Source organism: Hymenobacter siberiensis (assembly GCF_018967865.2).
Lineage (GTDB): Bacteria > Bacteroidota > Bacteroidia > Cytophagales > Hymenobacteraceae > Hymenobacter > Hymenobacter siberiensis.
This window is the reverse complement of record NZ_JAHLZY020000001.1, coordinates 1,263,610-1,319,729: the sequence shown is the minus strand read 5'-3', so window position 1 is coordinate 1,319,729 and position 56,120 is coordinate 1,263,610. Positions and strand designations below refer to the sequence as shown.

Annotated in this window: 54 protein-coding genes and 3 pseudogenes (1 of these 57 running past the window's edge); 24 read left to right on the top strand and 33 right to left on the bottom strand. The window is 58.1% G+C overall.

Features of this window, described 5'->3' with window-relative positions:
- Window positions 1-100: 100 nt before the first annotated feature.
- Both KQ659_RS05815 and KQ659_RS21770 read right to left on the bottom strand, forming a co-directional pair.
- Window positions 101-463: a YtxH domain-containing protein gene (locus KQ659_RS05815; RefSeq protein WP_216689794.1), complete on the bottom strand. Its 363-nt coding sequence runs from the start codon at window positions 461-463 to the stop codon at window positions 101-103.
- Between the two features lie 124 nt (window positions 464-587).
- Window positions 588-1,025: a CsbD family protein gene (locus KQ659_RS21770; protein WP_216689796.1), complete on the bottom strand. Its 438-nt coding sequence runs from the start codon at window positions 1,023-1,025 to the stop codon at window positions 588-590.
- Between the two features lie 250 nt (window positions 1,026-1,275).
- Between KQ659_RS21770 and KQ659_RS05805 the strand changes: the two genes are divergently transcribed.
- From KQ659_RS05805 to KQ659_RS05795, 3 genes are all read left to right on the top strand, one after another.
- Window positions 1,276-1,527: a Kazal-type serine protease inhibitor domain-containing protein gene (locus KQ659_RS05805; protein ID WP_216689797.1), complete on the top strand. Its 252-nt coding sequence runs from the start codon at window positions 1,276-1,278 to the stop codon at window positions 1,525-1,527.
- Window positions 1,528-1,539: 12 nt separating this feature from the next.
- Window positions 1,540-2,478 carry a GNAT family N-acetyltransferase gene (locus KQ659_RS05800; RefSeq protein ID WP_216689799.1) on the top strand — a complete coding sequence of 313 codons (939 nt, stop codon included), beginning with the start codon at window positions 1,540-1,542 and terminating at the stop codon, window positions 2,476-2,478.
- Window positions 2,479-2,811: 333 nt separating this feature from the next.
- The gene (locus tag KQ659_RS05795) at window positions 2,812-3,183 is read left to right on the top strand and encodes a cupin domain-containing protein (protein WP_216689801.1); all 372 of its coding nucleotides are present in this window, start codon (window positions 2,812-2,814) and stop codon (window positions 3,181-3,183) included.
- A gap of 93 nt (window positions 3,184-3,276) precedes the next feature.
- Here KQ659_RS05795 and tnpA (KQ659_RS05790) read toward each other — a convergent pair whose 3' ends face one another.
- Window positions 3,277-3,705 (bottom strand): IS200/IS605 family transposase, encoded by a 429-nt coding sequence (gene tnpA, locus KQ659_RS05790; protein ID WP_216689803.1) that lies wholly within the window; start codon window positions 3,703-3,705, stop codon window positions 3,277-3,279.
- Between the two features lie 191 nt (window positions 3,706-3,896).
- On the opposite strand from tnpA (KQ659_RS05790), the gene KQ659_RS05785 reads away from it, so the two are divergent.
- The 4 genes from KQ659_RS05785 to KQ659_RS05770 all read left to right on the top strand — a co-directional run bounded on the left by KQ659_RS05785 (window position 3,897) and on the right by KQ659_RS05770 (window position 6,356).
- A complete protein-coding gene (locus tag KQ659_RS05785) occupies window positions 3,897-4,754 on the top strand; it encodes a dienelactone hydrolase family protein (RefSeq protein WP_216689805.1) in 858 nt (285 codons plus the stop codon).
- Window positions 4,755-4,807: 53 nt separating this feature from the next.
- Window positions 4,808-5,041 carry a hypothetical protein gene (locus tag KQ659_RS05780; RefSeq protein ID WP_216689807.1) on the top strand — a complete coding sequence of 78 codons (234 nt, stop codon included), beginning with the start codon at window positions 4,808-4,810 and terminating at the stop codon, window positions 5,039-5,041.
- A gap of 313 nt (window positions 5,042-5,354) precedes the next feature.
- Window positions 5,355-5,756: a hypothetical protein gene (locus KQ659_RS05775; RefSeq protein WP_216689809.1), complete on the top strand. Its 402-nt coding sequence runs from the start codon at window positions 5,355-5,357 to the stop codon at window positions 5,754-5,756.
- Window positions 5,757-5,870: 114 nt separating this feature from the next.
- Entirely contained in the window at window positions 5,871-6,356 is a 486-nt protein-coding gene (locus tag KQ659_RS05770) for a DUF4890 domain-containing protein (protein ID WP_216689811.1), read from the top strand.
- A 174-nt stretch (window positions 6,357-6,530) separates the two neighbouring features.
- On the opposite strand, the gene KQ659_RS05765 is transcribed toward KQ659_RS05770, so the two are convergent.
- From KQ659_RS05765 to KQ659_RS05755, 3 genes are all read right to left on the bottom strand, one after another.
- Window positions 6,531-6,800, bottom strand: a complete 270-nt coding sequence (locus KQ659_RS05765) for a hypothetical protein (RefSeq protein WP_168675209.1) — start codon at window positions 6,798-6,800, stop codon at window positions 6,531-6,533.
- A 678-nt stretch (window positions 6,801-7,478) separates the two neighbouring features.
- On the bottom strand, window positions 7,479-8,036 hold the full coding sequence (locus KQ659_RS05760) for an IS630 family transposase (protein ID WP_262905479.1): 558 nt from the start codon (window positions 8,034-8,036) through the stop codon (window positions 7,479-7,481).
- On the bottom strand, window positions 8,018-8,428 hold the full coding sequence (locus tag KQ659_RS05755) for a COG3415 family protein (protein ID WP_216689815.1): 411 nt from the start codon (window positions 8,426-8,428) through the stop codon (window positions 8,018-8,020). The genes KQ659_RS05760 and KQ659_RS05755 overlap by 19 nt, the downstream gene beginning before the upstream one ends.
- Window positions 8,429-8,585: 157 nt before the next feature.
- Here KQ659_RS05755 and KQ659_RS05750 point away from each other — a divergent pair, with 157 nt between their 5' ends.
- Window positions 8,586-9,599 carry an ABC transporter ATP-binding protein gene (locus KQ659_RS05750; RefSeq protein WP_216689816.1) on the top strand — a complete coding sequence of 338 codons (1,014 nt, stop codon included), beginning with the start codon at window positions 8,586-8,588 and terminating at the stop codon, window positions 9,597-9,599.
- On the opposite strand, the gene KQ659_RS05745 is transcribed toward KQ659_RS05750, so the two are convergent.
- The 7 genes from KQ659_RS05745 to KQ659_RS05715 form a co-directional block, all read right to left on the bottom strand.
- A complete protein-coding gene (locus tag KQ659_RS05745) occupies window positions 9,589-10,626 on the bottom strand; it encodes a hypothetical protein (protein ID WP_216689818.1) in 1,038 nt (345 codons plus the stop codon). The two genes, KQ659_RS05750 and KQ659_RS05745, sit on opposite strands and share 11 nt — an antisense overlap.
- 146 nt (window positions 10,627-10,772) lie before the next feature.
- The gene (locus tag KQ659_RS05740; protein ID WP_216689819.1) at window positions 10,773-11,528 is read right to left on the bottom strand and encodes an SDR family oxidoreductase; all 756 of its coding nucleotides are present in this window, start codon (window positions 11,526-11,528) and stop codon (window positions 10,773-10,775) included.
- 156 nt (window positions 11,529-11,684) lie between these two features.
- On the bottom strand, window positions 11,685-12,764 hold the full coding sequence (locus KQ659_RS05735) for a phosphotransferase family protein (RefSeq protein ID WP_216689820.1): 1,080 nt from the start codon (window positions 12,762-12,764) through the stop codon (window positions 11,685-11,687).
- A gap of 157 nt (window positions 12,765-12,921) precedes the next feature.
- Entirely contained in the window at window positions 12,922-14,154 is a 1,233-nt protein-coding gene (locus KQ659_RS05730) for an acyl-CoA dehydrogenase family protein (RefSeq protein ID WP_216689822.1), read from the bottom strand.
- 72 nt (window positions 14,155-14,226) lie between these two features.
- Window positions 14,227-14,973: an SDR family NAD(P)-dependent oxidoreductase gene (locus KQ659_RS05725; RefSeq protein ID WP_216689823.1), complete on the bottom strand. Its 747-nt coding sequence runs from the start codon at window positions 14,971-14,973 to the stop codon at window positions 14,227-14,229.
- A gap of 129 nt (window positions 14,974-15,102) precedes the next feature.
- A complete protein-coding gene (locus tag KQ659_RS05720; RefSeq protein WP_216689825.1) occupies window positions 15,103-16,920 on the bottom strand; it encodes an acyl-CoA dehydrogenase in 1,818 nt (605 codons plus the stop codon).
- A 277-nt stretch (window positions 16,921-17,197) separates the two neighbouring features.
- Window positions 17,198-17,752 carry a Crp/Fnr family transcriptional regulator gene (locus KQ659_RS05715; protein ID WP_216689827.1) on the bottom strand — a complete coding sequence of 185 codons (555 nt, stop codon included), beginning with the start codon at window positions 17,750-17,752 and terminating at the stop codon, window positions 17,198-17,200.
- A 161-nt stretch (window positions 17,753-17,913) separates the two neighbouring features.
- Here KQ659_RS05715 and KQ659_RS05710 point away from each other — a divergent pair, with 161 nt between their 5' ends.
- Window positions 17,914-18,852 (top strand): D-2-hydroxyacid dehydrogenase, encoded by a 939-nt coding sequence (locus KQ659_RS05710; RefSeq protein WP_216689828.1) that lies wholly within the window; start codon window positions 17,914-17,916, stop codon window positions 18,850-18,852.
- A 255-nt stretch (window positions 18,853-19,107) separates the two neighbouring features.
- Here KQ659_RS05710 and KQ659_RS05705 read toward each other — a convergent pair.
- Window positions 19,108-20,065, bottom strand: a pseudogene (locus KQ659_RS05705) (transposase); the annotation flags it as partial.
- Between the two features lie 43 nt (window positions 20,066-20,108).
- Between KQ659_RS05705 and KQ659_RS05700 the strand changes: the two are divergent.
- The 3 genes from KQ659_RS05700 (at window position 20,109) to KQ659_RS05690 (ending at window position 21,421) form a co-directional block, all read left to right on the top strand.
- Complete coding sequence (locus KQ659_RS05700; RefSeq protein ID WP_216689832.1) at window positions 20,109-20,393, top strand: transposase; 285 nt, start codon at window positions 20,109-20,111, stop codon at window positions 20,391-20,393.
- Window positions 20,390-20,794 (top strand): IS3 family transposase, encoded by a 405-nt coding sequence (locus KQ659_RS05695; RefSeq protein WP_216689834.1) that lies wholly within the window; start codon window positions 20,390-20,392, stop codon window positions 20,792-20,794. Before KQ659_RS05700 ends, KQ659_RS05695 begins: the two co-directional genes overlap by 4 nt.
- A 69-nt stretch (window positions 20,795-20,863) precedes the next feature.
- Complete coding sequence (locus KQ659_RS05690) at window positions 20,864-21,421, top strand: IS3 family transposase (protein WP_216689836.1); 558 nt, start codon at window positions 20,864-20,866, stop codon at window positions 21,419-21,421.
- Here KQ659_RS05690 and KQ659_RS05685 read toward each other — a convergent pair.
- From KQ659_RS05685 to KQ659_RS05670, 4 genes are all read right to left on the bottom strand, one after another.
- The gene (locus tag KQ659_RS05685) at window positions 21,414-22,091 is read right to left on the bottom strand and encodes a TlpA family protein disulfide reductase (protein ID WP_216689838.1); all 678 of its coding nucleotides are present in this window, start codon (window positions 22,089-22,091) and stop codon (window positions 21,414-21,416) included. The two genes, KQ659_RS05690 and KQ659_RS05685, sit on opposite strands and share 8 nt — an antisense overlap.
- A gap of 177 nt (window positions 22,092-22,268) precedes the next feature.
- Window positions 22,269-23,390, bottom strand: a complete 1,122-nt coding sequence (locus tag KQ659_RS05680; RefSeq protein WP_216689839.1) for an acyltransferase family protein — start codon at window positions 23,388-23,390, stop codon at window positions 22,269-22,271.
- Window positions 23,391-23,639: 249 nt separating this feature from the next.
- On the bottom strand, window positions 23,640-24,068 hold the full coding sequence (gene tnpA, locus KQ659_RS05675) for an IS200/IS605 family transposase (protein WP_216689803.1): 429 nt from the start codon (window positions 24,066-24,068) through the stop codon (window positions 23,640-23,642).
- A 116-nt stretch (window positions 24,069-24,184) separates the two neighbouring features.
- On the bottom strand, window positions 24,185-26,581 hold the full coding sequence (locus KQ659_RS05670; RefSeq protein WP_216689841.1) for a glycosyltransferase family 2 protein: 2,397 nt from the start codon (window positions 26,579-26,581) through the stop codon (window positions 24,185-24,187).
- 479 nt (window positions 26,582-27,060) lie between these two features.
- Here KQ659_RS05670 and KQ659_RS05665 point away from each other — a divergent pair, with 479 nt between their 5' ends.
- A complete protein-coding gene (locus KQ659_RS05665; protein WP_216726668.1) occupies window positions 27,061-28,419 on the top strand; it encodes a glycoside hydrolase family 2 TIM barrel-domain containing protein in 1,359 nt (452 codons plus the stop codon).
- A gap of 122 nt (window positions 28,420-28,541) precedes the next feature.
- Here the strand turns inward: KQ659_RS05665 and KQ659_RS05660 are convergent, their stop codons facing one another.
- From KQ659_RS05660 to KQ659_RS05650, 3 genes and pseudogenes are all read right to left on the bottom strand, one after another.
- Window positions 28,542-28,961: a transposase family protein gene (locus KQ659_RS05660; RefSeq protein WP_216689845.1), complete on the bottom strand. Its 420-nt coding sequence runs from the start codon at window positions 28,959-28,961 to the stop codon at window positions 28,542-28,544.
- Window positions 28,949-29,440, bottom strand: a complete 492-nt coding sequence (locus KQ659_RS05655; protein WP_216689848.1) for a transposase family protein — start codon at window positions 29,438-29,440, stop codon at window positions 28,949-28,951. The genes KQ659_RS05660 and KQ659_RS05655 overlap by 13 nt, the downstream gene beginning before the upstream one ends.
- Before the next feature lie 96 nt (window positions 29,441-29,536).
- A pseudogene (locus KQ659_RS05650) lies at window positions 29,537-30,228 on the bottom strand (IS5 family transposase); the annotation flags it as partial.
- 226 nt (window positions 30,229-30,454) lie between these two features.
- Between KQ659_RS05650 and KQ659_RS05645 the strand changes: the two are divergent.
- The 7 genes from KQ659_RS05645 (at window position 30,455) to KQ659_RS05615 (ending at window position 37,240) form a co-directional block, all read left to right on the top strand.
- Window positions 30,455-31,510, top strand: a complete 1,056-nt coding sequence (locus KQ659_RS05645) for an NAD-dependent epimerase/dehydratase family protein (protein ID WP_216689852.1) — start codon at window positions 30,455-30,457, stop codon at window positions 31,508-31,510.
- A gap of 225 nt (window positions 31,511-31,735) precedes the next feature.
- Window positions 31,736-33,250 carry a glycosyltransferase gene (locus KQ659_RS05640; RefSeq protein WP_216689853.1) on the top strand — a complete coding sequence of 505 codons (1,515 nt, stop codon included), beginning with the start codon at window positions 31,736-31,738 and terminating at the stop codon, window positions 33,248-33,250.
- 225 nt (window positions 33,251-33,475) lie between these two features.
- The gene (locus KQ659_RS05635) at window positions 33,476-35,203 is read left to right on the top strand and encodes a glycosyltransferase family 39 protein (protein ID WP_216689855.1); all 1,728 of its coding nucleotides are present in this window, start codon (window positions 33,476-33,478) and stop codon (window positions 35,201-35,203) included.
- 159 nt (window positions 35,204-35,362) lie between these two features.
- The gene (locus tag KQ659_RS05630; protein WP_216689856.1) at window positions 35,363-35,806 is read left to right on the top strand and encodes a helix-turn-helix domain-containing protein; all 444 of its coding nucleotides are present in this window, start codon (window positions 35,363-35,365) and stop codon (window positions 35,804-35,806) included.
- 5 nt (window positions 35,807-35,811) lie between these two features.
- Window positions 35,812-36,072 (top strand): hypothetical protein, encoded by a 261-nt coding sequence (locus KQ659_RS05625; RefSeq protein ID WP_216689857.1) that lies wholly within the window; start codon window positions 35,812-35,814, stop codon window positions 36,070-36,072.
- A 22-nt stretch (window positions 36,073-36,094) separates the two neighbouring features.
- Entirely contained in the window at window positions 36,095-36,709 is a 615-nt protein-coding gene (locus tag KQ659_RS05620; protein WP_216689859.1) for a transposase, read from the top strand.
- A 9-nt stretch (window positions 36,710-36,718) separates the two neighbouring features.
- Entirely contained in the window at window positions 36,719-37,240 is a 522-nt protein-coding gene (locus tag KQ659_RS05615) for an IS3 family transposase (protein ID WP_216690748.1), read from the top strand.
- A gap of 40 nt (window positions 37,241-37,280) precedes the next feature.
- Here the strand turns inward: KQ659_RS05615 and KQ659_RS22210 are convergent.
- The 9 genes and pseudogenes from KQ659_RS22210 to KQ659_RS05580 form a co-directional block, all read right to left on the bottom strand.
- Window positions 37,281-37,412 (bottom strand): annotated as a pseudogene (locus KQ659_RS22210) (IS701 family transposase); the annotation flags it as partial.
- A 115-nt stretch (window positions 37,413-37,527) separates the two neighbouring features.
- Window positions 37,528-38,361, bottom strand: a complete 834-nt coding sequence (locus tag KQ659_RS05610) for an enoyl-ACP reductase FabI (RefSeq protein ID WP_216689861.1) — start codon at window positions 38,359-38,361, stop codon at window positions 37,528-37,530.
- A 107-nt stretch (window positions 38,362-38,468) separates the two neighbouring features.
- Window positions 38,469-40,154 (bottom strand): DNA repair protein RecN, encoded by a 1,686-nt coding sequence (gene recN / locus KQ659_RS05605; RefSeq protein ID WP_216689863.1) that lies wholly within the window; start codon window positions 40,152-40,154, stop codon window positions 38,469-38,471.
- A gap of 112 nt (window positions 40,155-40,266) precedes the next feature.
- The gene (gene porD / locus KQ659_RS05600; RefSeq protein ID WP_216689866.1) at window positions 40,267-41,190 is read right to left on the bottom strand and encodes a type IX secretion system protein PorD; all 924 of its coding nucleotides are present in this window, start codon (window positions 41,188-41,190) and stop codon (window positions 40,267-40,269) included.
- Window positions 41,187-41,837 (bottom strand): phosphopantothenoylcysteine decarboxylase domain-containing protein, encoded by a 651-nt coding sequence (locus KQ659_RS22055; RefSeq protein ID WP_216689868.1) that lies wholly within the window; start codon window positions 41,835-41,837, stop codon window positions 41,187-41,189. The genes porD and KQ659_RS22055 overlap by 4 nt, the downstream gene beginning before the upstream one ends.
- 141 nt (window positions 41,838-41,978) lie before the next feature.
- Complete coding sequence (locus tag KQ659_RS22050; protein ID WP_216689870.1) at window positions 41,979-42,578, bottom strand: flavoprotein; 600 nt, start codon at window positions 42,576-42,578, stop codon at window positions 41,979-41,981.
- A gap of 54 nt (window positions 42,579-42,632) precedes the next feature.
- Complete coding sequence (locus tag KQ659_RS05590; protein WP_168675189.1) at window positions 42,633-42,980, bottom strand: DNA-directed RNA polymerase subunit omega; 348 nt, start codon at window positions 42,978-42,980, stop codon at window positions 42,633-42,635.
- A gap of 22 nt (window positions 42,981-43,002) precedes the next feature.
- Window positions 43,003-43,833, bottom strand: coding sequence for an outer membrane protein assembly factor BamD (locus KQ659_RS05585; RefSeq protein WP_216689872.1), 831 nt, complete (start codon window positions 43,831-43,833; stop codon window positions 43,003-43,005).
- 104 nt (window positions 43,834-43,937) lie between these two features.
- Window positions 43,938-45,680: an OstA-like protein gene (locus KQ659_RS05580; RefSeq protein ID WP_216689874.1), complete on the bottom strand. Its 1,743-nt coding sequence runs from the start codon at window positions 45,678-45,680 to the stop codon at window positions 43,938-43,940.
- A gap of 88 nt (window positions 45,681-45,768) precedes the next feature.
- Between KQ659_RS05580 and tilS the strand changes: the two genes are divergently transcribed.
- From tilS to KQ659_RS05565, 3 genes are all read left to right on the top strand, one after another.
- Window positions 45,769-47,100, top strand: a complete 1,332-nt coding sequence (gene tilS, locus KQ659_RS05575) for a tRNA lysidine(34) synthetase TilS (RefSeq protein ID WP_216689876.1) — start codon at window positions 45,769-45,771, stop codon at window positions 47,098-47,100.
- Window positions 47,101-47,226: 126 nt separating this feature from the next.
- Window positions 47,227-48,171, top strand: coding sequence for a malate dehydrogenase (gene mdh, locus KQ659_RS05570; RefSeq protein ID WP_216689878.1), 945 nt, complete (start codon window positions 47,227-47,229; stop codon window positions 48,169-48,171).
- A 215-nt stretch (window positions 48,172-48,386) separates the two neighbouring features.
- A complete protein-coding gene (locus KQ659_RS05565) occupies window positions 48,387-48,791 on the top strand; it encodes an STAS/SEC14 domain-containing protein (RefSeq protein ID WP_216689880.1) in 405 nt (134 codons plus the stop codon).
- Window positions 48,792-48,930: 139 nt separating this feature from the next.
- Here the strand turns inward: KQ659_RS05565 and KQ659_RS05560 are convergent, their stop codons facing one another.
- From KQ659_RS05560 to mutL, 3 genes are all read right to left on the bottom strand, one after another.
- Window positions 48,931-49,866, bottom strand: a complete 936-nt coding sequence (locus KQ659_RS05560; RefSeq protein WP_216689882.1) for a rhomboid family intramembrane serine protease — start codon at window positions 49,864-49,866, stop codon at window positions 48,931-48,933.
- Window positions 49,867-49,947: 81 nt separating this feature from the next.
- The gene (locus tag KQ659_RS05555; RefSeq protein ID WP_216689885.1) at window positions 49,948-50,742 is read right to left on the bottom strand and encodes a rhomboid family intramembrane serine protease; all 795 of its coding nucleotides are present in this window, start codon (window positions 50,740-50,742) and stop codon (window positions 49,948-49,950) included.
- 156 nt (window positions 50,743-50,898) lie between these two features.
- On the bottom strand, window positions 50,899-52,992 hold the full coding sequence (mutL, locus tag KQ659_RS05550; RefSeq protein WP_216689887.1) for a DNA mismatch repair endonuclease MutL: 2,094 nt from the start codon (window positions 52,990-52,992) through the stop codon (window positions 50,899-50,901).
- Between the two features lie 289 nt (window positions 52,993-53,281).
- Here mutL and KQ659_RS05545 point away from each other — a divergent pair, with 289 nt between their 5' ends.
- A protein-coding gene (locus KQ659_RS05545; RefSeq protein ID WP_226929852.1) for a glycoside hydrolase family 3 N-terminal domain-containing protein crosses the window boundary here: on the top strand, window positions 53,282-56,120 show its 5' portion. Its footprint extends 185 nt past the window's final position; the window shows 2,839 of its 3,024 coding nt (coding positions 1-2,839); the start codon lies at window positions 53,282-53,284; its stop codon lies off the right edge, out of view.

Genomic DNA, 56,120 nt, shown 5'->3' with positions numbered 1-56,120 from the left:
CAATATTTTCGGCCTTCTTTCAAGGCGATTGTAAGGAGTTTTACGCAGCGGTACCACGCTGGGTTACAGTAGTGAAGAAAATATTTCCTGACTGCCGGCCCTACAGGTTGGGCTGGTGGCGGGTATCGTCGCCGAAACCATCGTAGTCGGTATTATCCTCGTTTTGGGTGTGGACCGTGGAAGGCGTGCCGGTGCCCAGGTTTTGCAGGAGGCGGTCGGCGGCCTGTTTGTCTTCGCTCACGGCAGCGTCGGGGTTGGTGTGGGCGGAAGGGGCCTGGCCCTGTGCTTTGGCCAGGGCATCCTTTACCAGCTTGCTGAGGTCGCCGCCAAACTTGGTGGCCGACTTGCGCAGGTTAGAGCGGGCGTCGTCGCCGGTTTCGGGGGCCAGCAGCAGGCCGGCCACGATGCCGGCGGTAGCTCCGGCGATGAGCGAGAAAATGACTTTGCCTTTGTCGTCTTTCATGGGTTTGCAGGAAAATGGAGAAATCTGATTATTTCTTAACGGGAAAGCGGGGCGGCTGGTTGGACCACAAAAAAGCTCCGCACCTTGCGGCGCGGAGCTTTAAGTAAGCTAGCTAAAAGCCGGATTACATATCGTTCAGCATTTTGGTGATTTCGGCTTTGCCTTTGCCGAGCTTGTCCTGCAGCTTGCCCACCAGCTCGTCACCTTTGCCTTCGGCATAGGTCAGGTCCTCGTCGGTCAGCTGCGCATACTGCTGCTTCAGCTTGCCTTTAACTTCGTCCCAGGTGCCTTTCATCTTCAGGCTGCTGCCGGACAGGGTCACGCCCATATCTTCCAGCTTGCCGGCGTATTCTTTGAATTTATTTTCGAGGTCGGAGCCCAGCTTGGTAGCTTGCTCGCCGAGTTGGCCGCTGTATTTGGTAGCAGCGCCTTTCCAGTTCTCACGAGTAGCCGAACCTTTATCGGGAGCCAGCAGCATACCGGCAATAATGCCAGCGCCGGCACCGGCGAGAGCAGCTAAAAGGATTTTACCAGCGTTGTTGTCTTCTTCTTGGTACGACATGGTGTAGGGTAATGAAGGGTGAATGGGGGGTTAGAGTTCGTTTAGAGCAGCGCGGGCCCGAATTCAAAACTACGCGTTTTGTTTGCGGCGGCGTTTGGTTATGGCTGACTATACGAAAGGCTCCGCCCGGGGTTGAGCTTACGGGCAAATTTTCCGTAGCGACATCCGCATTCCTCAATATCCAGGTTTACGGCCGGGCCAAATCCCGGGCGGGCAGTGTAGCTTCGCCCCTCTCCTACTTTCTGGCACCATGAAAAAGCATTGGATTTGGGGTGTGGCCCTGCTGCTGGGCGCAGCTTCGTGCCAGCGCCACGCCGTGCCCACGGCCACGGCCGCCGCCTGCATCGATTCGAGCAAAATCAACCCGCAGGGCATCTGCCCCATGAATTACGACCCCGTGTGCGGCTGCGACGGCAAGACCTACCCCAACCGCTGCGCGGCCACCAACGCGGGCGTGCGCTCCACCACGCCCGGCCCCTGCGCCCCGGCTCCGGCCAAATAATCCTTCGTGTTGATGTCTGCCAAAGCCCGCTACCACGACTTCTGCCGCACCGCGCCCGATGTGCCGGTGTTCGGCCAGCCATGGTACCTGGATGCCTGCGCCGAAGGCGGCACCTGGGACGTGGTACTGGCCGAAGATAAAGGCCGTGTAGTGGCCGCCCTGCCATATTTCTGCAAGCAGAAGGGTCCATTTCGGTACGTCACCATGCCGCCCTTCGTGAAATGGCTGGGGCCATATGTGCTGCCCGAATTCCGGGGCCGGCTGCCCCAGGAGCATGAGCTGCTGAAGGCGCTGCTGGCACAGTTGCCCGAGTTTGCGGCCTTCAAGCAGAACTTCTATCCTACTGCCACCAACTGGCTGCCATTTTACTGGGAGCAGTACCGCCAGACCACTTTTTATACCTACCGCCTGCACCAGCTGCGCAATTTGAAGGGGGTAGAAGCCGGCCTGGGCACCGGCATCCGGCGCGATATCCGACTGGCCCGCCAGCAAGTGCGGGTGGTACACAACTTGCCACTCGAGGAATTCTACCGCGTCAATCTACTCAGTTTCACCCGGCAGGGCCTGCCCGCACCGTATTCGGCCGCGCAGTTTAGGCGGCTCGATGCGGCGCTGGCGGCGGCGGACTCCCGGCAGCTGTTTTTTGCCGTTGATGCGCAGGGCCGGGTGCATTCGGTGGCGTATTTGATTTGGGATGCCACCACGGCGTATTTTCTGCTGGCCGGCGACGACCCGGCGCTGCGGGCCAGCGGCGCGGGCGTACTGCTGGCCTGGGAGTGCATTCGCTACGCCAGTGAGGTTTTGAACCTGAATTGCTTTGATTTTGAAGGCAGCATGCTGCCGGGCGTGGAGCGGATTCGCGTGCGCTTCGGCGCGGTGCAAACGCCGTATTTCTTCGTATGGAAATACAATTCGCGGCTTTTTGAGTTGCTGGAGAAGCTGAAGCCGTAGAAGCGCATTTATTTGGTATCGTACAGAACGGTCATGCTGAGCGCAGTCGAAGCATCTTTACCGCGAAGAGTAATCCAATCGAAAGGGGTTTAGTGTTGGAGTTGTTTAGAAAGTCACAAAAGGTACTCAAACGGTCATGCAGAGCGCAGCGCAGCATCTTGCTCGCATCGTTGAACGGGCCTGACGATGCGAGCAAGATGCTTCGCTGCGCGCTGCATGACCGTTCGGGGACTTTCTAAACAACTTCATTGCGGCAGAAATGCTTCGGCTCCGCTCAGCATGATAGTCTTTTTTTCTTTTAGCTCAATTTACCCAATCCCATCCTCCCCAACAATGTCCGAAAAACGCTACATCCGCAATCCTGCTCCTTTTGTAGTTCCCACCACCGACGGCAAGCTCATTGAAGAGCATGTGGGCGGAGCCAGCACCGGCACTTCGGCCTATAGCCTGGCCCACATGGTGGCCCCGCCCCACTGGAGCGAACCCCACCAGACGCCCACGTTCGACGAAATCACGATTGTGGTGCGCGGCCGCAAGCAGTTCGAAATCGACGGCGACATCGTAGAGCTGCAAGCCGGCCAGGCACTGCTTATTAAAGGTGGCGCGCGGGTACGCTACTCCAACCCATTCGAGGCGGAATGCGAGTACTGGTCGATTTGCGTACCAGCGTTCAGCCCCGACACCGTGCACCGCGAAGAAGACTAAACGACTATGGACTGTAAGTCCATAGGTTTGGATTGCGAATGAAATTCGCGGGTTTCGGCTCAAGCCGACTGAAAGACAACCACTGTAAGTGGGCTATTCCAGAATGAAATTCTCGTCCCCATTGGGCTGGTCCTTGTGATGATTCAAATACGCTTCGAGTAGCTCGTCTGTGATGTTACCGACACTCCAGGCCCCGTAGCCAATGCCCCAGAAATGACCGCCCCAATACCGCCGCTTCAACTCGGGAAACTCTTGCAAGAGCAACTTGGCGCTGCGTCCCTTCAAGCGACGCATTAATTCGATCACAGCCAAGGCGGGCGGATACGAGACGTGCAAATGGATATGGTCTTTGCTCACTACCCCTTTCAAGATGCCCACATCCAGCGTGTTACACGTCTGACGCAGCAAGTCCCGGCAGCGCAGTTGCACATCCCCCGTCAGCACCTGGTAGCGATATTTTGTGCTCCACACCAGATGCACTTCCAGCTTGTGAACCGAATGGCTGCCTGTTCGCTGCTTCATCTCACAAAGGTACCCGACGCCTGGAAGTGAGTAGCAACTAAAGTCTTGCCCTAAAGGGCATAGCTTTAACTAGCGTGCTTAAAAAGTAAAACGGCTCCTGAGCGGCTTTCTGCGGATTTGGAATGTACCGTGGACTCTGCGAGTCCACGGTACATATTCACAACTCTTGAAACCATTTCACCATCAACCTCATGGACCAGCGCATCATCAATCTTTTCGACGAGTACACCCACGTTCCGCTCACCCGCAAGGAGTTTATGGAACGGCTGATAAAGCTGGCCGGCGGCACGGCGCTGGCCCTCACGGCGCTATCGGTGCTGGAACCGGGCTATGCGGCGGCCGCCACCATTGCGCCCGGAGCCGATGATTTGGAAGCCGAGGAAGTGGCCTGGATTGGCGATGGCAGCCCCGTGCGCGGCTATCTGGTACACCCAAAGGGCCGGAAGATGCGCGGCGCGGTCGTTGTCATTCACGAAAACCGGGGGCTGACACCGCACATTAAGGACGTGACGCGGCGCGTGGCCCAGGCCGGCTACCTGGCGCTGGGCGTGGATGCGCTCTCACCCTTGGGCGGTACGCCGGCCGATGAGGATAAGGGCCGCGAGCTCATCGGCCAGCTCGACCCGGTGAAAAACCTCAATAACTATCTCAGGGCGCTGGAATACCTGCGCGCCCGGCCCGACTGCAACGGCCGCACCGGCGCGGTGGGCTTTTGCTGGGGCGGCGGCCTGGCCAACCAGCTGGCCGTGCACGACCCCAGGCTGAACGCCGCCGTGGCCTACTACGGCCAGCAGCCCAAGCCCGAGGACGTGCCCCCGATAAAAGCGGCCCTGATGCTGCACTACGGCGGCCTCGACCAGCGCATCAACGCTGGCATTCCGGCCTACGAAGCGGCGCTGAAAGCGGCCGGCACCAAGTATGAGCTCTACGTGTACGAAGGTGTGAACCACGCCTTCAACAACGACACTTCGCCCGCCCGCTACAATGCGGAGGCAGCCAGGCTGGCCTGGGACCGCACGCTGCGGTTATTCAAGGAAAAAGTGGGGTAGCCGGGCAACGGCGTAGCAATTTGCGGCATCTTTGTGGTGTCCATCCGCTATCCATGTCGCTCCGGAAACTATCCATTCTGCTGCTGTTGCGCGCCGGCGGGGCGCGGGCCCAAAGCCAGTCTCCGCCCACGCCCGACCCTGACTATGAGCAGGTAAGCGTGCCGGCACCGCGCACCGTGTCGCTGATTGTGGACGCGGCCAGCATATTGTTTTCGCGCAACGAGGATGAGAACAAGGTAAAGGCGCTGGTGGACCGCCGCCGTGAGCGGTCGCAAAAAGGCGACTAGAGCCTTCGTTTCACGATTGCGAAGAATAAGCTGACCCGCACGCTGGGGCTGGCGGAGTAGATAAGCTGTCATTCCGAGGCGGGAGAAATGACAATTTCGACCTGTTCAAAAGGTATTTAAGTCCGGGAAGTGGGCGGTCTGGTCGGGGTTTCCGGCCCGTCCGTCCACCTTTTTATTTCCGGGCGGGATGTGGTCGATGGTTTGCAAATACCCTGACAGGATGAGTCGATTCCCACATTCAGGAGCCCGCTGCCTGCAGCAGCCGAGCCCAGCGCTTCCCCACCATTTCTCCCTTGCATTTCCTTCAGAAACCATGAAAGCTTCCTTGTTCTCCATTATCACCGCCGCTGCCCTCTTCACCTCAACGGCCTCGTTTGCCGCTGCCGGCCCATTCGACCACTGCTACGATGACCGCAACAGCCGGGATTTTAACTACGGCTACGACCCCAACCACCGCGTAACCGACTATGAGCGCGCCCGTTGGGAAGCTGCTCACCGCGACAACAAAGGTGACCGCCGCGACGCCAAAAACGACATCCGCGAGGCTAAAGCTGATTTGCGCAAGGCCAAAGGCGACCTCCGCGACGCCCGCCACGATGCCAAGGACGACCGCAACAGCAACTATTTCAACTACGGCTACGACCGCAACCACCGCGTATCGCCCCAGGAGCGGGCCCGTTGGAAAGCCGCCCACCGCTACGACGGCCGCCGCTAAACTTTAGCCAGTAACTGCCGTCTAAAAAGTCCCGTTCGGCCCTTGGGAACGGGACTTTTCGCGCCACCTCTTTGCCACCACCCGTTTTTTTCTAATTCTCCCCCAACCCAATCCATGAAAAAGTTTCTGTTTCCCCTGCTGGCTGCTTTCGCCCTCACCGTTGGCACTGCTGCCGCCCAAACCACCACCCCCAACGATGCCGGCGCCATGCAGGGCCGGGGCCGCCAGCAAGGCTCGCCCGATGAAATGGCCAAGCGCCAGGCCGACCGGATGACCAAAGAGCTCGGCCTTAATACTGACCAGACGGGCAAAGTGCAGCAGATTATGCTGGCGCGCGGCCAGGAAATGCAGACCATGCGCGGCCAGGACCGCGATGCCGGCAACCGCGACCAGATGCGCGAGCAAATGCAGGCCGGCCGCGCCAAGTACGACGCTCAATTCAAGGAAGTGCTGACCGCCGAGCAGTACACCAAGTACACCACCATGCAGGCCGACCGCATGAACCGCGGCGGCGGCCCTGGAATGGGCGGGTCGGACGTTAAAAAGATGAAAGCCAAATCGGCCGACGGTGACAAAATCAAAGTAAAAACCGACAAATAGAGCGGCTTCGGCAGCTGAAAACGCAACAACGCCCCGGCCAGCTGGCCAGGGCGTTGTTGCGTTTTGGTGCATTGCGTCCCGTGGGGCGGCCGGGGCCGGAGTCCTGAAAAGCAAAAGGCTACTCCTGATGCAGGAGTAGCCTTTTCATTATTCGTTTTTGGGGAAGCTCCAATGCTACAGCGTGCGGTGAGCCCGGCCACCCCGAGCCACGCGTGGTGCCGAGCTATGCCGCTTGGCCGCCTTGGAGCGGTGCTTGAACAGGCCAAAGAAGCCTCTTTTTTGGTTGCTGTGGCCGCGATAGTAGCGGTATACCGGCACGTAGTTGCCAGCTGTGGGCTTGCGCCGATGGATGGGTCGCGACGTGGCTGCCGTGGCCGGCGCAGCGTAGGATTCGGAGGCTAAAAAGCCCAACATGCAGAAAAATAACAGAGCGGTACGCAGCATAAAAAAGGTGGTAATGGTGGTACGTGCACATGGCGTTTTGCGCCAGCGTGTAGCGGCTTGCTACTGAAACACTAACTCCGAAAACGGAAGAATTATTGCCGGCGTTGTCCTTTTTATCGACCACTGCTTTCTTACAATCGACGAAACAGGTACCTGAATAGTTGAAAATGAGTGGCTAACCACACGTATTATTTTTCCTCATTTCAAATATTAATTATCAGTTAACTACTGATTAGCGATTCTTAAGCACTAACAATTAGCACTCATTTAATTATTTATTTAATATTCAGCGCTTTATATTTCATGGCAATCCTGCCCTTGCTGGCCTTGCTGGCGCGAGATTAGCGCAGCGTAACTCGTGACTTGCCATAACGGGTAGGCGGAGCCTCTCCTGCCGCGCCAGCGGCAAGGGAGGTTTGGATAATCTGCGCTGGCGTAAATCGTTCTGCTGTGAGGCACAGCCTCACCCAAATCATGGACTCGGACTATATCTACGTCATGAAAAACGGTACCTAGTAGAAAGCAGCATCCACGACGAGCTCTATACCAAAGGAGCTTTTCACCAGATGATGAAACGCCAGCTGGACTTCCGCTGCTGACGCGCATCTGCGACGCGTGCCGACGGGGTTCGAGCCTATGGCTCGGGTTAGAAAGACTTGCATTACAGCGGTTTCCAAATCACTGTACATGATATCCGCAATGGTCAAACCAGTTCTTGGCATCCTGTTCGGTTATCCACTCGGCGGCGGTCCGGATGGCTTCCTCCAGCAAGTCGCGGGTTCGGGCCTTCGTGGTGCGCAACCAGGTCTTGAGTTTGCTAAAAGCGAGTTCAATGGGGTTAAAGTCCGGCGAATAAGGCGGCAGGTAGCGCAGCCGAGCCCCGTACTTTTTCACGATTTCGTCCAAGCCTTCCACCTTGTGTACCGACAGATTATCGAGTACTACTACGTCGCCCGGCCGCAGGCTGGGGCCGAGCACCTGGTCGAGGTAGGCGGCAAACACGTCGCCATTAACGGCCCCGTTGACGCTCAACAAGGCGCCGAGCCCGTCCGGGGTCAGGGCGGCGATGAGCGTCACGTTCGGGCCGCCGTGCAACGGCACGGCCTGGTCCAGGCGCTGGCCGGCTGGGGCCCGGCCGTAACGGCGGCAGTAGGTGAGGTTGGTGCTCGTCTCGTCCACGAACACGAAACGGCGCACATCTTCTTCTTGAATGGCTTCTAAAAATAAGCGGCGCATGGCCACGACGCGTTCGGTGTCACGCTCGGCGGCGTGGACGCTTTTTTTTTGCGCCCCCAGCCCAGGCGCTCCACCGCCCGCCACGTACTCGTGCGGCTCAGGGCCGGACCGTCGGCGGCGAGCAGGGCCGTGGCCAGTTCGGCCAGGGTCGCGTCGGGCTGCGCCACCAGACAGGCCCGCAACAGGTCCTGGCCCGCCGGGTCCAGGCGCGGCAGCGGACCGCCGTTCGCGGGCAGGGCCGCCAGCGAACCGCTCGTGCGCTGCCGACGCAAAAGCTTGTCCACGAAGGAGATGGAGACGCTAAATTGCGCCGCCACCTGATAAATCCGGGCCTGCGGTGCGGCACATGCCGCCGCTACCCGTTCCCGCAAATCAATCGAATATGCTTTCATAACGCAAGGTGCATCAGATTCTGTACACTAAATTGGAAACCGCTCTAGTGATTACCGACCGGCTCAATACCCGAGCCGCAGGCTCGAAGCCCGTCGGCACGCGTCGCAGATGCGCGCCAGCAGCGGGCAGCGGCCCAGGCCCGTTCTTTGCGGCTGCATGGACATCCTTACCGTCACCAACCTCAGCCTCACCGAAAACGGCTTTACCGCGCTCCAGCCCATCAGCTTCAGCCAAAAGCTAGGGCAAAAGCTGGCGCTGGCCGGCGAAAGCGGAGCCGGCAAAAGCACGCTACTGCAACTGGTGGCCGGCCTTATTCAGCCCACTACTGGCACGGTGCACGCTAACGGCAGCCGGGTGCGCGGGCCGCAGGATGTACTGGTGCCCGGCCACCCCGGCGTAGCCTACCTCTCCCAAAAATCCGATTTGCCGCAATTTCTGCGCGTGGAGCAGGTGCTGCGCTATGCCAACAAGCGCCCCGAAGCTGAGGCGCAGGCCGTGTACGAGCTGTGCCGCATCGCCCACCTGATGCTACGCCGCACCGACCAGCTCTCCGGCGGCGAGCAGCAGCGGGTGGCGCTGGCACGGCTGCTGCTAGGTGCGCCGCGCCTGCTGCTGCTCGATGAGCCGTTCTCGAACCTCGACCGGACGCACAAGCGCCTTTTGCAGAGCATTATCGAGGAATTGGGCACGCGCCTGGGCATCACCTGCCTGCTGGTATCGCACGACGCGGCCGACGTGCTGGGATGGGCCGATGAGATTCTGGTGCTGCACCGGGGGCGACTGGTGCAGCAGGGCACCCCCCGGCAACTCTACCGCCAGCCGGTAGACGAGGCCACGGCGGCCCTGTTTGGCGACTACAACCTGGTGCGCGGCGCGGCCCGGCGGGCGCTGCTGCCGGGGCGGCGCTTCAAAAAAGATACGGCCCTGCTGGTGCGACCCGAGCAGCTACAGCTGCGGCCAGTGGGCAGCGGCGGGGCCCGGGGCACGGTGCAGGCCGTGCGGTTTTTGGGCAGCTACTCGGAAGTGGAATTAACTATTGCAGACCAGCTTGTGCGCGTACGCGTAGCCGCGACTACCCTCCAGCCACGCGATGAAACCAACATTACGATAATGGCGGAGGCGGGCTGGAGTATCCCGCTAACCCCGCCCGGCGCACAGGTCACAATTTGAGCTTGACTTTACCAGGCGCAGCCTTTCCCGATTTCACCGGCTGGTCGGCAAACGCTCCGGGGCGGGCGGCCTGTACTTGCTCGGCGGCTACGCGCTGTAGGAAAACGGCCTCGGTCGGGCTGATGCCAAGCGCCACGGCCGCCTGCTCGGCGGCGCCGAGGGCGCGGGGGTCGCGGCCGGTTATTTCGCCGAACAGCACGCAGGCCGTGAGGTAGGCCCCCCAATTGCTGGGGTGGTAGTGGTCTTCGGCCCAGAGGTCGATTTTGCCGGGCTCGGGGGCGTAGGGGTTGCGCTGGGCCAGGCCGATTTGCACGGCGCGCAGCCAGGCATCGCCGGCCGGCGCAATGCTTTTGAAGCCCGGGTTCTGCGCCAGCAAACCGTAGTAGGCCGCGTGCAGCTCGCGGGCCATCGAGTCGATGGGAAGGCCGCTGAAGGGCGTGCCGGCTGGGTAGCAGAGGTCGGCGCGGGGCCAAGTCTGGAAGAGGAATACGCTGGCGGCGGGGTTGGCGGCGTGCACGGCCTGCTCCAGCCGGGTAGCGTAGTCGCGGAACAGCTCGGGGTGGCCGCCGTGGCGCGGGGGCAGCACCCATTGGCTGTGCTCCTGTAGCACCACAGTGTGCCAGCGCGGCTGCTGAATGATGGGCAGGGCGTGCTCGTAGTGATATTGTAGCGGCCGGGCATTGATTTCCTCGAAGTGGACTTCGTATTTCAGGCCGGCTTCTTCGGTGAATTTCTGGAAGATGCCGGGAATACCGCCCCATACCACGGGCTCGCCGGTGGTGGTTTCACAACGGGGGTGGGTAGCGGGCAGGCCGTAGTTCTCGTCGGTTACGTGGGCGGCGTTGTAAGCCAGTACGGGCTGGTATTTGCCGTGAAAAAAGCTATTACCGACGAATAGAATGGTATTGACGGGTGCCGGTGCGGCCGGAGTATGAACGGGCCGCCCTTGCGCCCCAGCGGGGGCTGGCATACCCGGGAGCAGGCCCACCAAGGCCACTACCAAGAGCTTACGTAGCGTTTGATTCACAGAGATAGAAGTAAGTAGCAAAGACAACATGCGGCGGCTTGCTCCGAGATGCCAGTCACCGTCCTTTCCTGATGGGTCAGGAATTTGGGCATGCAAGAAACAATTTTTTCAGCAAACCGCCGCAATTTTTTAATTAAATCATTGTATTACAATAGCTTTTGCACCCAACGCAGCGGCAGCCATTTCATGGCGCGGGCCATCAGGGCCCAGGGCCAGCCGGGCACAAAGGCCTGCACCGGCTCGCGCTCAATGGCTTTCACGAGGGCCCGGCAGCCGGTTTCGGTGTCCACCATGTAGGGTGTGCTTTTCACCTTGGCGTTGATTTCGGAGCGGATATAGCCGGGGTACATAATGCTGACCTTGATGGGCGAGTTCAGCAAATCGGCCCGAATTCCCTCGGTGAGGGCCGAGAGGCCGGCCTTGGTAGCGGCGTAAGTCGTCTGGGCGCGGGGCATGCCGCGCATGGCCGCCACCGACGAAATAGTGACCAAGTGCCCCGCGTTCTGGGCCCGAAAAATCTCCAGCGCCGCCTCGCACTGCGCCAGCGCGGCCACGAAGTTGGTCTGGGCCGTTTGCAGGTTGGCGTGGAAGTAGCCGGTACCCAGCGAGGCGCCCTTGCCCATGCCGGCATTCACAATGATGCGGTCGATGGTGCCTAGGTCGGCCTGGAAGGCGCGGAAGACTTCAAAAACCTGGTCGTGGTTGTTCACATCGAGAGCACGCACGAAGATTTTTATGGTCGGATGTGCGGCTTCCAGCTCAGCTTTCAGGGCGTCGAGGCGGTCGGTGCGGCGGGCGCAGAGGGCGAGGTTGCGGCCCATGCGGGCGTATTCGCGGGCCATGCCTTCGCCCAGGCCCGAGCTGGCCCCGGTGATGAGGATGTTGTGGCGGGTGGTGGTCATGTTTTAGGGTGGGAATGAAGATGTGTATTGAACGTCATGTCGAGCGCAGCCGAGACATCTCGCGTGTGGTAGTAATCCAATCGTTGCCACGTCATTGATTTGTGAGAGCACGCGAGATGTCTCGGCTGCGCTCGACATGACGCCCTTTTGGTATCGCTATCTACTCCCACGCATCGCCCGCCGGCAGCGCCAGTGCAGGTAATGCACGAAAATCCAGAAGTTTTTAAATGCCGGATTGCGGGTCTGCTTGTGGTGGTAGCGGTAGTAAATCTGCTGGGCGATGGCCGAGAGCCGAAACAGCCCATACACTTCATAAAAAGCCCAGTTCTCGGGCTGAAAACCGGTTTTCTCGCAGTAGTAGGCCACCACTTCCTGGCGGGTGAGCATGCCGGGCAGGTGCGTGGGCTGGCGGCGGGTGGCCTGGGCCAGGAAATCGTCGTCGGCCTGAACCCAGTAGGCCAGCAGGTTGCCCAGGTCCATGAGGGGGTCGCCGAGAGTGGCCAGCTCCCAATCCAGAATACCCAGAATACGCGTGGGGTCGTCGGCATCAAGCACCACGTTGTCGAACCGAAAATCGTTGTGCGTGATGCAGATGCGCTCCTGCGTTGGCTGGTGCGTCTCCAGCCACTGCATGATACGTTGGCCGCTGGGCACATTCCAGGTGCGGGCCTGGGTGTAGCGCTTGCTCCAGCCCGAAATCTGGCGCTGGGTGTAGCCGGTGCCGCTGCTCAGCCCCGCCAGGCCGGCCGCCTTATAATCCACCTGGTGCAGCTCAATCAGCGCATCGAGCACGTTCAGACACAATTGACGCACGGTGGCGGGTGGCAGCTCGAGCCCCCGCGGCAGGTTCTTGCGCGGGATGATGCCGGCCACGCGCTCCATCACATAGAAATCGACGCCGATAATGCTGGTGTCCTCGCAGTAAGCCACCATTGCGGGTACGTAGCCGAAAACAGGTTTCAGGGCCTTTTGCACGCGGTATTCGCGGCCCATGTCGTGGGCCGATTTGGCCTTGGTTCCGGCTGGTGGGCGGCGCAGGATAAGGTCGGCGTTGTCGTATTCGAGGCGGTAGGTCCAGTTCGATGCCCCGCCGGCGTACTGCGTCACGCGCGGCAGCCCGCGCAGGTCGGGGCGCTGCTGCTTCAGCCAGCCATCGACGGCGGTGGCGTCCAGCTCCTCGCCGGGGCGCAGTGGGCCAGCGGTATCGAGGAGGCGGGCGGCGGGATTAGGAGTCATAAAGTCAGGAAAAGATGGAACGTCAAACTCCCCTCCTTACCAAGGAGGGGATGTTTCCGCTGCGCGGAAACAGGGGTGGTTGTGGGCGTTGAACTGTCAGCCGGGGCTTCGTTCAGTTGTCGTTCAACGAGTTCAACCACCCCAATTTCAGCTTCACTCACTCCCGCTTCGCCTTATACTTCGCCAGCTCCACCCGGGCCACCATGGTGCGGTGCACCTCATCGGGCCCGTCGGCCAGGCGCAGGGCGCGGGCCACGGTGAAGAGGGCCGTCAGCGGCACGTCGTGCGACACGCCCGCGCCGCCGTGCATCTGGATGGCCTCGTCTACCACGCGTTGGAGCACATTGGGGGCCACTACTTTAATGGCCGAAATCTCGCTCATGGCCGCTTTCACGCCCTGATTGTCAATTTTCCAGGCGGCAAAAAGAGTCAATAGCCGGGCCTGGTCGATAGCCATGCGCAGGTCGGCCACGCGCTCCAGGTTGCCGCCCAGGTGCAGCAGCGGCTTGCCGAAAGCCGTGCGCGAGAGGCCCCGTTTTATCAGCAGTTCCAGCGCCCGCTCGGCCGCCCCGATGCAGCGCATGCAGTGGTGAATGCGGCCCGGCCCAAGGCGGCCCTGCGCGATGGCGAAGCCCTCGCCCAGGCCGCGCAGCAGGTTGGCGCGGGGCACGCGCACATTCTCAAACCACACTTCGCCGTGGCCATAGGGCGCGTCGTAGTCGCTGAAGGCGGGCAGCATGCGCCGGATGTTCACGCCGGGCGTATCGAGCGGCACCAGCACCATGCTGTGGCGGACGTGGGGCGCGGCTTCGGGGTTTGAGAGGCCCATGAAAATGGCCAGCTTCGCATCGGGGTGGCCCAGGCCAGTGGCCCACCACTTGCGGCCATTGAGCACCAGCTCGTCGCCCTCGGCCCCGATGGTGGCCTGCATGTTGGTGGCGTCGGACGAGGCCACGTCGGGCTCGGTCATGCAGAACACGGAGCGGATTTTGCCGGCCAGCAGCGGCGCAAGCCACTCGGCTTTCTGCGCCTCGCTGCCGAAGTAGTGCAGCACCTCCATGTTGCCGGTATCGGGCGCGTTGCAGTTGAACACGGTGGGCGCGAGGAAGCTGCGGCCGGTTTCTTCGGCAATGGGCGCGTACTCGAGGGTGCTGAGGCCGGCTCCGTGCGCGGCATCGGGCAGGAACAGATTCCAGAGGCCGGCGGCCTTGGCTTTCGTTTTCAGCTCTTCGATGACGGGCAGCACCCGCCAGCTTTGCCAGTCGGGGCCGGGGTTGGCGGCGAGGTTATCGTGGTGGTACTGCTCTTCGATGGGCGCGATGTGCTCGGCCATGAAGTCCTGCACGCGGGCGAGGTAGTCCTGGGTTTTAGGGCTAGGGGCGAAATCCATAGTGTAGCGTGGACTTTTAGTCCGCGAGTAAAGGGTTACGGAATGAGTCGCGGACTAAAAGTCCGCGCTACATCACGAAATCACGCCGCTGTCAATCACCAGCTGGGTGCCGTTGGTATAGCTCGAATCATCCGAAGCCAGGTAGATGAAGGCTTTGGCTACTTCCTCAGCCCGCCCGAGGCGCCTCATGGGGCTGGCCGAAATCATCTGGTTGCGCAACTCCTCGGGGACTTCCTTAATGAGCGGCGTATCGATATAGTACGGGCAGAGGGCATTCACGCGCACGTTGCGGCGGGCAAATTCCTGAGCCGCCACGCGGGTGAGGCCCAGCACGCCGTGCTTCGAAGCCACGTAGGCGCTCAGGCCCGGCGCGCCCTTGAGGCCGGCCAGCGAAGACATGTTCACAATAACGCCGCCGCCCTGCGCCATGAATTGCGCCAGCTCGTACTTCATGCAGGTGAACACACCGGTCAGGTTCACGTTGATGATGCGCTGAAACGATTCCTCACTAGTTTCGAGAAAACTGAAGAACCCCTCGCCGATGCCCGCGTTGTTCAGCGCCACATCGAGCCGGCCGAATGTCGCTACCGTGGCGGCAATGGCCTGCTGAATGTTGGCCGAATCGGTCACGTCGAGCGGAATAAAAACGGCTTCGGCCCCGGCCGCCTGCACTTCAGCCAGCGCGGCGGCGTGGTCGGAGCCGGGCAGGTCGGCGATGACGAGTTTCGCGCCTTCTTCAGCGGCGGCCACAGCAGCGGCGCGGCCAAGGCCCGAGGAGCCGCCGGTGATGAAGACAACCTTGTTTTCGAGTTTTTTCATGGAATGCGAAATAAATCGTTTGTCATCCTGAGCGCAGCGAAGGACCTTATCACGATTGAATGAGTACCACTCAGCCGTGATAAGGTCCTTCGCTGCGCTCAGGATGATAGTTCCGGCCGTATTGACTATCTAAAACCACGCCTCCTGCATGGCCACCGTCACGGCATTGGCCGATTGCAGGCGCTTGGCCAGGCCGGGGGCGCGTACCAGCTCGTATTCGTAGAAATACTGCGCGGCCATGAGCTTGCCGTGGTAGAAATTCTGGTCGTCGGGGTGGGCGGCGGGCAGGGCGGCCTGGGCCACTACTGCCTGCCGCAGCCACTGCCAGGCCACCGTCACCAAGCCGGCCAGCTCCAGGTAGAGGGTGGCATCGGCCAGGAATAGCTCGTGGTCCTGGGCCGCTACGCCCAGCAGATGGCCGGTCACTTGCTGCAAAATGCCCACGTTTTTGGTGAGCTGGACGGCCAGCGGAGCCAACTCGGACACGGCATTGGCGGAGGCAATGGTGGCCTGGATTTCTTCCAGCAGCAGGCCCACGGCCCTGCCGCCGTGCTGGGTAATTTTCCGGCCCAGCAAATCGAGCCCCTGAATACCGGTGGTACCTTCGTGGATGGGGTGAATGCGCGACTCGCGCCAGAACTGCTCCACCGGAAAATCGGTGGTGTAGCCGGCCCCGCCGTGCACCTGGATGGCGGCGCTGGTGCTCAGCACGCCCATTTCCGAGGGGTAGGTTTTGGCGATGGGCATCAGCAAATCGAGCAGCAGCTCGGCTTTTTCCTTCTCTGCGCCATCGCCTACCCGGGCCACATCCATGTAGTAGCTGCACTGTAATAGCAGGCCCAGCGCGCCTTCCATGGTAGCTTTCTGGAAGAGCAGCATGCGCTTCACATCGGCGTGCCGGATGATGGGCACCTGCGGCTGGGCCACGTCACGGTTGGCGATGGGGCGGCCCTGGGGCCGGGCGCGGGCGTATTCGAGGGCCGCGTAGTAGGCGGCCGTGCCGATGGCCGCCGCGCTCACGCCCACGGCCAGCCGAGCCTCGTTCATCATCTGGAACATGTAGCTGAGGCCCTTGTTGGGCTCGCCCACAAGGTAGCCGCGCGTGTCGCCGTCGCCGCCAATCAGGAGGTGGGCAATGGGCGCGCCCTTGCAGCCCAGCTTGTGGTAGATGCCGGCCGTGACCACGTCGTTCGAAACTAATTCGTCGGGTTTTGTGGCCTCGTTGGGCAGCCCGGCCGCCACGCGCTGGCGCGGTACGGCAAAGAGCGAGATGCCCTTGGCCCCCGCTGGTCCGCCTTTAATCTTAGCCAGCATGAGGTGCACCACGTTGTCGCAGGCATCATGGTCGCCGGAGGAAATATAGATTTTCTGCCCCCGAATCCGGTAGTAGCCATCCTCCGTGGGTTCGGCCGAGGTACTGATGTCGGAGAGGGAGCTGCCGGCGTCGGGCTCGGTGAGGGCCATGGTGCCCTGCCAGCGGCCGGCGTACATGTGCGGCGTGAAGGCAGCCGTGAGCTCGGGCGTAGCGAAGCTACGGAGCAGATTGGCCGCGCCCAGTGTGAGGAAGGGCGGCACGCTGGCCGAATAGTTGGTGGCCTGCATGGCAAACACGGCCGCGTTGTACACGGTGCCGGGCAGCTGCTGGCCACCTTCCTCGTACGAAAACAGGGCGTTTATCCAGCCATCCTGGCCGAAGCGGTGCACGATGTTCTTCACGCCGGGATGCACCCGAATGGTGCCATCCACGAGCTGCGGCTCCTGGCGGTCGAGCTCGGTGAGCAGGGGGCGCAGGAGCTGGTCGGCAAACTGGCCGGCGGTATCAAGCACCAGGTCGATGGAGCCGCGGTCGTGGTCCTGAAAGTACGGGAAGCGGTTCAGGCTTTCAACGTGCAATACTTCGTGGAGCTGAAACGCGAGGTCGCGGCGGGAATAGGCTTGCTTGGCCATTAGGACTAAGGAGTTGCGTGGGAAGGGAGCGCGGGTAAAAGTACCCAGTTCCGGCAGCGGCCCCAATGACCTAGGTTAAGAAATGCGCAATCCCCAGGCTGCCGCTGGCGTGCGTCTGCGACGCGTGCCGACTGGGTGCGAGCCTGCGGCTCGGGTACAGAGCCGGCAGAACAGCGTAATTGCGAGTCGTTCGCAGCACGAGTCACAGACCCGAGTCCAGCCGGCACGCGTCGCAGACGCGCGCCAACCAATACCCAGTCCTAAGCCAAGGCCACCCTCACAGCTGCGCCCGCATGCGGCTCAGGCTTTCCGGCTTCACACCCAGGTACGTAGCAATATGCCGCTGCGGCACCTGCTGAATCAGCTCGGGGTTCTGGCGCATCAGGGCGAGGTAGCGGGTGCGCAGGTCGTCCATCTGGAAGGCCCGGAGGCGCTCAGTGAGGCCACACACCAGGTTTTCGTTGATGCGGCGGCCCAGGCGCTCGATGGGCGGCACCCGGCGGAACAGGCGGTTGAGGTCGGGAATGAGGATTTCGTGGGCCTGCACGTCGGTCAGGCATTCGAAATACAGCTCGGTGGGTACCTGAGCCACAATGCTCAGGGTATCGAAACAGAAGGAATCGGCCCCATAGAAGGCGCTGGTGATGTCTTCGCCGCGCACAAGGCGGTAGGCACGGGCCAGCCCGGTTTCGATGAAATAGAGCCGGTCGGGCGGCGGACCGGGGTGGAACAGCTCGGTGCCTTTACGGAAAGTGCAGGGTTGGATAAGCGTCATGGTTTGTTCCAGCTCGGCATCGGTGAGGTGGGCGTGCTGGTGCAGGTAGGCGCGCATGAGCAGAGGAAACGGGCGGAATACGCAAAAAAACGGGCAAATACGGCTGGTCGGGCCGCTTCTTTGCGAAAAGTACGCCGCCTGGGCAGCAACTTTGTCCATCGGCCCGTTTCTGGGGCTCACGCTTGTCAACTGCTTGCGGCCGTGCCGGCTGCTCCGCCATGAATCTTTTCGTTTATTCGCCCCTCAGCCCCTCCGCCCGCGCTTACCTGCACCAGCAGCTTCCGGCCGAGGTCAACGTCACGTTCTGCCACGACGTAGCCCCCGAAGACCAGTTTCCCGCCTTCCAGGAGGCCGAGGTGCTGCTCGGCAACCCGCCGCCCGTGTGGCTAGCGGCTGGCACCTCGCCTCTGCTGCGCTTCTGGCAAATTGACTCGGCCGGCTTCGAACGCTACCGCCACCTGCACCTGAATGTGCCAGTAGCGAATATGGGCGACTTTTTCGCCTGGCCCTGCGCCGAAACCATGGTAGGTGGCCTGTTGGCCCTCTACCGCCACCTGGGCGAGCTGGCCGTGCTGCAAGCCGAGAAAAAATGGGTGGGCGGGGCCTACGTGCGCAACCGCTCGGGCCTGCTGCGCGGCAAGCGCGTGGTGGTGCTGGGCGCCGGGGCTATTGCCCTGGCCGTGCAGCAGCAACTCAGCGGTTTCGAGTGCCCTGTGCAGCTGCTGGCCCGCACCCACCCCAAGGCGCAGCTTCGCTCCAAAGAAGACCTGAAAGCCGCCCTGCCCGAAACCGACATCGTGATAAATACTCTGCCGGGCAGCGCCGAGGGCTTTTTCTCGGCCGAGCTGCTGGATGCCATGCGCCCGGGCAGCATCTACGCCAGTGTGGGCCGTGGCAACACCACCGACGAGCCCGCCCTCATCAAGCTGCTGCAAGCCGGCTACCTCGGCGGGGCCGTGCTCGACGTGACCGCCGTGGAGCCCCTGCCCGCCGACAATCCGCTCTGGGCCCTGCCCAACGTGCTACTTACCCAGCACACCGGTGGCGGCCAGCACCACGAGGACGAAAGCAAAGTCGATGTGCTGCTGCGCAACCTGGAGCGCCTGCGCCACGGCCAGCCACTGGAGAATCTGGTGGATTTGAGCCGGGGGTATTGAGTAGACTTGTTTCCGAATAAGAAGTAGTCAAAGATTTTAGCCGATTGTGACGCCTGAATGGTCTTTTTGGTTTAGCCAAGCCCGTATCCTTGGATTCTTTGAGCAGCCCCCGTTTCTGGTGCCAAATACGGCTTGGAAAATCACCGTTCTCTTAATTGAGGAACAAGTCTAGTGACTAACAGAACGTCATGCTGAGCGCAGCCGAAGCATCTCGCGTGCTACCACTAATCATTTCGGACAGATTACTACCTGATGTTACGCACGGAGTAGGGCGAGTTGCTGGTACATGGCTTTGAGACCGACGGTATAGAGCTGTGCTTTAAGGCGAAAATGGCCGATGCCGCATTTGAGCTTGAGGACTTCGAGTTTGGTGTAGGCCAGCACGGCAGCGAAGAAATGGGTGGCCTGCGTGGCCAGGGTTTTGGTGGGCGCCTTGCCCATCGAGGCATTCTGTTTGAGCGACTTGTGATACTCTTCCACACAAAAAGCTTGATGCGCTTTTCCACCGTCCCTGGTAAATCGTGGTCAGTTGGGCTTGGTCCAGGTCGGTATCGCTGCTGACCACATACAATGTACCCTGGCTACCGTCTTGGTTTGTAAAGACTTGCCTGGTTACGAGCACCGCCTCTTGCACGGACCGCAAATAGACGCGCAGGGGTTGCGTATCGGGAAACACCAGCGTCTGCACGGCCTGGAACCGACCTTGCGCACGGTCGGCTTCGCTCAGGGCGACGGTGCGGCTGCTTTCGAGGGCAAAAACGAAATGATGGCCCAAGGCCCGCACCAGACACATGTTCTCGGCCGAGGCGTACCAGGAATCGGCCAGCAGGTAGCGGTAGGCCACCTGCGGCTGCGCCACGCGCAGCATCTGCTGCAGGTACTCGTTTTTGGTGAACGGGCTCTGGTAGCTGGTCTGCTGGGTCTTGGGATGGTAGACGGGCACGGGTTTGCGCACGAGTTCGACGGCGATGGACAGGGCCAACTCGCCGGCCTGATAGAGCAGGGTGACGAAATTCAGACCCTTGACGTAGCGCTGCTGGCTGTGGTCCCAATGACTGCAAATCAACTCATTGGCATCGGCATGCGCCTTTTCCAGCACCGAATCGTCGACGATGAGCACGGCGAACTCGCCGGCCGGTCGCCGGGCCTCGGCCTGGCGAATCAGGGGCTTGGCTTGCCGCCAGATGTCGGCCGGGCCGTAGGTTGTAGTACTCCCCAAAAGCTGGACAGGTTAAGCGGGCTAGCTTAGCTCGATTATGACCCCAAAACGCACCCGCCGTCGCTATACGGCCGAGTTCAAAGCGGAGGTGGCGCTAGCCGCCCTCACCGAGCGCCAGCCATTGGCCGAGCTGGCCGCTCACTCCCAATTGGCTACCGCTCAAATCACCCGTTGGAAGCTGCAACTGCGTGAGCAGGCCACCCAGGTTTTCACCGAAGCGCCTGCGGCCGGCACGCCCTTACCCGACGTCGAGCCCCTCTACGCGGCCATCGGTCGGTTGCAAATGGAAAACGCGCTGCTAAAAAAAACGCTACCCCGATGAGCTCGGCCCAACAACGGGTCCTGGTTCAGGCCTCGGACCCGGCCGGTAGCTCGGTCGCCGCTCGCTGCCAGGCCCTAGGCCTGGCCCGCAGCAGCTTCTACTACCAGCCCTGCGGAGAAAGTGCCTACAACCTGGAGCTCATGCGCCTGCTCGATGAGGAGTTTACCGACCACAACTTCAAAGGAGTGCTCGGCCTGCGCGACCACCTGCGCCTGGCCGGCCACGCCGTCAATGCCAAGCGCGTGCGCCGCCTCGTGCGCCTGATGGGCCACGAGCCGATTTATCCCAAACCGCGCTTGTCCATTCCTGGTCAAGGTGTTACGCCCTACCAGTACCTACTAGACTTGTTGCGTAATGTTTGTGCTCAAAATCAGCCTATTACAGGCATGAAATCGCGCTAATTTTATTGGCAATGTGGCTTAGACGTTCTCTTTTCAATTTTTGTCGGTTTTTATTTTTGACATAATTAATTGATTATCAAGGCTTTTTGCTTCGCAACAACTCTACTGCGGGACCGCCCGGCCACCGCCCCGAAGGAGGTATGGAGTACCGACATCACGTACGTGCCCATGGCCAAGGGCTTTCTCTATCTGGCCGCCGTGCTCGACTGGCACTCGCGCTACGTGCTCAGCTGGCAGCTCTCCAACTCGCTCGACGTGGGCTTTTGCCTGCAAGCCCTGGCCGATGCGTTGCGCCATGCTCCGGCTCCCTACATCTTCAACTCCGACCAGGGCAGCCGGTTCACCAGCCTCGCCTACGAACAAGCTTTGCTGGACGCCGGCTGCCGCATCAGCCGCGACGGCCGCGGCCGCGCCACCGACAATGCCTTCATCAAACGCCTCTGGCGCACGGTCAAATGGGAACATATCTATCTTATCCCGGCCGATGACGGCCAGCACCTGCACCAGCAATTAACCGCGTACTTTGCCTACTACAATCATCGCCGACCCCATCAAAGTCTCGGGGGCCAAACGCCCGCCCACGTCTACCAAACCAACACAACATTCAATCATAACAATATTACTTAACAAACCCCGCTAAACTGTCCAGTTTTTGGGGAGTAGTACACGCTACTGGGTGGCCTTTGAGAAAGGGGCGTGGCTGCTGCGCCTCGTTCTTGGCCAGGCTCACGAACAGTACGTCCGGGCGCTGGCGGTAGCGCTCTACCAGCGCGTTGGTGGCCGGCATCTCGTCGACGCAGGCCACGCAGTTGGTGTACCAGCACTTGAGCACCAGAATTTTGCCCCGCGTGCTGGTGGGGATGTACGCCCCGCCGTTCAGGTCCCGCCACGCAAACGCGGGCAGCGCCTGGCCTTCCCGCGCGTCATTGCGCAGCGCCTCTTCGGCCAGTTGCTTGCTCGTGGACCGAATCGCCGGGTCGGGGCTCCCAGGGTAGGCACACAGCTGGTACACCGGCTCCCCGCGGGCCGTGCCGGTGCGCAGGGCCAGGACCCGGCCGGTGGCCAGCTGCCGCAGAAAGTCCGGCTTGGGCACCGGCCGGCCGTCGACGTCCCGGGGCTGATAGTCGCGGGCCAGCAACACGTAGGCGTACGTGTTGCGCCACCACGTGTCGAAGTCCTTCGTCAGGGCCTCGACCTGGGCCGCCAACGCGCCCGGCGGGAGCGGGCGTTCCGCTGGGGAGCAACCGGGGACCAGCCCGGCCAGGAGCAGCGCGGCGGCGAGGAGCAGGTGTTTCATACCCTAAACTAGCGGGAAAAATCCCCGCCCCGCCCCCGGACCGCTCCGCCAACCGGATGCCAACAGGTGTGCGACGGTGCATCTTCGGTTCAGCCAAAGGGTGGTAGTTCAGACGTGTTCCAATCAGCAAAACGAGTACTTGATTTAGGTCCTACGGTATATTGCTCTGCCTGCCAGTCAACCTGGCGTGCCCTGACCTCGTGGGGCCGTAGCCACCAAGCGCGCCAGTGCGTGACGCAGAAACCGACTGCCGGGCCGTTCTATGAGCACGTGCACGAACAGCGCAAGCAACCCCACGCCCACAAAAAAGGTGGCGAGCAACCAGTGCTTGTCCACAGTGCCGCCGAAGCGTTGTAGCACCACGTACCCCATTTTTTGGTGAAACAAATACAGGGGGTAGGAAAGCGCCCCGAACCAGGCGAACCCAGGAGCGTACCCTAGGTTAACTTTGCGGTGGACAATGAGCAGCATTGCCCCAAAGAAGAACGTGACTACTGCCACCACCACGGAAGGGTGAAACGGTTGGCCGTAGTGGAACTGCAATCCTGCCGTGTAGTGCAGCACCGGGAGCAGTCCTAAAACGTACGCCACGAACAGCAACGAGTAGAGTTTCCAAGACTCGTCCTGTCGGCGCTGAATCAACGACAGCATCATGCCGCCGATGAAAAAGGGGGCATAGCTGGGAAAAAAGAAAGAAGCAAAGGGCCCCGCGTTTACTATCAGCCCTAGGTTTATCAACCCGCAGTAAGCCGACCACACGCTCAGCACGAGCGGCAGGTGATTTAGCCACTGGAAGGCCACGAGCAGCGCCACTAAGAAGTAGAACATGAGTTCATATGTCAGGGTCCAGCACACGCCGTCCAGATTGTGAACGCCCAAAAACTCATGCAGCATTGTCAGGTTGCATAAGAATACCGACCACCGCGCGTCCGCCGCCCACTCGGCCGACCAGCCGACTTCCCCCGCGACGGGCCCAAATAGGCGGACCACTGCAAAGAATAGGGCGCATGCCGCCCAGAAGGCAGGGTATAATCTTGCTACTCGCGCCACAAAAAATTGACCCAATGTCTTGCCGTACACCGACTGGAGGATAACGTACCCGCTGATGAGAAAAAAAAGCTGAACGCCCAAGTAGCCATACCGGAAAATTTTGCCGAGCCATGGGTAATCGACAAGCGTTGAATGAGAGTGGAACCCGTTGTAGGCCAAGTGGTACAACGCCACCGCAAGGGCGGCCAGGAAGCGCAACAAGTCAATTTCATAGTAACGCTGGGGGGTGGAGGAGACAGAAGGGGCCATGCAGGGCAGTAAGGGCAGATGAGCAAAGCAACAGGAAGGCTTTGGGCAGTGCAAGATTAATGGAAGTGACTGACACCTAAACGCCTATTGAATTTCAGGGCCGTACCCTGAGCAAACTAGCAACCTGCGGAAAGTGAAAGCCTCCGTGTTCACTAAACGACTATGGACTGTAAGTCCATAGGTTTGGATTGCGAATGAAATTCGCGGGTTTCGGCTCAAGCCGACTGAAAGACAACCACTGTAAGTGGGCTATTCCAGAATGAAATTCTCGTCCCCATTGGGCTGGTCCTTGTGATGATTCAAATACGCTTCGAGTAGCTCGTCTGTGATGTTACCGACACTCCAGGCCCCGTAGCCAATGCCCCAGAAATGACCGCCCCAATACCGCCGCTTCAACTCGGGAAACTCTTGCAAGAGCAACTTGGCGCTGCGTCCCTTCAAGCGACGCATTAATTCGATCACAGCCAAGGCGGGCGGATACGAGACGTGCAAATGGATATGGTCTTTGCTCACTACCCCTTTCAAGATGCCCACATCCAGCGTGTTACACGTCTGACGCAGCAAGTCCCGGCAGCGCAGTTGCACATCCCCCGTCAGCACCTGGTAGCGATATTTTGTGCTCCACACCAGATGCACTTCCAGCTTGTGAACCGAATGGCTGCCTGTTCGCTGCTTCATCTCACAAAGGTACCCGACGCCTGGAAGTGAGTAGCAACTAAAGTCTTGCCCTAAAGGGCATAGCTTTAACTAGCGTGCTTAAAAAGTAAAACGGTACTGCCGTAAACGCGCTCTGTTCAGTTGAAGGAGCGATTCGTGGAGTTAAGCGTTATTGGAGAAGTAGATATTGACGGTTTTGGCGCCGCAAACACTACTATCTTGATTTCGGGGTATTGCCAAGCAATACGGTTTGCTATCGTACTAAGCTTACCGGTGGCAGGGGGAGCCAGCAATAACACGGGAACTTGGTTGACCAAATTTGAAACCAAGTGTCGGCGCAGCTCCGCAAAACTAATTGAGAGGGTATCTGCGACCAGCGGTGTAGCCATCCAGTTCACATTCGCCACGCCGGGAAATTTTTTCAGCAACGGGTCCGCAGCTTCCGGCGTCCAAACCCAAAGTACATTTGGTACTTTGGCAGCTCGAAAGGTGCTGGCCATGAGCGCCCAGTCCCGACGATAGCGGTCGGGTGACGGCGATTGCAGTAGCGGCCGCAACAGCAACGGCCCCGGAACGACCATTAGTTGACGAACGAGCTGCGGCCAGTAATTAGCGTTTTGCAGTTCCTGGGCACTCACCGTCCACGTAATCATCATAATTTGATGCTTGCTGGCCAGCTTATACACCTGTAGGGGCAATCGGGTAGCTGGGTCGATAGCAGGTAGTGTAAGAGCATTGATGGTCGAGGTTTGGAATGAGTTAAAAGGGAGCCCGATTTTCCATTTGGTTGAAGCTTCGGTATCGGAATCAACAGTTGGCGTGGCTTCCCGTCCTATATGCGTTTCATTGCCGCCGCCATTTAGGAGCCACTCAGGAGGGACCTGCAATAGCCATTGCTGTTGACGATAGGTGAAAAAAAATACAGAGGATACGCCAATCAGGGCTATCAGTAAGCTATACATACTCACGCTGCCTGCCAGCAACCTCCCTAATTTATTTTGTAAGCGGTGCAGCCCCATAGCCATACCCCGAAAGGGAAGCTTGGCCAGTTCCCGCATAAAGTGAAATACTGTTCGGTGCAACCCCATCACCGTAGCAGCCAGTAAAACCCCGGCGCTTGCTACTGATACCACCATCATTGTGATAATATATTGGCTGGTGGCATAGCCGGTGGCATCTACCAGTTGGCTATGTACACAAGCCGCGAGCAGGAGCAACGCAAATAAGATGTTAGGTAGTGCCAGTGCCCATTCGTTGTATTTGCGGCCTACTTTGGGGGTGGGCAGGTAGGGCACCTGTATTCCCAGCACCGCGTACAGGAAACCTAGCGTGTACACCCACCAAGTGCCCACTAGCAAAAAGCCACCTGCTAAGTGCAGGCCCCCTTCGCCGGGCTCGCGCATCCATCGTTGTGCGTAAAAGCGGATAAGTAACGCCATACCCAGCAGCGGAAATGCATGCCGGATTAGCGCATTGAGTGATACCAGCCACGGAAACTGGCTGATTCCGAGTGATACCAACGGAATACTTAGGTCTAGGAGGGCAATTACGCCCGAGAAGAAATAGAGCGGCAGCACTAAATAATGAATACGCTGGGACCAAGTAAAACGCGTAAACAGCTTCGGGTACACCCGAAACAGTAAATCAAAAGCCCCTCGTGACCACTTAAGCTGCTGCGAATAGAAGGCAGCCAGCGAAGCTGGTACCAAGCCCCGGCTCACAATTTCGGGGACATAAACCGAACGCCAGCCCGCCGCATGCAAGCACATAGCTGTATGCATATCTTCGGTGAGTCCGACGGCGTGCCCGCCAATCGAATCAAGCGCCGCACGCCGAAAGGTGCAGTTAGCGCCTATGGCTTGCACGGTGCCATAGCCATTCATCCCCATCATCAGAGGACCATAAAAGTGGTAGGTCTGCTCAGCCGCCGCGCGAGCCACCAGACTTTCGGCTTGGTTGCTGTATGCCTGTACTACCTGTACAAACCCAATACGTTCGTCTTCGAAATAGGGCATTACTTGGTCCAGAAAATCGGTCGTAGGCGCATGGTCTGGGTCTAGCACCACGCACACCTCGCCTGTGGCCTGTTGCAGGGCATGGTTAATGTTGCCTGCTTTAGCATCCGTTTTAACTAGCCTCGTGACATGGATAATACCCAGGCGCAAGCATGCCGCGCGCAGTACCGGGTCATCACCTTCATCGCAGAGGTAGCTGGTGTGCGGATATCGAATGGCCTGCATCGCTTCCAATGTGTGAATAATCATGTCGAGGGGCTCACCTGGGAAAGCAGTTGTCATCACATCTACTCGCCGTACCGGCGGGGTGTAAGCAGGCGGAACCGGCACCCGCACCTGTACATAGTGTGCCCACTCGTGCAGCACCAACAGCAGTTTGAAGCCAATGGACAATGCCAATGGCCAAAACAACAAGGGAAATCCAATCCGTAGGTTGGCGAAGAACCACCACCCGAAATATATCAGGCTAATAATGCCGATGCCCACCAGCCACCTCATGGTCCTGACTCCAGTCGACATTCTAAAATGCAAGCGATACAATAGATTGTGTGAAAATATTGTTAATGAGAACTTAATAAAACATTATTTGGAATGAGGCTCATTATTTTAAATAATGTTTTCGTAGCTATATGCAAAAGCGGCTAATTATATATTTAATTACCCGCATTGATAATGTTTGCAATGTTGCATAGAATTCTGTGCGTTTTAAAATGGCATTAGAATTAAATGTTTAAATTGAAAGTACAAATAATTGTGCAATATTCACTAATATTTCTGTTTAGAAAGGAGCGGCAATGTTTATATAATAAATATTTTATATTTATATAATACAGTAAAAACTGTTGGCTACGGTGTTAAAAATTACTGATTAAATCTGGCTTGGTGCTGGAGTTGGGATATAGTTTGATTGTCTTTGCTTGGACTGATTTAAAGGAAAAAGCATGTTTTATGAAAATGCATTGAGCAGAGATTAAATGGATACAGGTCAAAAAAAACAAGTGAAAATTCTCAAAAGAGGATGGGTGACCTTTCTATTGCTTGTTATACTATCAGCAGAAGGATGCAATACGAAGTCCCCCGAAAATACAACCTGGCTTACGCCATCCACCACCCGCTTACAAGGTGTTATTCCTACCAAGGTAGAACCAACCCAGGGCGGGTTTCGCCTAGTACGTGGCGGAAAGCCATACTATTTGAGGGGTGGGGCGGGCGTTCAGCAAATCGACCGTCTGCGCGAGGCCGGTGGCAATACCCTACGGCTCTGGAGCTCCGATTTTGCGGAACCGTTCATGGACGAGGCGCATCAGGCGGGCCTCAGTGTAATGCTTGGATTGTGGATGGAACCAGAGACTTCCCACTTTACATATTATGACCCTGCCATGGTAGAAGCGCAACTCGGGCGCATTCGCCAGCAGGTGTTACGTTACCGTCATCACCCCGCTCTGCTGATGTGGAACGTGGGAAACGAAGTAGACATTTCTGCTAGAGGGCCACGGCTTTTTAGCGCGCTCGGCCGCATTGCTCACATGATTCATGAACTAGACCCCTATCATCCAGTCACGACAACCCTAGGAGACTTGGACAGCCGAGCCGCCGAGTTACATCACCTGGCTCCAGAAGTCGATATTTTGTCATTTAATATATATGGAAAGCTTCGGATATTACCCACCCTGTTGCGGAACAGTGGCTGGCTTGGCCCCTACATCATTTCTGAATATGGTAACGCGGGCTATTGGGAAGAAGCCGAGACAAAATGGGGGGCACAACTGGAAAAGACTAGTACGGCAAAAGCCGTTTTTGTCAGTAGCCTCTACCGGCAGGTAATCGAGCCTGATAGCAATAAGTGTTTAGGTAGCTACCTTTTTTTCTGGGGTTCTAAGTTTGAATATACTTCCACTTGGTTCAGCTTATTTGAGCCTACTGGCGAAAAAACGGCCTTGGTTGATGAGATGAACTATCTGTGGAGAGGGCAGTATCCTACTAACCGGGCTCCTCTGATAACGGATTTGCAATTGGCGGGGCGACGGGCGAGCGCGAGTATTGAAGCAACGGTCGGGCAGTTATTACCTTCGATAGTTGAGGCGTCAGACCCGGAAGGCGATTCGTTGACCGTACACTGGGAACTACTTCCCGAAGTGGAAAAAACGTTCGATGCCAAGATTATAGCTACTCCACCTGAGTCCGTTGAAAACGCCGTTATAAGCGGGTATGGTTTTGGCGCTCTGATTAAAGCTCCTCAATTACCAGGGCCTTACCGACTATATGTGCGGGTGTTTGACGGCCATGGTAGCGTCGCAACAGCTAATATTCCATTCTGGGTCCGGACGGTTCCACCGACTTTGGTCGGCACGCGCTAATTGGTAGATAGCAGATGAATTTCGAAATAGTTCTGGTAAGACGGTGACAGCCTTTCCTTTATGCCGCCTAGAGCGTGAGGACAATCAAAGATTTATCTATTAGACTTGTTGCGAGCTATTAATCACAGATTTAAGCTGAAATTCCACAAGCCCGCACACACTCCCAGCACGTCATTGTACAGGTTCAAATTATGCAAACGTAATCGGTCTTCCAAAATTCGATAACGTTTCAATCCGCCAATGCTATGCTCTACGGTAATTCGTTCACTTGCTTGTTTTGTATTTATTTCTCGTTGTTCATCGGTGAGTTCTTTCCCTTTCGGCTTTTTGATAGGAATAAAAAATTTCCGGCAAACGTAGTCTTTCGCGAAGCCCAAAAACCCCAGGTCCAACCGCACCTTGAACTTTTTAAACCACTCTTTATCAACTGGTAAAACGCTTTTTAGCACACTGTAGTCGTGGTGTCTTCCGCCGTAACAACGGCTGATAAAACCAATCCAGCGGATGGTCGTTGAAATAACTATCTCTTTTACGGCGTGCATTTTTTTTTACCGCTATAGTAGTCTTTTTGCATCTCTTTATTTCCTGGTCGTTGCTTGCGTTGCTCCGTTCCATCGACCAATAACGTCTCGTGTTCCTGAAAATAGGCTTCAAATTCGGCCACTGTCGTAAATTCCCGCTTTGGCGCATGCCCGGTTTGCTCCAGCGCTTCTTGGAGCACCGTAATGCCTAATTCCTGGTTGCGTTTCGCGTTGGAACCGTCCATCCCACTGACCAATCCCAACAAATCATACGTCAAGTTTGCTTTGAAGCTGAATAGGGTGAAAAGCAGTAATTCTTCTTCTGTTTTAAGGGCTACTTCATACGGCGCAAAAGCCCCACGTTCAATCATATTTGTTCCATTCAACCGAAAATACGCCTGCTTAAAATGCGCCAAAAGCTGCGCAAAACGCTCCGCCGTGAGTCCCGTGGCAGCACGCCATTTACGCGAAGTAGTGAGGTTTTTTACGGAAAAGTTCATGTTCTAAATTTAAGTACAGTTTGTCGAAAATTCCGCACTTCACTCACTTCGCAACAAGTCTATTTACCTAAGCCAATCTAGCGTAGCACCAATATGCTAAAAGGCGAGGAAGGAAACGGCGGTTTTTTCGTAGCGGGTGGCTAGGCGGCGGTATTGCTTGAGGCGGCCAAAAAAGCGCTCGACTTTGTTGCGGTCGCGGTAGGTTTCTTCGTCCATTGCCAAGGGTTCTACCCGGTTAGGATGGCTGGGAATGACGGCTTCGATGCCCTTTTCGGTGCAATAGGCGCGGGTCGCGTCGCTGTCGTAAGCCGTGTCGGCCAGCACTTTGCCCGGCTGCAGGTCCGCCAGCAAGGGCAGCGCCTGCGGGCTGTCGCCCGCCTGGCCTTCGGTCGCAATCAGCCGCACGGCGTTGCCCAGCGACTCCACGCAGGCGTGAATTTTGGTGCCGATGCCCCCGCGGCTGCGTCCGAGGCACTCGGTGGCGGCGGTACTTTTTTTTGGCCTGCTGAATGCTGGTGCGCCCGCACGACGGTCGAATCGAGCATGACCCAGTCCAGTTCGGGGGCTTGCAGGGCCTGGAAGGCCCGCTCCCAAACCCCTTTGGTCGCCATACGCCGGAAGCGCTTGCACACGGTGTTGAATTTGCCGAAGCGTTCGGGTAGGTCGGCCCACGGGCAGCCGGTGCGCATTATCCACACGACCGCGTTGAAAAACAAGCGGTTGTCTTTGCCCGTTACCCCGCAATCCGTGGCTTTGCCCGACAAAAGGGGGCTCACCGCCAGCCATTGAGCATCGCTAATCTCATGTCTTCGCATAAATAATTTCTTCGTTATAAACGATTGCCAAAGCAAAGGTAATTGTCCTCACGCTCTAGGCGGATATACGCATCACATGTAAAATCTCAAACTTATCTGCAGCTAAAGACAGTTTTTCTACAGCAATCAAGTATACCTTTGCTAAGAAAAAATAAGCTCAAGTGATGATTAACATATTGGACTGGGCATAGACAAGTGTATGAAAAACATACTGGTAACCGGTTCTTCGGGCCTAATTGGCTCCGAAGTCGTTTCATATTTCGCGGCCAAAGGCTGGTTGGTGCACGGCGTTGATAATAACCAGCGAGCCGTGTTTTTTGGGCCGCAGGGAGATACTCGGGCCCATCAGCATCGGTTGTCAACAAGGCTGGGCGGTTCCTTTCAGCACCACGAACTGGATATTCGCGACCGTCAAGGCGTGTTAGAACTGTTGCAGGCCGTGAAACCGGCGGCTATTGTGCACACGGCCGCGCAACCATCTCATGACCGGGCCGCCGCAATTCCGTTCGAGGACTTTGATACGAATGCCGTTGGTACGCTAAATCTACTGGAAGCGGCGCGGCGCGTCAGCACGGATGTGCCCTTTGTGCACATGTCCACCAACAAGGTTTATGGAGACCGGCCAAATACTATTCCGTTGGTTGAACAAGCTACCCGGTGGGAATACGCTGACAAGGCATTTCGCAATGGTATTGGGGAAGATTTTTCAATCGACCAATCGGTTCATTCACTGTTTGGTTCCTCGAAAGTGGCTGCCGATGTGATGGTGCAGGAGTATGGGAAGTATTTTGGTATGCCGACCTGCTGTTTGCGCGGGGGGTGCCTAACTGGTCCCAACCATGCCGGCGTCGAATTGCATGGCTTTCTCAGTTATCTGGTACAGTGCAATCTGCATAGCCGGGAATACACCGTATTTGGATACAAAGGCAAGCAAGTACGCGACAATATTCACGCTTATGATGTCGCTCGCTTCATCGATGCATTCATTGAGAAACCGCGTTCAGGGCAGGTCTACAATATTGGCGGTGGCCGCGCAAATTCCTGCTCTATTTTGGAGGCATTTACTATGGTCGAAAAGCATACTGGCATACCGCAGGTATTCAACTACCAGGATACGAACAGAGTAGGCGACCATATTTGCTACATCTCAAACCTTGAGAAGATGCGTACCCATTACCCCACTTGGGATATCAGCATTTCTTTAGATGAAACTATTAGACAGATAGTTCATAACTACCGTGCTATAAGTGCCTAACGGGTGTAATTCAAAACTACGCGCTGCCACCGCCAAGCAGAAGTTCGGACTGGTGTCTGATGCCCTTAGTGGAGCCCAGAGGCAAGAGCCGATGACTCATGAAAAGGGCAGCGCGTAGTTTTGAATTACACCCGTACCTAACTGAATGCGTATGTATTGCAAAAGATGCTTTGCATTCCCCCTGTTACTACCAAAGCGCGAAGCGTTTTCCTTAAATTCAGCGTTATGACCCAACTGCATGGAACCGAGGTACTGCAAAAGCGAGAAGCATTACGAGATAATTATTGGTTGAAAAAAGACCCCATCTATCAAGATAGAATGGTGTGGCGTGCCCAAACTTTTCGCCATCTAATGCATCTATTACCCAATCAGAGCATTCTGGAGTTGGGAAGTGGGCAAGGACTTTTTACGGAAGCACTGGCCAGAGTTTCACGGGGAGAGAATCCTATTACCGCTGTGAGCTTTTCGGAGGAAATACCATCGAGGAAAGCAAATGCGGCGATAAATTTTGTTTCGTTCGCGGAAAGTGCTGCCCAACTGGCAACGCAAGAATTCGATTTCATCGTCGCCATGGACTTAGTCGATGCTTCGGATAGCTCTGGCCTATTAGATTTTGCCTACGCTCTGCTAAAACCTGGTGGACAACTGCTGCTTTACGAGAGCAACCCCAGCAACCCATTGTTTCGAATTAATCAACTATTGTCGAAAATGACTGCTCGACCCGATACTCGTCAGTTGCACAACAAATTGGCCCTCGAAACACTAGTTACTAATGCGGGCTTTGAAAGCCTCATGGTAGCTTATCATGATTTTACTTATGCCCCACTGACAAGCTACGGCTATTGGTTGTTGCGTAATGCGTCGGTCCTGCTTGAAAACATGCCCTACGTGCAAACCATGTCCGGTTCCCTGCTCGTGCACGCCCGGAAAGGTGCTCATGCCACGGTTACATCTGCTACCTCCTTGGCGGACCACCGCTCATTATATGGGGCCATCTCGGTGGTCGTACCTTGTCACAACGAGGAAATGAATCTCCCACCCTTGGTCAGCCAGTTGCTGGCGCTCTACAGCGACTATATTAAGGAAATTGTGCTAGTCGATGACAACAGCACCGACCATACATGGCAGGTAATCAGTCGCTTGTACGAAGAATATTCGGTCGTGAGACCCGTCAGGCGTTCGCCACCTAATGGCGTAGGTCGGGCACTGATGGATGGCTACCGAGAAGCAACTGGGGAGTATATCCTGTCAATGGATTGCGATTTTCAGCACTTATTGCCGGAGCTACGGGATATTTTCGATGCGGCGGCCGAGGGATTTGATATGGTGATTGGTAGTCGGTTTTCGCGCTATAGCGTGCTGGTTAATTACCCATTTCAAAAGATTGTAGCTAACCGTGCTTTCCATCTCATTGCCCGCATGCTGCTCAATACTCGCTTCCGGGATGTCACCAATAACCTTAAGCTTGTTCGTCGGACGGTAATTCAAAATGTGCTGTTAACGCAACCAGGTTTCTCTATTAACGCCGAAACAGGCCTACTCCCGATTTTGATGAATTACAGCGTAAAGGAGGTACCTATTTCCTGGATTAACCGCACCGCCGATATGGGGGTTTCCTCGTTTAAGCTAGCTAAAGTAGGAGGTGGTTACTGGCAGGTACTGCGAAGGCTGTGGGTGCAGAAAATATTTGGTTCGCCGAAGCCAAAGCCATTCCCTCAGTTGAGTGCAGATGGGGTGTAATTCAAAACTACGTGCTGCCACCGCCAAGCAGAAGTTCGGACTGGTGTCTGATGCCCTTAGTGTAGCCCAGAGGCAAGGGCCGATGACTCATGAAAAGGGCAACGCGTAGTTTTGAATTATACCCGTGTAGATAATAGTTGCCACTAATCTAGTGCTGCCTAGTCAAGGGTGCATCAACTACTTCAAAGTCACCAAAATTGCTTTTTGCCTGATAGTATATACGATATGCTGCGTTACTTCAACCATACCCCCCCCGATATACAACTGGCTAATAAAAAGCGTTTTTCTAAATGGAGCTACCTAGTGCCAATGCTGGCGGCAATTGCTTTACTGGCCAGTTGCATGATAGTATCAGCCAAAAAGTATTACTGGAATGACGAACTATTTTCATATTATATGACGTCGGAGCCAAGCTTTGGCAAACTACTGACGGCCTTTCAAGACAAATTAAATAATACTCCTATTCTTTATTTCCTGCTAGGCTGGGTTTGGGACAAGTTATTTGGCTCAGCAGAGCTTTCGCTACGGATTTTTACCTCTATTAGCTTTTGTGCCGCCTTACTCATTTCCTGGGCGACCCTGCGGCGAAGCTACGGCCAGTGGCCGGCCAGTATTGGGGTGCTGCTGGTGTTTTGCACATCAACCATCATTCTTACCCAGAACGGTGAAGCGCGGATGTATGGCCTATTTATCTTAACACTTGCCCTCGCCTTCCAACTGTACGACCAAGCCTACCAAAAAACGCGCATCTCAACAGGCGATTTCTGGCTGAATGTATGCGCCCACGCGGCTATTGCGCACACCCATCTATATGGATTTTTTTACAGCGGCGCTATGCTTTGCTGTTTTATTCTGGCCGACAGGTTGCGACACCTTTATCGGCCCAAGCTCTATCTTTCGGTGATTGGAGGATTGGCGACCATCATATTTTACATCCCGACTTTTCTCATTCAGGCCGATGCCGGCAAACCGCGCACTTGGATACCCGCGCCTGATTTCAGAGATTTACTCGACATCTACAATGTCACAGCTCCCAGCTTTTTTTCCAGGTTTCTGGTTTTGGGATTGACCGTTGTTGTGGCAGCATATATTATCTGGAACAGGCGTAAAGAGAGCATCAAATTACTAGCTGGCGAAATACATTTATTGTTATTCGCCTTGGCTTTTATTGCAGTCCCTACGGCAGTATGGATAATTTCGCTCACCATTAAGCCCATATTTTATCCGCGCTATATGATTCCAACTGCACTGGGTTGGATAGTGCTTATAACAATGGGGGTGGCTCGCCCTATTTCCGGGTTGCCAATAGTGGCCACAGTTGTGGGTCGACTGGGTGAGCGGAAAGTGCTAGTCAGCTTAACGAGTATGTTGGCAATAGTGGCTTTCTTCGGGTTTGTCCTCTACCAGCCGATTATCTGGGGAATTCATTATCGGGGGGGAGGGTCGCCGGGATTTTATGACTTGAAAGCAGTTGAGATGCAGCCGTATAGAGATTTACCAAGAGTAATGCCGCTTTCTGGGCAATTGCTCGAGCGAAATTTCTATTCACCTGAAAGAAACAAGTATTTTTACATACTTGACTGGGAATCGGCGTTGAATAAGTACAGTGGCACATTTCCGCCACAAGAGTTTAAGCACATGCAGGCCTGGCGGCGCAACTTCCCGGAGCGGTTTGGCAACAATATCCTTACCAACGACGAGTTTTTGGCGCGCTACGACCGCTTCTTAGTGCTGGACCGGCCCAATTATTTACACAAGTGCCAGCCGCTGTATTCTGGCTTGCAAACTTTCGACTTGTGGGATACTTACCTGGATTGTCCGCAATGGGTAGAAACCAGGCTGTTAAATAATAAAAAGTACAAAATTACGGTTATTCGTGCTGCGAAGCAGGAATGGTTTACGTACCTGTTAGTGGAGCGGCAGCCGAAGACTCCTGCTACGGTGATGCAGTAGCGAAGCCGCATGGCAACCCTGTCGCATTGGCGAAGTTGCTGAAGCTGGCGATTACTTGCTAAAATAACCATCTCAAGTCCGGGCAGTGAATTGGTCTAGTGCTCTACCAACTTAATTGCGATGCCAATTGTTAGTTATTTTTCATTTTACGCTCCCCTGATGGCTCGCCTCGCAAAACCGGTTTGTTTACCTGCCTCTGACGTATCTCGACTGCGGGCTATCGTCAAAAAAGGCACTCACAAGAGCCGCAAAATCACCCGGGCGCGGGCGCTGCTGTTGATGGGGGAGGGACAAAGTGCGGCGCAGGTGCAAACCAGCGCGGGCATTTCCGACAGCCAGTATCACCGTATCAAGCGGCGTTACATGACCGAAGGACTGGACAGGGCGCTGGAAGAGCGCCCCCGCAGCGGGCAGCCCCGAAAGGTGACGGCCACCCTGGAGGCCCGTATTACAAGCTTGGCTTGCAGTGAGTTACCGACTGGCGCGGCCCGTTGGACCTTGTCCCTGCTTAACGAAAATCTGATTTCGCTCGACTGCATTGACAAGATTTCGAATGAATCGATTCGACAAGTTTTAAAAAAAGCAAACTCAAACCCTGGCTGAAACAAATGTGGTGCATTGGCACCATCACGGGCGAATACCTAGCCAACATGGAGGACGTGCTCGACGTGTACCAGCAACCGGCCGAAGCGGGCGTGGTGCGCCTGTGCTTCGATGAGCGCCCCTGCCAACTGCTCGACCAGGTGCTAACCCCGATACCACCCAAACCCAACGCCACCGCCAAAGAACACCAGGAATACCTGCGCAAAGGCGTTTGCAACGTCCTGTTGGCCTACAACTGTAGTACTCCCCAAAAGCTGGACACTTAAAGCGGGCTAGCTTAGCTCGATTATGACCCCAAAACGCACCCGCCGTCGCTATACGGCCGAGTTCAAAGCGGAGGTGGCGCTAGCCGCCCTCACCGAGCGCCAGCCATTGGCCGAGCTGGCCGCTCACTCCCAATTGGCTACCGCTCAAATCACCCGTTGGAAGCTGCAACTGCGTGAGCAGGCCACCCAGGTTTTCACCGAAGCGCCTGCGGCCGGTACGCCCTTACCCGACGTCGAGCCCCTCCTACGCGGCCATCGGTCGGTTGCAAATGGAAAACGCGCTGCTAAAAAAAACGCTACCCCGATGAGCTCGGCCCAACAACGGGTCCTGGTTCAGGCCTCGGACCCGGCCGGTAGCTCGGTCGCCGCTCGCTGCCAGGCCCTAGGCCTGGCCCGCAGCAGCTTCTACTACCAGCCCTGCGGAGAAAGTGCTTACAACCTGGAGCTCATGCGCCTGCTCAATGAGGAGTTTACCGACCACAACTTCAACGGAGTGCTCGGCCTGCGCGACCACCTGCGCCTGGCCGGCCACGCCGTCAATGCCAAGCGCGTGCGCCGCCTCGTGCGCCTGATGGGCCACGAGCCGATTTACCCCAAACCGCGCTTGTCCATTCCTGGTCAAGGCGTTACGCCCTAACCGTACCTACTGCGGGACCGCCCGGCCACCGCCCCGAAGGAGGTATGGAGTACCGACATCACGTACGTGCCCATGGCCAAGGGCTTTCTCTATCTGGCCGCCGTGCTCGACTGGCACTCGCGCTACGTGCTCAGCTGGCAGCTCTCCAACTCGCTCGACGTGGGCTTTTGCCTGCAAGCCCTGGGTGATGCGTTGCGCCATGCTCCGGCTCCCTACATCTTCAACTCCGACCAGGGCAGCCAGTTCACCAGCCTCGCCTACGAACAAGCTTTGCTGGACGCCGGCTGCCGCATCAGCCGCGACGGCCGCGGCCGCGCCACCGACAATGCCTTCATCAAACGCCTCTGGCGCACGGTCAAATGGGAACATATCTATCTTATCCCGGCCGATGACGGCCAGCACCTGCACCAGCAATTAACCGCGTACTTTGCCTACTACAATCATCGCCGACCCCATCAAAGTCTCGGGGGCCAAACGCCCGCCCACGTCTACCAAACCAACACAACATTCAATCATAACAATATTACTTAACAAACCCCGCTAAACTGTCCAGTTTTTGGGGAGTAGTACACTGGCTCAGCCAGCGCGTGACATGGTCGTGGCTCAACGCCCCGTCCAGCAGCCGCGACAAGCCCGTGGCCGTGGTCGGACCCGTCGAACTCAGTAAATAATCCGTGTACAGGTCCAGCGTGCAAGTCAGCATGAGCAGCTTAAACGATTTATCCGCCCCGACGACTGCGTAACATCAGTTACTAATGCCCCCAAACGCAGGAAGCCCGACCAAACGGCCGGGCTCTGCTATTCAAAATCAATCAACTCTACTCTTCCGAAACGCCGGCTGCCTTGGTCATCATGTCCACAATCTCAGCCGAGATGCCGGTGGTGCTGAAGCCGCCGTCGTGCATCAGGTTCTGCATGGTCACGTAGCGCGTGAGGTCCGAGAAAAGCGAGATGCAGTAGTCGGCGCAGGCTTCGGCCGGGGCGTTGCCCAGCGGCGACATCATGTCGGCGAAGTTGTAGAAGGCATCGAAGCCGGTGATGCCGGTGCCGGCCGTGGTTTTGGTGGGCGACTGCGACACGGTGTTCACGCGCACCTTTTTCAGCTTGCCGAAACGCTGGCCGTAGCTGCGGGCAATGCTTTCGAGCATGGCCTTGGCCTGCGTCATGTCGGTGTAGTCGAGGAAGGCACGCTGGGCGGCGATGTAGCTCAGCGCCACGATGCTGCCCCATTCGTTCATGGCGTCCTGCTTCTCAGCCACGGCCATCATCTTATGGAACGACATGGCCGACACGTCAATCGTCTGCTGGAAGAACTTGTAGTCCAGCTCGCCGTAGTGCTTCTTTTTGCGGATGTTGGCACTCATGCCAATGCTGTGTAGGACGAAGTCAATCTTGCCACCCAGCTGCTCCTGCGCGCCCGAAAACAGCGCCTCCAGCTCCTCGGTCGAAGTAGCATCGGCCGGGATAATGGGCGCGTTGCACTCCTCGCTCAGCTTGTTGATTTCGCCCATGCGCATGGCCAGCGGCGCGTTGGTGAGCACGAAGCGCGCCCCTTCGGCGTGCGCCCGTTGGGCCACTTTCCAGGCAATGGAATGTTCGTTGAGCGCGCCGGAAATGATGCCGACTTTGCCGGCGAGGAGGTTGTTGGCCATGAGGTGAAATGGTGAGTTGGTGAGTTAGTGAGTAGCCCGCCGCCCGGGCGTTGGGCGCAAACACGCGGCAAGTTAGCAAATACCCTTGCCTCGCACCCACCAACTCACTATTTCACCACCTCACCACTCACTACCTCGCCCCGCAACGCCAGCAGCTCGCGGGCACTCTGGAAGGCGTTTTCGCTGGGCTTAGCACCCGCAATCATGTGCGCGATTTCCTTGATACGGTCGTCCTGGCTCAGCTCGCGGATGCGGCTCACGGTGCGGTCGGCGCGGTCCTCCTTGTACACGAAGTAGTGCACATCGCCGGCCGCCGCCATCTGGGGCAGGTGCGAAATGGCCACGAGCTGGTGCTTCTGCGCCATCTGCTGCATCATGCGGCCCACCTTCACCGCGATTTCGCCCGAAATACCAGTGTCAATTTCGTCAAATACAATCGTGGGCAATGCCGTTTTATCGGCTAGCATATACTTGATGCACAGCATCAGGCGCGAAAATTCGCCACCCGAAGCAGCCTTGCTCAGCGTCTGGGGTTGCGCGCCTTTGTTGGCGGTGAAGAGGATGCTTACCACGTCGATACCGCTGGTGGCTGGTGCGCCGGTGCTATGCTGCACCACGATGCGGGCGTGCGACATGCCCAAGTCGGCCAGCAATAGCCCCAGCTGCTTCTCAAAGTGCGGGAACGACTTGCGCCGGCTCTCCGACAGCTTGTTGCCCTGCTTGGTTACGGCGGCTAGCGCGGCATCGGAATCCTTGCGCAGGCGGGCAATTTCCTTGTCGAGGCTCAGCACGGAGCTTACCTTCTGGCGCAGGTCGTCGCGCACGGCGATGAGTGCGGGCAGGTCGCGGGCCTGGTGCTTGCGCTGGAGAGTGTAGAGCACGTTCAGACGGTCCTGGAGCTCCTCGGCGCGGGCGGGGTCGCCTTCAGTGCGGCGCTCGGCAGTTTCTACCTCGTCGGCAATGTCGTGCAGCTCAATCAGGCAAGAACTCAGGCGCTCGCGCAGGTCGCGGAAGTTATCGGCGTAGCTCGCTACCTGCCCCAGCAGACCCACAGCTTCCTTGAGGTTGCCGGTGGCGCAGGTTTCGCTGTCGCGCAGGCCGTGCAGCGCCTGGCTTAGCTTGTACTTAATTTCCTCGGCGTGCTCCAGCTGCTTTATCTCCTGCTCTAGCGCGTCCTGGTCTTCATTGTCGAGGCGGGATTCTTCCAGCTCATTCAGCAGGAAACTATTGTAATCCAGCTCTTTACTGGCCTGCGCGGCCTGACCTTCCAGCGCCTGCAGGTCGGTTTCGAGCTTGCGGTACTGCCGGAAAGCGTGGCTGTACATGGTGCGCTGCGGCACCAGCCCGGCGTACAAATCCAGCAAATTCAACTGGAAAACCCCATCGCCCAGCAGCAGCGTATCGTGCTGCGAGTGAATATCCATCAGATTCGCCCCGATTTTCCGTAGGGCTTCCAGCGTCACCGGCGTGTCGTTCACAAAGGCGCGCGACTTGCCGTTAGGGCTGATTTCGCGCCGCAAAATGCAGTGCGAATCATAGTCCAGGTCTTCGGCCTCAAAAATGTCCTGCAAGTGGTAGTTGGCAATATCGAACTGTCCCTCAATCACACACTTGCGCTCGGTATTGAAGAGCATGCGCGAATCGGCCCGGTTGCCCAGCAGCAGGCCAATAGCGCCCAGCATAATGGATTTGCCGGCCCCGGTTTCACCCGTAATAATGTTCAGCAATGGCGACGGACGCAGCTCCAGCTGCTCAATCAGCGCGTAGTTATTAATCCGTAAATCGACGAGCATAAAGCCTTTAGAACGTCCTGCTGAGCTTGTCGAAGCCTCTCAATGCAATAGCAATTAGCTACTGGCGCAGTAGCGAGGCTTTGACAAGCTCAGTAGAACTGTTTTAATTAATTTATTTGAGTATCGTTTGATATTTTGCCGAATTCGTTGGGTCCACTTCCGTGAGCATGGTCACGAGCTGCTGCTTCTGGCTCTGGTCCTGACTGGTGCGGAAGATATTGGCGATTTCATCCGATTTCGCATCGAAAAACGCGCGGGCGAATAACGTGCCCGGGCGCGTAAGGGCGGCTTTCTGCACGCCTGTCAGGGCCGCCATCACCGAGGTGCGGGCCTCTTCAGGCTTTTCGATAAAGATGTCCATCCCCTGCCGGTAGTAGCCATACAGCCCGGTACGGAAGGCTTCGAGCTGCGGGTCGGTCAGATTATCGAGGATAAAGTGGCGCTCACGCGAGCCACTGCCACGCCAGCCTTCGTCGGCTTCATTGGTCTGGGTTTGGTTGGCCGAGTAGTTGACCACGTTGCGGGCCAGCTCATAATATGGCGTGCCGCCAAGTCGGGCAAACGTGTCGCGGTCAATCCCGATGACGAGATAAGCATAATACCCCAGCAGCGACGACAGATTGGAAACGAAGCTGTTGGGCGAAAAATCCAGGGGGTTCTGCTGCGAATAATTGAAGTTAAAATTGCGGTCCACGATGCTCACCACGTTGGTTTCGTAGCCGGTGCCATATACCGGGCGCGTCGAAATCAGGCGCATGGTGGTGCTGTAGGTACCGTTCTGCGGGATGGCGGTGATGCCGATAAAGATTTTGAGCCGAATCCGTTCCTCGGGCCGGTACGTCTGCGTGGTCCAGGCGCGGTTGTTGAGGAACGTACGGATGTCGTTCTGCATCGACGTGACGATGGTGGGGTCCGAAATCGTCACGTTTTCGGTCGATACGCGCACTTCGGCCAGCAGTTCCTGGGCGCGGGCAGCGGGGCCAGCCAGGAGTAGCAGGGCAAATAGGGGCAAGACCGCGAGGAATTTTCGCATCATGAGGAAGGAGTCAGACGGGCCAGAATCAGGCTAACCAGTCCGCGGGCCACGTCGGCTTTGGACTGTAACTCAAAATTAACGATTTGGCCGGCCGCATCCAGCACCGTCACCTTATTGGTGTCGTGGCCGAAGCCCGCGCCCGCATCGCGCAGAGAATTCAGCACAATGAGGTCGAAGTTTTTTCGGTGCAGCTTGTCCTGGGCATGGGCCAGCTCGTTCGTAGTCTCCAACGCAAAACCGACGGCAAATTGTTCAGCCCGCTTGCGCTGGCCGAGGGTAGCGGCGATGTCCACGTTTTTCACCAGCTCCAGCATCAGCGTTTCGCCCGATTTCTTGATTTTATCGACCGCGATGTGGGCCGGCCGGTAGTCGGCCACGGCCGCCGCAAACACCCATACATCGGTCTTGGCCGCCACCTCGGCCGCCGCCGCAAACATCTCCGCCGCGGTTTCTACCCGCACTATGCGAATGCGCGGGCTGGCCGGGTCGGGCAGGTGGCTGGGGCCGCTCACCAGCGTTACCTCAGCGCCTTGGGCCGCGAAGGCTTCGGCCAGCGCATAGCCCATTTTACCCGTCGAGCGGTTGCCGAGGAAACGAACGGGGTCGAGGGGTTCGTAGGTAGGGCCGGCGGTGAGGAGAACGTGCATCGACTATTGAACGGGAAAGATTGATTGCAGAACGTCATGCTGAGCGGAGCCGAGGCATCTCGCGTGCAATGGTAATTCAATCATTCTGCGAAAAGATTTACTACCACACGCGAGATGCTTCGGCTTCGCTCAGCATGACGTTCATTTAGAATCGATACTACCAAAATACTGCTCCAGCGCCGCCACAATATCCTCCGGCTCCAGCATGCGGCCCTGGCCGCTGAGGCCGCTGGCCAGCTCGCCGCTGGGCGAATCAAAAACGTGGTTGCCGAAGGCGCGCAGCCGCGCCAGGTTCTGTGTCACGGCCGGGTGGGCGAACATATCCAAATCCATGGCCGGAGCCAGAAACACTGGGCAGCGGGCCGACAAATACACCGCGCACAGCAGATTAGGACACAGCCCATTGGCCAGTTGCCCGATGGTGTTGGCGCTGGCGGGCGCAATCAGCAGGGCATCGGCCCGCAGGCCCAACTCGACGTGGTTGTGCCACTCGCCGGCGGCCGCATCACGCAAAAAGCCCGTCAGGACGGGCTTTTTGGAGAGGGTTCCCAGCGTGAGGGGCGTCACGAAAGCCGTGGCGGCTTCGGTGAGGATGACCTGCACTTCGGCCCCGGCTTTAATGAGCAGACGCGTGAGCGGAGCGGCTTTATAAGCGGCAATGCTGCCGCTGACACCCAGCAGGATGCGCCGGCCAGCTAAATTGGTGCCTGGTGCCTGGTGCCTGGTGCCTGGTGCAGTCATAATGCAAATTTCGCTAAAACCAGGCACCAAGTACTAACAACCATGCACTAAACGCTAAAACAGCTCGCGGGGCACCGGAACTTCTTCCGGCTCGGGCGTGGAGTAGTAGATTTTGCCTTGCAGGAACTCCTCGATGGCCAGGCTGGTAGGCTTGGGCATGCGCTCGTACTGCTTGGAAACTTCGATTTGCTCGCGGTTTTCGAACACTTCCTCCAGGTTATCAACCGTGGAGGCGAACTCGGCGAGGCGGTCGTTCAGCTCCTCCTTCAGTTTAATCGACAGCTGGTTGGCACGCTTCGAAATCACGGCAATGGCCTCGTACACGTTGCCGTTGTCGCCGGTGATGTCGGCCACGTTGCGCGTGATGATGGAGCTCGACGGGGTGTTGGGATTAGGTTTCATGGGCTGATTTAGTGACAAATTATTAGTTGGCGGCGGCCGTGGGCACGGCCTTCAGGCGAACAATCTCGGCCTGGCTGACATCGTACATATCCTGCGCCGATTTCAGGCTCTTGCTCTTGGGGTAGGCATCAAGAAACTGCTGGTAGAAGCTCACCGCATCAAGGAAACGTTCCCGTTGCTTCGATTCGATGCTTTCCTTGGCCCAGGCATACTGGGCACTCAGGCGCAGAAAGGCGGCCTGTTCGGCGTAGGCCGAAGCCGGATAGCTCAATTGGAAGTTGGTGAACGCCACCACAGCCGCCTGGTTGTAGCGGAGCTGGTAATAGAGGCGGGCGCTTTCGTACGCCTTGTTTTCCAGCTTGCGCTGGAGCTCCTGCGACATGTTCTCGGTCTCGGGCTTGAACTTGCTTTCGGGGTAGCGGTTCAGAAAATCCTGGATGGATTCGAGGGCCGACACCGTGTTGGTCTGGTCGAGCTCGTAGCCAGGCGAGTCCAGAAACAGCGATTTGGCGTGCAGGTACGAGGCCTCTTCCGAATATTCCGAGTTGGGATACGTGTCGGTGAACGACTTGAAATAGAACGCGCTCAGCACGTAGTTGCGCTGCTTGTAGTTGGTGTTGGCGAAGTAAAACTGGGCTTTTTCAGCCTCAGGGCGGCCTTTCAGCAGCGGAATGAGGTCTTCGAGCAGTGTACCGGCCCGGAAAAAGTCGCCCTTGTCATAGTATTTGACGGCGGCTTCGTATTTTTTATTGACGTCGGTGCTTTTCAGCAGGCGTTGGTAGCCACTGGCGCAGGAGCCCAGAATGAGCGTACTAACGAGCAGAAACAGAACCGTGAGGCGGGAAATCGGCATAAGGGGTGCAAAGGTAACGATTTGAGCCGGCGGAGGCAAACCGGCCGGCGGCCGGGCAGGCCCGGCTACCAGCCAGATGCCCGACAGCCGGCCAAAGGTTGCAGCTAGCGCCGCGCGGGAGCAGCTGCGGCCGCTGGTTTGGCTGGCGCGGAAATGACGGATTTAATGGCCGGCTTCGCAGATTTGGCCGGGGTGGCGGGTTTGGGACTGGTCGTTTTGGCCTTGGGTTTGGTGGTGCGTTTAGTAGCGGAAGTGGTTTTTTTCTTCACCACTTTCTTCTTCACGGCTTTCTTTTTGGGGCGGTCGTCGAACTGTTTGCCCAACACCTGGCGGCGAGTGGGCCGTTCCTTGGCGCGCCACTGGTAGCCTTTCAGACGCTCGTCGTCGGGCTTGAGCTCGTGGGGCGGGATAAACTTGGCCTCGGGATTGGAGAGGACGGAGATTTTATTCAGCTTGCTATCCAGAAACAGCAGGCGCATGTTGGCCGAGAGCACGCGGTTCATACCGGTGGTAACGGTGTCGCCGTCGAGGGCGTAGAAAATGCTTTCGGCGTTGCCGAGCACGTCCACGCGGCGCATTTTATTGTCGCGGAAATAGGCCATCATGTTGCGGCCCTTAGTTTGGTTGAAGTTCAGGAGCGTGTCCTGATTCACGGCAAACGCATTGGAATAGAGTCGCATCTCATCCACCTTGCCGCCCTTCGAGCGGATTTGGATAGAGTCGGCGGTGAGCTGGTTTTTGGCCTGCCACAGCACCGGGTCGCGGTTGAGGTAGATGATGCTGTCCTGGCGGTCGTAGGTCAGTGAGTCGCAGATGCCCTGGAGGTTACCCCGAAAAATCTGCACCTTCGGGTAGGCGTAAAGGATGGTGCGCGTGGTGGTTTGGCCGGGCCGGGCCTCGACGCTGATGAGCGTGTCGGCGGCCATATAAAGCGTGTCTTTCTGACTGCCGATGTTGCGCACCACCGGCCGGCCGCCGTAGAGCTTGGTGCGGCCCAGGGCGCGCCAGTATTTGCCGGCATCGCCGCGCAGCACCAGGTTGTCCTTCTTGGACGTGAGCGAGACGTGGCCCCGCGCCACGCCGTACTGCTTCACCTCATCATACACCAGCTGGTCGCCGCCCAACAGGTAGTTGGGCGTGTCAATTTTGGCATTTCGCTTGAAATCCGAAACGCGAGTTTTGGTGTTGTAATTGCCCCCTTCGGCATACAGATTCCCCTGCTTACCCTTGATGCGGGTAGGGCCGTTAAAATAGGCAATCTTGCTGACGGTGTTGTAGCGCAGCGTGTCATTGTTCAGCTCCGAATCGGGCGTCACGAGGTGCACATTCTGCTTAAAAACGAATACTTTAGTATTGGTATCGTAGAAGCCCTGCTGGCTATCGAGGGTGTTCTGCGGGTCGGTGAGGTGGCCGGTTTCGGTGTAAGAGGCCGTTTTGCGATTCAGGTCGTAGTCGAGGCTGGGCGTGGTCAGGGTCATGCGCGGGTCGCGCATCACCACATTGCCGGTCATGCGGGCCGTGCGCTGGGCCCCGTCATAAAAGCCATGGTCGCCGGTTATGGTCATGGTGTCGCTCTGCACCACGCGCACGTTGCTGAAGGCCTCCACCTGGTTGCGCTCCAGGTACTGGTAGGCCGAGTCGCAGTACAGGAACACGTCGTCCTGCTGAAAGCTGACGTTGGTAATCAACTTGCGGATTTTCACCCCTTCAAAGTCACCACCCACCAGCTCGCCGGCCGTCAGCAATTTGATGGGCGAGCCTTTAGCAGCCGGCGGCGTGGCGCGTTGCGCCTGCCCCAGCAGTGGCATCAGCAGCCACAGAAGTAAAAAAACGCGAAATACGGCCATTGAGGGTGTAAAGGTACGGACGGAGGCCGCGCTAACGGCCATATTTGCACTGTAGTACTTATTAGCCCTCTGGGCTGCCCGTTGCACCATGCTTGATTCCGTTCGCCGCTTCATTGAAGAAAACAATCTATTTTCCATCGAAAACGACCCCATTCTGGTAACCGTGAGTGGCGGGCTCGATTCGGTGGTGATGCTGGATGTGCTGCACAAGCTGGGCGCGCAGGTGGCGGTGGCGCACTGCCACTTCGGCCTGCGCGGCGAAGATGCCGACGCCGACGAGCAGTTTGTGCGCAAGCTGGCCAAACAGTACGACCTCCCCTACTTCGCCGAGTTTTTCCAGACCAAAACCTACGCCGAGCAGGAAGGCATTTCGACCCAGATGGCGGCCCGCTTCCTGCGATACCGCTGGTTTGAGCAGGTGCGGCAGGCGCAGGGTTTGGCCTACATCGCCACGGCCCACCACCAGCGCGATGAGGCCGAAACCATGATTCTCAACCTCACGCACGGCACCGGACTAGCCGGCCTGCACGGCATTCAGGTGAAAAACGGGCACATCATCCGCCCGCTGCTGGGCCTGGGACGCGATGCCCTGCACGAATACTTAGTAGAGCGCGGCCTGCGCTGGCGTGAAGACGACAGCAACGCCAGCCCCGTGTACCAGCGCAACCTGCTGCGCCACGAGGTGCTGCCCGTGCTGCGCGAAATCAACCCCAATCTCGACCAGACCATGCACGGCACCGCCGAGCGCGTGGGCGGGGCCGAGGAAATTGTGCGCCGCTACGTGGAGGAAACCGCCGCCCAGGCCCGCCGCGACGAAGCGGAGGTAACGTATTTAAATATCAGTACGCTGCAAAAAACAGCCGCCACGGCCCTGGTGCTGCACGAAATCCTGCGGCCGTTCGGTTTTTCGTGGCTGGTGGTGAAGGACATTGTGGCCGCTTTCCCCGGCGAGAGTGGCCGGAAGTTCGACTCGCCCACGCACCGGCTGGTGAAGGACCGGGAGCATCTGGTTATCACGCCGCGGCGGCTGTCGCAGTTCGGTACCTTCCAGCTGACGGCGGGCCAGACCGACCTGCTGGCCGACGGCATGCGCCTGAAAGCCGAACTGCACGACGATGCCCGGCACTTTATCATCCCACGCTCCAAAAGCACGGCCGCGCTCGATGCCGACAAAATTAAATTCCCGCTCACGCTGCGCAAATGGCAGGAAGGCGACTGGTTTATGCCCCTCGGCATGAAGGGCAAAAAGCTGCTCAGCGACTTCCTCATCGACCAGAAAGTGCCGCTGAACCTGAAGGATGACGTGCGCGTGCTCACCTCGGCCGATGGCAAAATCTGCTGGGTAGTGGGCTGGCGCGTCGATGACCGGTTTAAGGTGGAAGAAACCTCGGAGCGCGTGCTCACGGTGCAGCGGATGTAGTGTTTTTTGGGCAATCGATTTAACTCCCGAACTCCGGCTTGGGTAAAAACTTGCTTTTTTCACCCAAGCTTGAGCGGCCCGTCCGTACTTTTACCCGCGAAACTCCAACCCCCCAATTCTTTTCCTATGAAAGTTACCGTAGTCGGAGCCGGCAATGTCGGCGCAACTTGCGCTGATGTGCTCGCCACCCGTGAAATTGCTAACGAAATTGTCCTGGTTGATATCAAGGAAGGTGTTGCCGAAGGCAAAGCCCTCGATATCTGGCAGAAAGCTCCGATTATCGGCTACGACTCGCGCACCGTGGGCGTAACCAGCGACTACGCCCGCACCGCTGGTTCGGACGTGGTGGTGATTACCTCCGGCCTGCCCCGCAAGCCCGGCATGACCCGCGACGACCTGATTGGCATCAACGCCGGCATCGTGAAATCGGTGACCGAGCAGGTGGTGGCCCACTCCCCCAACGCCATTATCATCATCGTGAGCAACCCGCTCGACGTGATGACCTACCAGGCCCACCTCACCGCCAAGCTGCCCCGCGAAAAGGTGTTCGGCATGGCCGGCATCCTCGACACGGCCCGTTACCGCGCCTTCCTGGCCGAGGCCTTGAACGTGAGCCCGAAAGACATTCAGGCCGTGCTCATGGGTGGCCACGGCGACACCATGGTGCCCCTACCCCGCTACACCACCGTGGGTGGCATTCCCGTTACCGAGCTGATTTCTAAGGAGAAGCTTGATGCCATTGTGGAGCGCACCAAGAACGGCGGCGGCGAGCTGGTGAAGCTCATGGGTACGTCGGCCTGGTACGCGCCCGGCGCGGCTGCCGCCCAGATGGTGGAGGCCATTGTGCGCGACCAGCGCCGCGTGTTCCCCGTGTGCCTGGAGCTGCAAGGCGAATACGGCATCAACGGTGTGTACCTCGGTGCCCCGGTTATCCTCGGCAAAAACGGCGTGGAGCGCGTGATTGAGCTGCAGCTCAACGACGAAGAGAAAGCCATGCTTGAAACCTCGCGCGGCCACGTGAAAGAGGTGATGGATGCGCTCGACAAAATGAGCAGCGCCCAGCCTGCGTAATACCTGCCAACTACTTACAAAAGGGCCAGTGCTTCGCAGCACTGGCCCTTTTGCTTTACCAGAGAACTGCTGAAATAATATGGCTACCTTTGGATATTGAAGCTGTTTAGAAAGTCCCCGAACGGTCATGCAGCGCGCCGCGAAGCATGACCGTTTGAGTACCTTTTGTGACTTTCTAAACAACTCCACTATCACCTACTACTCCCTGTTTACCCATGAAGAAATCCCTGGTCAACGCGTTCGATAAAATATTCTTAACCATCGAATTTGATGCAGCCAACCAGTGGATTTACAACAACTGGGTGGGGGTGCTGCACACCGAGAAAGTTATCCAGGGCTGCCAGGCGACCATTGATTTCCTGCGGGAAAACCCGTGCGCCCATATGCTGAACGACAACCGCAAAATCATCGGCTCCTGGAGCTCGGCCAACGAATGGATTGCCGAAAACTGGATGCCGCAGGCGCTGGCCCTGGGCCTGAAACGCTTTGCGCACATCGTATCGCCGGGCATTTTTGGGCAGGCATCGGCCGCCGAACTGGTGACGCGCGTGGGCCAGAACTTCGAGATTCGGCTGTTTCAGGACCTAGAACTGGCTAAGGCCTGGCTGCGCAGCGCGTAAGGTCGTCATGCAGAGCGCAGCGAAGCATCTTGCCCGCCACCAGTAATCCGATTTACTATTGCGGTAAAGATGCTTCGCTGCGCTCTGCATGACGCCTACTCAAACCCGTTAGAGTGACCAAGCCTTAACCAGCGCCGGCCTACTGCTGGCTGGCCCGGAAAAGCTTCTGCTTTTCGTCCTTGGAAAGGCTCTCGTAGCCGGAACGCGAAATCTTATCCAGAATCGTGTCGATTTCGTCCTGCAGGGGCTGGCCGGGGGCGGCGGGCTTCTTGCTGCTGCTCATAGAAGCGGCCGCTACCGGCTCGGGGCGGCGAGTGGTGCTGCTCACACGCATGGTGGGGCGCGGACTGGCGAGGCGGCTGAACCAGTTGCCGACGGCCTGCACCGGCCGGCCCAAATCGCGCCCGGCCTGCAACTGCTTGATGAACACGAAGCCCAGCAAGGCCCCGCCGAGGTGGGCCATCATGCCGCCCGGGTTGCCGCCGCTGAGGCCCGCGAGCGAGAGTAGAATCACTACAGCCGCAATCCATTTGATTTTGACCGGGCCGATGAGGATAACCATGAACGTGTAGTCGGGCAGCAGCGTGGCCGCGGCCACGATGATGGCCGAAACCGCCGCCGATGCCCCATTCATGGGGCTGCCCAGGCCGGACTGGAAAGCCGGAATCAGGTTGAAGCTGAGCAGGAAGAACGCCGCACCGGCCAGCGCCCCCAGCACGTAGAGGCTCACGAGCCGACGGTTGCCGAGGTACTCCTGGATGAGCTGCCCAAACCAGTACAGGTTCAGCATATTGAACAGGATATGGAGCAGGCCGTCGAAGAAACTCTTCTGGTAGGTGGTGTGCGTGAAGGCGTAGGTGAGCAGCGTCCAGGGGTGGCGAATGAACTCCGGCAGCGCCGACGACAGTTCAAACTGGCGCAGCAGCAGCGGGAAATAGCCGCTAGTGCTGCTGATGGTCATCACGGCCTGCACCACAATCAGGCCCGCAAATACCAGCACATTGAGCTGGATGAGCTGGATGAGGGCATTGTCGCGGCGGCTGAAGGCGGTGCGAATATCTTGAACGATGCTCATGGCATGTATCGGGAGTAAACAGATTCAATGAATGTAACGGAATAGCCGCCAACGCGGCCCGCTTATTTCAACAACCAACTATTAGTAAAACCGTTCCCGGCCGCCCTCCCAGAACTTGAGGACAATGAAACCAATCAGCAACCCGCCGAGGTGGGCAAAGTGGGCAACATTATCGCCTGGGGTGCGGTGCACACCGTTGTACAGCTCGTACGCGGCATATAGAAACACAAAATACTTCGCTTTGATGGGAAACGGAAAGAAAAGCAGCATTAATTCTGTATTCGGAAACAGGTAGGCGAAGGCGAACAGGATGCCGAACAGTGCGCCCGAAGCACCTACCATGCCGCCGTTGGGAGAATCGCGGGTTTCGACAACGGCCCCATCCACGGCTTTGGTGGCGGCATTGATGTATTCCTGGTTTTGCGGGTTGCGCTCCAGCGCACCAGCCAGGCTTTCGTAGCCGGTGGCATCGGGAAAGTACGAGCGGAAAAAATTGGCAAAATCTCCGCCGGTGGGCGACTGATGAAACTCCTGCCGCGCCACTTCCATCTTGTGCATTTCGTAGCCGCGCACACCTTCGTAGAGCACGCCGGCCCCCACGCCGCAAATCAGCCAGAAGGTAAGAAAGCGTGACGCGCCCCAACGCTGCTCCAGCAGCGGCCCGAAGGAAATAAGACCGAACATATTGGCAATCAAATGCCCCCAGCCGGCATGCAGGAACATATAGGTAAAGAACTGCCAGGGAAAGAAAAACGGCGAACCGACGGGATACAAGCTGCCGACCTGGGTGATGAGCGGCAGCAGACTTTGCTGGGCAACAAGAAACAGAACGTTCGCAATCAACAAATTGCGAACCGTGGGGGTGAGATTGAACATGAATGGGGTATAGCTCCAACGTTCCGCTGGAGTGATGTTTAACAGAAATTGGCCGCACAAAGCTAGCCGGGGCACCTGTAGCGCGGACTTTTAGTCCGCGCGTGACGGGAAGATGGGTGGGATTCACTCACTCGCGGACTAAAAGTCCGCGCTACTTTACTTACGGAAGAAATCGGCTAGCTGCTGGCCGTCAAGGAGTACGAGGGTTTTACGGCCGTCGGGGGTATAGCCGGGGGTTTGGCAGGCGAAGAGGCGGTCGGCCAGGGCGTTGAGTTCGGATTCGGGCAGGCGGGTGGCGGCGGTGCCAGCGGCTACGCGGCGGGCCAGGGCGCGGGCCAGGCTCTCGCGCTGGTCGAGCTTGAGCGGGCTGGCCGTGGTGCGAAACTGCTCGATAAGACTTTCCAGCAGCTCTTTTTCGTCCTGCGCCGGCATGCCGGCCGGGATGGCTTCCACGGCAATGGTGCTCGGCCCAAACTCATTAAAAATGAAGCCCAGCGCGTGCAACGGCTCCGTGAGCTCGCGCAGCACGGCGAAGTCGGCCGGCGAAAACGTGACCGTGCGCGGAAATAAGAGCGTTTGTGAAGTGCCCACGGCCCGGCCCAGCTCCTGCTGGTACTGCTCATACAGAATGCGCTCGCGGGCGGCTTCCTGGTCAATCAGCAGCACGCCCGACTTCACGGGCACCAGCACGAAGCGCTGCTGCACCTGCACGGCGCGGCTGCCCGCGCCGCTGCCCTCGCGGGCCGGAACCACCCGGCCCGGGGCACCATCGGGCACGTTCAGGCCCAGCGATAGCTCAGCCGAGCCGGGAGCCCCCCGCCCAGGCAGGTTATTGATAATGGACTCGACGGGCACGGCCGGCGCGGGCCCATCAAAGCTACGGGCGGTCACGGCGTCGATGCTGGCGTTGTCGCGCACGGGCTGGCCCAGCTCGCGGTAAAAGGCTTCGAGGTCGCGGCGGGCCTGCTCGGTGGGGCGCGGCGGCAGCTCACGCTCGAAGCCGTCGCGGCGGGTGTCGGAGTTGAAATTAGCGAAGCCGGAGCTGCCACCAACAGTACGCGGAGCCGCCCCCGAGGCGGCAGCGGCCAGGGCATCGGGGCGGTAGCTATCGCCATTGGCGGCGGCGGCGCGGGCGGCAGGCGTGGCGGCAGGTAGGTGGTCGTCGGCTTCGGTAGGTATGCCGCCGGTGCCCTTGCCGGCCCGCAGCGGGCGGATGGGCGCAAAGTTCACATCGCCCTCAAAGTCCAGCGAGGGCGCAATATTGTGCAGGCCCAGGCTTTGCTTCACGGCGGCGCGCACCACGGCGTACACGGTTTTCTCATCCTCGAACTTGATTTCCGTCTTGGTTGGGTGCACGTTGATATCGATGGCCTTGGGGTCGAGCTCCAGAAACAGCACGTAGAACGGGTGCGTGTCGCGGGCCAGCAGGCCTTCGTAAGCCGCCAGCACGGCATGGTTGAGGTAGGCCGAGCGAATGAAGCGGTTATTGACGAAGAAAAACTGGTCGCCCCGGCTTTTCTTGCTTGACTCGGGCTTGCCCACAAAGCCGCGCACCGAAATGGAGTGCGTCACCTCCTCGCAGGCTGCCAGCTGCTCCTTGTAGCCATTGCCCAGCAGCGCCACAATGCGCTGGCTCAGCTTACCGGCCGGCAGACCAAACACCTCCAGCTCATTCTGATAGAGCGAGAACGCAATTTGCGGATTGGCCAGGGCTACATGCTGAAACTCATCGAGAATGTGTCGCATTTCCACGGCGTTGCTCTTGAGGAAATTGCGCCGGGCGGGCACGTTGAAAAACAGGTTTTTGACGGCGATGCTGGTACCGTCCGGGCAGGCGGTGGGCTGCTGGCTGGTGATTTGCGAGCCCTCCACGAGCAGCAGGCTGCCGGTGTCCTGGTCGCGCTGCTTGGTGCGGATTTCGACCTGGGCCACGGCCGCGATGCTGGCCAGGGCCTCGCCCCGGAAGCCCAGGGTGCGAATGCGGAACAGGTCTTCGGTCGAGCGGATTTTGCTGGTGGCGTGGCGCTCCAGGCTCATGCGGGCATCGGTGGGGCTCATGCCCGCGCCATTGTCCACCACCTGCACAAGCTGCTTACCAGCCTCTTTCACAATAAGCTGCACCTGAGTGGCCCCGGCATCGACAGCATTTTCCAGCAGCTCCTTCACCACCGAGGCGGGGCGCTGCACCACCTCGCCGGCCGCAATCTGATTGGCAAGGTATTCGGGAAGCAGGTGAATGATATCAGGCATTTTCTGGAAGCGGAAAGCGAGAATTGAGGAGCGAACAACGAACAGCTAACCAGCACGCCAACAAGCCGAAACGTATTGAACAATAACCAAAAAAGCACCGCGTTGTAAACCCGCGACGGGGTTTGTTGCGTACCTTCGCGGCCGAATAGCGGAGTTCCAAAGCGAAATTTTACGGCTCGCACCGTTGCGTTTCGTGCCGAAGCCGCCCAGGATTGGAACCTCCAAACCCGGCCGGCGGGTTCCGTTGCTACTCACGACAAAAGTACGGCCCCCGCGGCCCGTTTGCCCCTTGAACCAACCCACCAACCCTACGGGGCTGATGCGCATCCCTTTCCAGCTTACCATGGCGGCTTTGCTGCTGGCGGCGGGACTGTTGCTGTCGTTTGCCGATGTAAAGAAAATGCCCGCCGACCCGCTGCCTTCCGGCCCGGTGGAAACGGCCTGGGTCGATAGCATTTTTAATGCGCTCACGCCCGACCAGCGCCTGGGCCAGCTGTTCATGGTGGCCGCGTATTCGAACAAAGACCGCAGCCACGTAGAGCGCATCGAGCGGCTGGTACGTAATCAGGGCATTGGCGGCGTGATGTTTATGCAAGGCGGCCCCAAGCGCCAGGCCCTGATGGCCAACCGCCTGCAGGCCGCCGCCAAAGTGCCGCTGCTCATCGCCATGGATGCCGAGTGGGGCCTCGATATGCGCCTCGACTCCTCGGCCCACTTTGCCAAGCAAATGACGCTGGGGGCTATGAATGACCCCAAGTACGTGTACCAGATGGGCCGCGACATTGCCCGCAAAATGCGGGCGCTGGGCGTACACATCGACTTCGCGCCAGTGCTCGACGTGAACTCCAACCCCGGCAACCCGGTCATCGGCAACCGTTCGTTTGGCGAGGACCAGAACCGCGTGGCCGCGCTGGGCATTCAGTATATCAAGGGCTTGCAGGATAACAACGTGATGGCCGTGGCCAAACATTTCCCCGGCCACGGCGACACCGATACCGACTCGCACGTTTCGCTCCCGGTTATTAATACCGATATGGCCCGCCTTACAAAGGTGGATTTGGTGCCCTTCCAGCAGTCGTTTGAGGCCGGGGTGATGGGCGTGATTGTGGCCCACCTCTACATGCCGCTGTTCGACACAACGGATGCCAAAACCACCACCCTCTCGCACGCGCTGGTTACGGACTTGCTGAAGGACAAGATGGGCTTTAAAGGCTTGGTTTTCACCGACGCGCTGAACATGCGCAGTGTGAGCAAGCTCTACAAGGATGGCGAGCTGGATGCCCTGGCCCTGGCCGCCGGCAACGATGTGCTGCTGTTTTCGGAGGACGTGCCGTCGGCCCTGCTGCGCATCCGCGAAGCGGTGGCCGCCGGCAAGCTCACGCAGGCCGATTTGGACCTGCGCATCAAGAAAATTCTGCGGGCCAAGTACTGGGCCGGGCTAAATCACTACCAGCCCGTGAACCTGCGTACCCTGCGCGATAGTCTGAACCTGCCCGATTCAAAGGTATTGGCCCAGAGCATTTTTGAGCACGCGGTGACCGTGGCAAAAAACGACGATAATCTCCTCCCCTTCCAGCGGCTCGATACGCTGCGGATTGCGGCCATCACCATCGGCACGCAGGCGGAAGGGCCGTACGCTACCATTTTCAATAAGTACCAGCCCGGCCCGGTATATGCCGTGCCCGACCGCTACGCGCCCGACTCCACGTTTGCCCGCATCAGCAGCCGCCTGCAGGGATATAACGTAGTGGTGGTGAGCCTGCACCAGATGAACAACACGCCCAGCCACAACTACGGCATCGGCGATGGGGCGATGAAATTTATCAAGCAGCTGGAGGCCAACAAGCGCATCAAAACGGTGGTGGTGGCCATGGGCAACGCCTATTCGCTGAAATTTCTGGAAGATGCCCGCACGCTGGTGTGCGGCTACGAGGACCATTATGCGGCGCAGCTGGTGGTGCCGCAGGTGCTGTTTGGGGCGCTGCCGGCCCGGGGCAAACTGCCCGTTACGGTATCGCCCACGCTCAAAACCAATCTTGGCATTGCCACCGCCGACCTGCACCGTCTGCGCTACGCCGTGCCCGAAAGCCAGGGCCTGAGCTCGCGGGTGCTGGCCCAGATTGACAATATCGCGCTAGAGAGCCAGACCTACGCCGCCGCCCCCGGCTGCCAGGTACTGGTGGCCAAAAACGGCACCGTGGTCTTCGACCAAAGCTACGGCTACTGCACCTACGACCAGACCCAACCGGTGACCAGCAGCACGTTATACGACCTGGCCTCGGTGACGAAAGTGGCCGGCACGCTGCAAGCCGTGATGTACCTCAAGGACCAGGGCAAGCTGAATATCGAGGAGAAAGTAGCCACCTACCTGCCCGAGCTGGTCCGTACCAACAAGCGCGACATGACCGTGCGCGACGTGCTGTTGCACCAGGCCGGCCTCAAACCGGGCATTCCGACGTGGGAACGCACCCTGCACGACGGCCATCTGAAACCCGTCTACTACGCCAGCGCCCGCTCCGACGATTTCCCCAACGAAGTAGCGCCCGGCGAATACAGCACCAAAGCCGCCGACGATTCCGTCTGGGCCTGGACCATGCGCTCCGGCCTGCTGCCCAAAATCAAGGGCCGCTACCCCACGGAATATTCGGACCTGAGCTTTATGGTGATGAAGCGGGTGTGCGAAAAGCTTCTCAGACAGCCGATTGAAAAATTTCTGGAGGATAATTTCTACCGGCCGCTGGGGCTGGGCAGCATGACGTACAACCCCTTGCTGCGCTTTCCCAAAACCTGCATTGCGCCTACCGAAAACGACACCTACTACCGCCGTGAGCAGCTGCAAGGCACAGTGCACGACCAAACCGCCGCCCTCGTAGGGGGCGTGGGCGGCCACGCCGGCCTTTTTGCCACCGCCAACGACTTGGCTGTGCTGATGCAGATGAACCTGCAAAACGGTAACTACGGTGGCACCCGCTACTTCCAGTCGCCGGTGGTGACGGAGTTTGCGCGGCCCCAGACGGCCGGCAGCCGGCGCGGCCTGGGCTGGGACCACGGCGACCCCAGCAAGCCCGAAGGCCCCACCAGCAACCTCGCGCCGGCCAGCACCTTCGGCCACACCGGCTTCACGGGCA

Coding starts and splice junctions, on each gene's coding strand:
- KQ659_RS05735 (WP_216689820.1), bottom strand. CDS start 12,764: ATGACTCCTAATCCCGCCGCCCGCCTCCTCGATACCGCTGGCCCACTG.
- KQ659_RS05610 (WP_216689861.1), bottom strand. CDS start 38,361: ATGGCCAACAACCTCCTCGCCGGCAAAGTCGGCATCATTTCCGGCGCG.
- tnpA (WP_216689803.1), bottom strand. CDS start 3,705: ATGAAGCAGCGAACAGGCAGCCATTCGGTTCACAAGCTGGAAGTGCAT.
- KQ659_RS05730 (WP_216689822.1), bottom strand. CDS start 14,154: ATGGATTTCGCCCCTAGCCCTAAAACCCAGGACTACCTCGCCCGCGTG.
- KQ659_RS05815 (WP_216689794.1), bottom strand. CDS start 463: ATGAAAGACGACAAAGGCAAAGTCATTTTCTCGCTCATCGCCGGAGCT.
- KQ659_RS05620 (WP_216689859.1), top strand. CDS start 36,095: ATGACCCCAAAACGCACCCGCCGTCGCTATACGGCCGAGTTCAAAGCG.
- KQ659_RS05755 (WP_216689815.1), bottom strand. CDS start 8,428: ATGAAAGCATATTCGATTGATTTGCGGGAACGGGTAGCGGCGGCATGT.
- KQ659_RS05750 (WP_216689816.1), top strand. CDS start 8,586: ATGGACATCCTTACCGTCACCAACCTCAGCCTCACCGAAAACGGCTTT.
- KQ659_RS05775 (WP_216689809.1), top strand. CDS start 5,355: ATGAAAGCTTCCTTGTTCTCCATTATCACCGCCGCTGCCCTCTTCACC.
- KQ659_RS05800 (WP_216689799.1), top strand. CDS start 1,540: ATGTCTGCCAAAGCCCGCTACCACGACTTCTGCCGCACCGCGCCCGAT.
- KQ659_RS05795 (WP_216689801.1), top strand. CDS start 2,812: ATGTCCGAAAAACGCTACATCCGCAATCCTGCTCCTTTTGTAGTTCCC.
- KQ659_RS05585 (WP_216689872.1), bottom strand. CDS start 43,833: ATGCCGATTTCCCGCCTCACGGTTCTGTTTCTGCTCGTTAGTACGCTC.
- mdh (WP_216689878.1), top strand. CDS start 47,227: ATGAAAGTTACCGTAGTCGGAGCCGGCAATGTCGGCGCAACTTGCGCT.
- KQ659_RS05555 (WP_216689885.1), bottom strand. CDS start 50,742: ATGTTCAATCTCACCCCCACGGTTCGCAATTTGTTGATTGCGAACGTT.
- KQ659_RS05580 (WP_216689874.1), bottom strand. CDS start 45,680: ATGGCCGTATTTCGCGTTTTTTTACTTCTGTGGCTGCTGATGCCACTG.
- KQ659_RS05645 (WP_216689852.1), top strand. CDS start 30,455: ATGAAAAACATACTGGTAACCGGTTCTTCGGGCCTAATTGGCTCCGAA.
- KQ659_RS05655 (WP_216689848.1), bottom strand. CDS start 29,440: ATGAACTTTTCCGTAAAAAACCTCACTACTTCGCGTAAATGGCGTGCT.
- tnpA (WP_216689803.1), bottom strand. CDS start 24,068: ATGAAGCAGCGAACAGGCAGCCATTCGGTTCACAAGCTGGAAGTGCAT.
- KQ659_RS05710 (WP_216689828.1), top strand. CDS start 17,914: ATGAATCTTTTCGTTTATTCGCCCCTCAGCCCCTCCGCCCGCGCTTAC.
- KQ659_RS22050 (WP_216689870.1), bottom strand. CDS start 42,578: ATGACTGCACCAGGCACCAGGCACCAGGCACCAGGCACCAATTTAGCT.
- KQ659_RS05805 (WP_216689797.1), top strand. CDS start 1,276: ATGAAAAAGCATTGGATTTGGGGTGTGGCCCTGCTGCTGGGCGCAGCT.
- porD (WP_216689866.1), bottom strand. CDS start 41,190: ATGATGCGAAAATTCCTCGCGGTCTTGCCCCTATTTGCCCTGCTACTC.
- KQ659_RS05725 (WP_216689823.1), bottom strand. CDS start 14,973: ATGAAAAAACTCGAAAACAAGGTTGTCTTCATCACCGGCGGCTCCTCG.
- KQ659_RS05670 (WP_216689841.1), bottom strand. CDS start 26,581: ATGTCGACTGGAGTCAGGACCATGAGGTGGCTGGTGGGCATCGGCATT.
- KQ659_RS05590 (WP_168675189.1), bottom strand. CDS start 42,980: ATGAAACCTAATCCCAACACCCCGTCGAGCTCCATCATCACGCGCAAC.
- KQ659_RS05695 (WP_216689834.1), top strand. CDS start 20,390: ATGAGCTCGGCCCAACAACGGGTCCTGGTTCAGGCCTCGGACCCGGCC.
- KQ659_RS05760 (WP_262905479.1), bottom strand. CDS start 8,036: ATGCGCCGCTTATTTTTAGAAGCCATTCAAGAAGAAGATGTGCGCCGT.
- KQ659_RS05685 (WP_216689838.1), bottom strand. CDS start 22,091: ATGAAACACCTGCTCCTCGCCGCCGCGCTGCTCCTGGCCGGGCTGGTC.
- KQ659_RS05660 (WP_216689845.1), bottom strand. CDS start 28,961: ATGCACGCCGTAAAAGAGATAGTTATTTCAACGACCATCCGCTGGATT.
- KQ659_RS05640 (WP_216689853.1), top strand. CDS start 31,736: ATGACCCAACTGCATGGAACCGAGGTACTGCAAAAGCGAGAAGCATTA.
- recN (WP_216689863.1), bottom strand. CDS start 40,154: ATGCTCGTCGATTTACGGATTAATAACTACGCGCTGATTGAGCAGCTG.
- KQ659_RS05770 (WP_216689811.1), top strand. CDS start 5,871: ATGAAAAAGTTTCTGTTTCCCCTGCTGGCTGCTTTCGCCCTCACCGTT.
- KQ659_RS05715 (WP_216689827.1), bottom strand. CDS start 17,752: ATGCGCGCCTACCTGCACCAGCACGCCCACCTCACCGATGCCGAGCTG.
- KQ659_RS05635 (WP_216689855.1), top strand. CDS start 33,476: ATGCTGCGTTACTTCAACCATACCCCCCCCGATATACAACTGGCTAAT.
- KQ659_RS05680 (WP_216689839.1), bottom strand. CDS start 23,390: ATGGCCCCTTCTGTCTCCTCCACCCCCCAGCGTTACTATGAAATTGAC.
- KQ659_RS05785 (WP_216689805.1), top strand. CDS start 3,897: ATGGACCAGCGCATCATCAATCTTTTCGACGAGTACACCCACGTTCCG.
- KQ659_RS21770 (WP_216689796.1), bottom strand. CDS start 1,025: ATGTCGTACCAAGAAGAAGACAACAACGCTGGTAAAATCCTTTTAGCT.
- KQ659_RS05765 (WP_168675209.1), bottom strand. CDS start 6,800: ATGCTGCGTACCGCTCTGTTATTTTTCTGCATGTTGGGCTTTTTAGCC.
- KQ659_RS05700 (WP_216689832.1), top strand. CDS start 20,109: ATGACCCCAAAACGCACCCGCCGTCGCTATACGGCCGAGTTCAAAGCG.
- KQ659_RS05565 (WP_216689880.1), top strand. CDS start 48,387: ATGAAGAAATCCCTGGTCAACGCGTTCGATAAAATATTCTTAACCATC.
- KQ659_RS05720 (WP_216689825.1), bottom strand. CDS start 16,920: ATGGCCAAGCAAGCCTATTCCCGCCGCGACCTCGCGTTTCAGCTCCAC.
- KQ659_RS05740 (WP_216689819.1), bottom strand. CDS start 11,528: ATGACCACCACCCGCCACAACATCCTCATCACCGGGGCCAGCTCGGGC.
- tilS (WP_216689876.1), top strand. CDS start 45,769: ATGCTTGATTCCGTTCGCCGCTTCATTGAAGAAAACAATCTATTTTCC.
- KQ659_RS22055 (WP_216689868.1), bottom strand. CDS start 41,837: ATGCACGTTCTCCTCACCGCCGGCCCTACCTACGAACCCCTCGACCCC.
- KQ659_RS05560 (WP_216689882.1), bottom strand. CDS start 49,866: ATGAGCATCGTTCAAGATATTCGCACCGCCTTCAGCCGCCGCGACAAT.
- KQ659_RS05780 (WP_216689807.1), top strand. CDS start 4,808: ATGTCGCTCCGGAAACTATCCATTCTGCTGCTGTTGCGCGCCGGCGGG.
- mutL (WP_216689887.1), bottom strand. CDS start 52,992: ATGCCTGATATCATTCACCTGCTTCCCGAATACCTTGCCAATCAGATT.
- KQ659_RS05630 (WP_216689856.1), top strand. CDS start 35,363: ATGGCTCGCCTCGCAAAACCGGTTTGTTTACCTGCCTCTGACGTATCT.
- KQ659_RS05625 (WP_216689857.1), top strand. CDS start 35,812: ATGTGGTGCATTGGCACCATCACGGGCGAATACCTAGCCAACATGGAG.